General features: G+C 72.8%; 51 protein-coding genes and 2 tRNA genes (2 of these 53 only partly in view). 22 read left to right on the top strand and 31 right to left on the bottom strand.

What is annotated here, in order from left to right:
* A protein-coding gene (locus tag K7854_RS04600) for a protein kinase domain-containing protein (protein ID WP_226025043.1) crosses the window boundary here: on the bottom strand, positions 1 to 1,586 show its 5' portion. 49 nt of this gene lie to the left of the window's left edge; the window shows 1,586 of its 1,635 coding nt (coding positions 1–1,586); it begins with the start codon at positions 1,584 to 1,586; its stop codon lies beyond the left edge, outside the window.
* A gap of 346 nt (positions 1,587 to 1,932) precedes the next feature.
* On the opposite strand from K7854_RS04600, the gene K7854_RS04595 reads away from it, so the two are divergent.
* Positions 1,933 to 3,603, top strand: coding sequence for a Stk1 family PASTA domain-containing Ser/Thr kinase (locus K7854_RS04595; protein ID WP_226025042.1), 1,671 nt, complete (start codon positions 1,933 to 1,935; stop codon positions 3,601 to 3,603).
* A 111-nt stretch (positions 3,604 to 3,714) separates the two neighbouring features.
* Here K7854_RS04595 and K7854_RS04590 read toward each other — a convergent pair whose 3' ends face one another.
* Entirely contained in the window at positions 3,715 to 4,254 is a 540-nt protein-coding gene (locus K7854_RS04590) for a bacterial proteasome activator family protein (RefSeq protein ID WP_087808334.1), read from the bottom strand.
* Positions 4,255 to 4,413: 159 nt separating this feature from the next.
* Between K7854_RS04590 and K7854_RS04585 the strand changes: the two genes are divergently transcribed.
* On the top strand, positions 4,414 to 5,307 hold the full coding sequence (locus K7854_RS04585; protein ID WP_226025041.1) for a hypothetical protein: 894 nt from the start codon (positions 4,414 to 4,416) through the stop codon (positions 5,305 to 5,307).
* Positions 5,308 to 5,358: 51 nt separating this feature from the next.
* Here K7854_RS04585 and K7854_RS04580 read toward each other — a convergent pair whose 3' ends face one another.
* Positions 5,359 to 6,339, bottom strand: coding sequence for an NAD(P)H-quinone oxidoreductase (locus tag K7854_RS04580; RefSeq protein ID WP_226025040.1), 981 nt, complete (start codon positions 6,337 to 6,339; stop codon positions 5,359 to 5,361).
* 141 nt (positions 6,340 to 6,480) lie between these two features.
* Here K7854_RS04580 and K7854_RS04575 point away from each other — a divergent pair, with 141 nt between their 5' ends.
* Together K7854_RS04575 and K7854_RS04570 are read left to right on the top strand one after the other, a co-directional pair.
* The gene (locus K7854_RS04575) at positions 6,481 to 7,503 is read left to right on the top strand and encodes an ATP-binding cassette domain-containing protein (RefSeq protein ID WP_226025039.1); all 1,023 of its coding nucleotides are present in this window, start codon (positions 6,481 to 6,483) and stop codon (positions 7,501 to 7,503) included.
* Positions 7,500 to 8,348, top strand: coding sequence for an ABC transporter permease (locus tag K7854_RS04570; RefSeq protein ID WP_226025038.1), 849 nt, complete (start codon positions 7,500 to 7,502; stop codon positions 8,346 to 8,348). The genes K7854_RS04575 and K7854_RS04570 overlap by 4 nt, the downstream gene beginning before the upstream one ends.
* 48 nt (positions 8,349 to 8,396) lie before the next feature.
* Here the strand turns inward: K7854_RS04570 and K7854_RS04565 are convergent, their stop codons facing one another.
* From K7854_RS04565 to pdhA, 6 genes are all read right to left on the bottom strand, one after another.
* Positions 8,397 to 9,494 carry a potassium channel family protein gene (locus tag K7854_RS04565; protein ID WP_226025037.1) on the bottom strand — a complete coding sequence of 366 codons (1,098 nt, stop codon included), beginning with the start codon at positions 9,492 to 9,494 and terminating at the stop codon, positions 8,397 to 8,399.
* Positions 9,491 to 10,894, bottom strand: a complete 1,404-nt coding sequence (locus tag K7854_RS04560; protein WP_226025036.1) for a molybdopterin molybdotransferase MoeA — start codon at positions 10,892 to 10,894, stop codon at positions 9,491 to 9,493. The genes K7854_RS04565 and K7854_RS04560 overlap by 4 nt, the downstream gene beginning before the upstream one ends.
* Positions 10,894 to 11,910 (bottom strand): NTP transferase domain-containing protein, encoded by a 1,017-nt coding sequence (locus K7854_RS04555; protein WP_226025035.1) that lies wholly within the window; start codon positions 11,908 to 11,910, stop codon positions 10,894 to 10,896. The genes K7854_RS04560 and K7854_RS04555 overlap by 1 nt, the downstream gene beginning before the upstream one ends.
* 103 nt (positions 11,911 to 12,013) lie before the next feature.
* Complete coding sequence (locus K7854_RS04550; RefSeq protein ID WP_226025034.1) at positions 12,014 to 13,501, bottom strand: dihydrolipoamide acetyltransferase family protein; 1,488 nt, start codon at positions 13,499 to 13,501, stop codon at positions 12,014 to 12,016.
* Positions 13,501 to 14,505, bottom strand: a complete 1,005-nt coding sequence (locus tag K7854_RS04545; protein WP_226025033.1) for an alpha-ketoacid dehydrogenase subunit beta — start codon at positions 14,503 to 14,505, stop codon at positions 13,501 to 13,503. Before K7854_RS04545 ends, K7854_RS04550 begins: the two co-directional genes overlap by 1 nt.
* Positions 14,502 to 15,662, bottom strand: coding sequence for a pyruvate dehydrogenase (acetyl-transferring) E1 component subunit alpha (pdhA, locus tag K7854_RS04540; RefSeq protein WP_226025032.1), 1,161 nt, complete (start codon positions 15,660 to 15,662; stop codon positions 14,502 to 14,504). The genes K7854_RS04545 and pdhA overlap by 4 nt, the downstream gene beginning before the upstream one ends.
* Before the next feature lie 192 nt (positions 15,663 to 15,854).
* Between pdhA and K7854_RS04535 the strand changes: the two genes are divergently transcribed.
* On the top strand, positions 15,855 to 16,358 hold the full coding sequence (locus tag K7854_RS04535) for an Lrp/AsnC family transcriptional regulator (RefSeq protein WP_121701438.1): 504 nt from the start codon (positions 15,855 to 15,857) through the stop codon (positions 16,356 to 16,358).
* Between the two features lie 85 nt (positions 16,359 to 16,443).
* On the opposite strand, the gene K7854_RS04530 is transcribed toward K7854_RS04535, so the two are convergent.
* A complete protein-coding gene (locus tag K7854_RS04530) occupies positions 16,444 to 17,055 on the bottom strand; it encodes a TetR/AcrR family transcriptional regulator (RefSeq protein ID WP_226025031.1) in 612 nt (203 codons plus the stop codon).
* Complete coding sequence (locus tag K7854_RS04525) at positions 17,052 to 18,566, bottom strand: 3-hydroxyacyl-CoA dehydrogenase (RefSeq protein WP_226025030.1); 1,515 nt, start codon at positions 18,564 to 18,566, stop codon at positions 17,052 to 17,054. The genes K7854_RS04530 and K7854_RS04525 overlap by 4 nt, the downstream gene beginning before the upstream one ends.
* A 173-nt stretch (positions 18,567 to 18,739) precedes the next feature.
* Here K7854_RS04525 and paaN point away from each other — a divergent pair, with 173 nt between their 5' ends.
* The gene (gene paaN, locus K7854_RS04520) at positions 18,740 to 20,431 is read left to right on the top strand and encodes a phenylacetic acid degradation protein PaaN (protein WP_226025029.1); all 1,692 of its coding nucleotides are present in this window, start codon (positions 18,740 to 18,742) and stop codon (positions 20,429 to 20,431) included.
* 27 nt (positions 20,432 to 20,458) lie between these two features.
* On the opposite strand, the gene K7854_RS04515 is transcribed toward paaN, so the two are convergent.
* From K7854_RS04515 to K7854_RS04490, 6 genes are all read right to left on the bottom strand, one after another.
* A complete protein-coding gene (locus K7854_RS04515; RefSeq protein ID WP_226025028.1) occupies positions 20,459 to 21,238 on the bottom strand; it encodes a TrmH family RNA methyltransferase in 780 nt (259 codons plus the stop codon).
* Positions 21,235 to 22,521 (bottom strand): HTTM domain-containing protein, encoded by a 1,287-nt coding sequence (locus tag K7854_RS04510; RefSeq protein ID WP_226025027.1) that lies wholly within the window; start codon positions 22,519 to 22,521, stop codon positions 21,235 to 21,237. The genes K7854_RS04515 and K7854_RS04510 overlap by 4 nt, the downstream gene beginning before the upstream one ends.
* The gene (locus tag K7854_RS04505) at positions 22,518 to 23,570 is read right to left on the bottom strand and encodes a DUF5819 family protein (RefSeq protein ID WP_226025026.1); all 1,053 of its coding nucleotides are present in this window, start codon (positions 23,568 to 23,570) and stop codon (positions 22,518 to 22,520) included. The genes K7854_RS04510 and K7854_RS04505 overlap by 4 nt, the downstream gene beginning before the upstream one ends.
* Positions 23,571 to 23,747: 177 nt before the next feature.
* Complete coding sequence (locus tag K7854_RS04500; protein ID WP_226025085.1) at positions 23,748 to 24,077, bottom strand: rhodanese-like domain-containing protein; 330 nt, start codon at positions 24,075 to 24,077, stop codon at positions 23,748 to 23,750.
* Positions 24,078 to 24,129: 52 nt separating this feature from the next.
* Positions 24,130 to 24,945, bottom strand: coding sequence for a hypothetical protein (locus K7854_RS04495; RefSeq protein WP_226025025.1), 816 nt, complete (start codon positions 24,943 to 24,945; stop codon positions 24,130 to 24,132).
* Positions 24,946 to 25,006: 61 nt separating this feature from the next.
* Entirely contained in the window at positions 25,007 to 26,503 is a 1,497-nt protein-coding gene (locus tag K7854_RS04490) for a DUF2252 domain-containing protein (protein ID WP_226025024.1), read from the bottom strand.
* Between the two features lie 450 nt (positions 26,504 to 26,953).
* On the opposite strand from K7854_RS04490, the gene K7854_RS04485 reads away from it, so the two are divergent.
* Positions 26,954 to 27,850, top strand: coding sequence for a carbohydrate-binding protein (locus K7854_RS04485; RefSeq protein WP_226025023.1), 897 nt, complete (start codon positions 26,954 to 26,956; stop codon positions 27,848 to 27,850).
* An 86-nt stretch (positions 27,851 to 27,936) separates the two neighbouring features.
* Here K7854_RS04485 and K7854_RS04480 read toward each other — a convergent pair.
* Positions 27,937 to 28,023 (bottom strand) — tRNA-Leu (locus tag K7854_RS04480).
* 555 nt (positions 28,024 to 28,578) lie between these two features.
* Here K7854_RS04480 and fhaA point away from each other — a divergent pair.
* From fhaA to pknB, 6 genes are all read left to right on the top strand, one after another.
* On the top strand, positions 28,579 to 29,448 hold the full coding sequence (gene fhaA, locus K7854_RS04475; protein WP_226025022.1) for an antibiotic biosynthesis regulator FhaA: 870 nt from the start codon (positions 28,579 to 28,581) through the stop codon (positions 29,446 to 29,448).
* Between the two features lie 10 nt (positions 29,449 to 29,458).
* Positions 29,459 to 29,977, top strand: coding sequence for an antibiotic biosynthesis regulator FhaB (fhaB, locus tag K7854_RS04470; protein WP_003975090.1), 519 nt, complete (start codon positions 29,459 to 29,461; stop codon positions 29,975 to 29,977).
* Between the two features lie 141 nt (positions 29,978 to 30,118).
* Positions 30,119 to 31,666 carry a Stp1/IreP family PP2C-type Ser/Thr phosphatase gene (locus tag K7854_RS04465; RefSeq protein ID WP_226025021.1) on the top strand — a complete coding sequence of 516 codons (1,548 nt, stop codon included), beginning with the start codon at positions 30,119 to 30,121 and terminating at the stop codon, positions 31,664 to 31,666.
* Between the two features lie 27 nt (positions 31,667 to 31,693).
* Complete coding sequence (locus K7854_RS04460; protein ID WP_226025020.1) at positions 31,694 to 33,133, top strand: FtsW/RodA/SpoVE family cell cycle protein; 1,440 nt, start codon at positions 31,694 to 31,696, stop codon at positions 33,131 to 33,133.
* Complete coding sequence (locus K7854_RS04455) at positions 33,130 to 34,602, top strand: peptidoglycan D,D-transpeptidase FtsI family protein (RefSeq protein ID WP_226025019.1); 1,473 nt, start codon at positions 33,130 to 33,132, stop codon at positions 34,600 to 34,602. Before K7854_RS04460 ends, K7854_RS04455 begins: the two co-directional genes overlap by 4 nt.
* 190 nt (positions 34,603 to 34,792) lie before the next feature.
* Entirely contained in the window at positions 34,793 to 36,820 is a 2,028-nt protein-coding gene (gene pknB, locus K7854_RS04450) for a Stk1 family PASTA domain-containing Ser/Thr kinase (protein ID WP_226025018.1), read from the top strand.
* Positions 36,821 to 36,913: 93 nt separating this feature from the next.
* Here the strand turns inward: pknB and K7854_RS04445 are convergent, their stop codons facing one another.
* From K7854_RS04445 to K7854_RS04425, 5 genes are all read right to left on the bottom strand, one after another.
* On the bottom strand, positions 36,914 to 37,687 hold the full coding sequence (locus K7854_RS04445) for a class E sortase (RefSeq protein ID WP_226025017.1): 774 nt from the start codon (positions 37,685 to 37,687) through the stop codon (positions 36,914 to 36,916).
* A gap of 13 nt (positions 37,688 to 37,700) precedes the next feature.
* Positions 37,701 to 38,768, bottom strand: a complete 1,068-nt coding sequence (locus K7854_RS04440; RefSeq protein WP_226025016.1) for a class E sortase — start codon at positions 38,766 to 38,768, stop codon at positions 37,701 to 37,703.
* Positions 38,765 to 39,403 carry an aminodeoxychorismate/anthranilate synthase component II gene (locus K7854_RS04435; protein ID WP_226025015.1) on the bottom strand — a complete coding sequence of 213 codons (639 nt, stop codon included), beginning with the start codon at positions 39,401 to 39,403 and terminating at the stop codon, positions 38,765 to 38,767. The genes K7854_RS04440 and K7854_RS04435 overlap by 4 nt, the downstream gene beginning before the upstream one ends.
* Complete coding sequence (locus K7854_RS04430) at positions 39,400 to 39,561, bottom strand: hypothetical protein (RefSeq protein ID WP_016326682.1); 162 nt, start codon at positions 39,559 to 39,561, stop codon at positions 39,400 to 39,402. The genes K7854_RS04435 and K7854_RS04430 overlap by 4 nt, the downstream gene beginning before the upstream one ends.
* A gap of 82 nt (positions 39,562 to 39,643) precedes the next feature.
* On the bottom strand, positions 39,644 to 40,423 hold the full coding sequence (locus K7854_RS04425; RefSeq protein ID WP_226025014.1) for a DUF881 domain-containing protein: 780 nt from the start codon (positions 40,421 to 40,423) through the stop codon (positions 39,644 to 39,646).
* Between the two features lie 151 nt (positions 40,424 to 40,574).
* Here K7854_RS04425 and crgA point away from each other — a divergent pair, with 151 nt between their 5' ends.
* Entirely contained in the window at positions 40,575 to 40,829 is a 255-nt protein-coding gene (gene crgA, locus K7854_RS04420; RefSeq protein ID WP_226025013.1) for a cell division protein CrgA, read from the top strand.
* Between the two features lie 266 nt (positions 40,830 to 41,095).
* On the opposite strand, the gene K7854_RS04415 is transcribed toward crgA, so the two are convergent.
* Positions 41,096 to 42,004: a rhomboid family intramembrane serine protease gene (locus K7854_RS04415; protein ID WP_226025012.1), complete on the bottom strand. Its 909-nt coding sequence runs from the start codon at positions 42,002 to 42,004 to the stop codon at positions 41,096 to 41,098.
* Positions 42,005 to 42,108: 104 nt separating this feature from the next.
* The gene (locus tag K7854_RS04410) at positions 42,109 to 42,642 is read right to left on the bottom strand and encodes a peptidylprolyl isomerase (protein ID WP_226025011.1); all 534 of its coding nucleotides are present in this window, start codon (positions 42,640 to 42,642) and stop codon (positions 42,109 to 42,111) included.
* A gap of 320 nt (positions 42,643 to 42,962) precedes the next feature.
* On the opposite strand from K7854_RS04410, the gene K7854_RS04405 reads away from it, so the two are divergent.
* Positions 42,963 to 43,664 carry a DUF5324 family protein gene (locus K7854_RS04405; RefSeq protein ID WP_226025010.1) on the top strand — a complete coding sequence of 234 codons (702 nt, stop codon included), beginning with the start codon at positions 42,963 to 42,965 and terminating at the stop codon, positions 43,662 to 43,664.
* Positions 43,665 to 43,764: 100 nt separating this feature from the next.
* On the opposite strand, the gene K7854_RS04400 is transcribed toward K7854_RS04405, so the two are convergent.
* Both K7854_RS04400 and K7854_RS04395 read right to left on the bottom strand, forming a co-directional pair.
* Positions 43,765 to 44,541, bottom strand: coding sequence for an isoprenyl transferase (locus K7854_RS04400; protein WP_061443622.1), 777 nt, complete (start codon positions 44,539 to 44,541; stop codon positions 43,765 to 43,767).
* A gap of 397 nt (positions 44,542 to 44,938) precedes the next feature.
* Positions 44,939 to 45,011: transfer RNA gene (locus K7854_RS04395), tRNA-Ala, on the bottom strand.
* Between the two features lie 180 nt (positions 45,012 to 45,191).
* Here K7854_RS04395 and K7854_RS04390 point away from each other — a divergent pair.
* Together K7854_RS04390 and K7854_RS04385 are read left to right on the top strand one after the other, a co-directional pair.
* Positions 45,192 to 45,740, top strand: a complete 549-nt coding sequence (locus K7854_RS04390; protein WP_226025009.1) for a helix-turn-helix domain-containing protein — start codon at positions 45,192 to 45,194, stop codon at positions 45,738 to 45,740.
* 86 nt (positions 45,741 to 45,826) lie between these two features.
* Positions 45,827 to 47,581: a serine/threonine-protein kinase gene (locus K7854_RS04385; RefSeq protein WP_226025008.1), complete on the top strand. Its 1,755-nt coding sequence runs from the start codon at positions 45,827 to 45,829 to the stop codon at positions 47,579 to 47,581.
* A gap of 19 nt (positions 47,582 to 47,600) precedes the next feature.
* Here the strand turns inward: K7854_RS04385 and K7854_RS04380 are convergent, their stop codons facing one another.
* Both K7854_RS04380 and K7854_RS04375 read right to left on the bottom strand, forming a co-directional pair.
* On the bottom strand, positions 47,601 to 48,866 hold the full coding sequence (locus tag K7854_RS04380) for a hypothetical protein (RefSeq protein WP_372480995.1): 1,266 nt from the start codon (positions 48,864 to 48,866) through the stop codon (positions 47,601 to 47,603).
* A 277-nt stretch (positions 48,867 to 49,143) separates the two neighbouring features.
* Positions 49,144 to 49,272 carry a DLW-39 family protein gene (locus tag K7854_RS04375; protein ID WP_003999697.1) on the bottom strand — a complete coding sequence of 43 codons (129 nt, stop codon included), beginning with the start codon at positions 49,270 to 49,272 and terminating at the stop codon, positions 49,144 to 49,146.
* 338 nt (positions 49,273 to 49,610) lie between these two features.
* Between K7854_RS04375 and K7854_RS04370 the strand changes: the two genes are divergently transcribed.
* The 3 genes from K7854_RS04370 (at position 49,611) to K7854_RS04360 (ending at position 51,758) form a co-directional block, all read left to right on the top strand.
* Complete coding sequence (locus K7854_RS04370; protein ID WP_226025006.1) at positions 49,611 to 49,982, top strand: DUF6344 domain-containing protein; 372 nt, start codon at positions 49,611 to 49,613, stop codon at positions 49,980 to 49,982.
* A gap of 181 nt (positions 49,983 to 50,163) precedes the next feature.
* Entirely contained in the window at positions 50,164 to 50,952 is a 789-nt protein-coding gene (locus K7854_RS04365) for a GntR family transcriptional regulator (RefSeq protein ID WP_226025005.1), read from the top strand.
* 8 nt (positions 50,953 to 50,960) lie between these two features.
* The gene (locus tag K7854_RS04360; RefSeq protein ID WP_226025004.1) at positions 50,961 to 51,758 is read left to right on the top strand and encodes a glycosyltransferase family 2 protein; all 798 of its coding nucleotides are present in this window, start codon (positions 50,961 to 50,963) and stop codon (positions 51,756 to 51,758) included.
* Between the two features lie 348 nt (positions 51,759 to 52,106).
* On the opposite strand, the gene K7854_RS04355 is transcribed toward K7854_RS04360, so the two are convergent.
* Positions 52,107 to 52,982, bottom strand: a complete 876-nt coding sequence (locus K7854_RS04355) for an FkbM family methyltransferase (protein WP_226025003.1) — start codon at positions 52,980 to 52,982, stop codon at positions 52,107 to 52,109.
* A 68-nt stretch (positions 52,983 to 53,050) separates the two neighbouring features.
* Complete coding sequence (locus tag K7854_RS04350; protein WP_226025002.1) at positions 53,051 to 53,257, bottom strand: ferredoxin; 207 nt, start codon at positions 53,255 to 53,257, stop codon at positions 53,051 to 53,053.
* A 186-nt stretch (positions 53,258 to 53,443) separates the two neighbouring features.
* On the opposite strand from K7854_RS04350, the gene K7854_RS04345 reads away from it, so the two are divergent.
* Together K7854_RS04345 and K7854_RS04340 are read left to right on the top strand one after the other, a co-directional pair.
* On the top strand, positions 53,444 to 53,986 hold the full coding sequence (locus K7854_RS04345) for a hypothetical protein (protein WP_226025001.1): 543 nt from the start codon (positions 53,444 to 53,446) through the stop codon (positions 53,984 to 53,986).
* Between the two features lie 370 nt (positions 53,987 to 54,356).
* Positions 54,357 to 56,729, top strand: the 5' portion of a protein-coding gene (locus K7854_RS04340) for an nSTAND1 domain-containing NTPase (RefSeq protein WP_226025000.1). Its footprint extends 2,160 nt past the window's final position; 2,373 of the gene's 4,533 nt are visible here — the first part of the coding sequence; its start codon is at positions 54,357 to 54,359; its stop codon lies off the right edge, out of view.

Here is a 56,729-nt window from a genome sequence, read left to right as displayed (position 1 = left end):
TGCGTCTCACCACCGTCACCCGGCTGCGTCTCGCCGCCGCCCGGCTCGGTCTCGCCGCCGCCCGGCTGGGTCTCGCCGCCGCCCGGGGTCTCGCCCGACGGCGAGGACGGTGCGGTCTGCCCGCCGGTCGGCTCCCCCGTCGGATCGTTCGTCTCGGTCTGCGAAGGCGTCCACGACGGTGATTCCGGCTGCTGCCAGCCCCCGTCGCCGGTGCCGCCCCCGCCCGAGCCCTGCTCGGTGCCCGGGTCGGTGGTCTCCTCCGTGGCCTCGTCGCTGGGCGAGGAACTGGGCGACTCCTCACCGGTGCTCTGGGAGGTGGTCGCCGAGGGGCTCTTGTCCGTCTCGGTGCCGCCCTTGCCGCCGTCGCCGCTGTTCAGCGCGAGCGCGACGCCCGCCGCGATGGCGATCACCGCGAGGACGGCCAGTATCCACAGCTTGCCGCGGCCGCTGCCCTTGTTGCCGGTGCCCTCGAAGCCGCCGTCGTCGCCCCCGCCGTAGCCGTGCGGCAGGATCGGCTGGGGGATCTGCTGGGTGCCGGACGCACCGTGGTCGGCGGGGTGGGGCATCACCGTGGTGCCCGCGAGACCGGCCGAGGGGGTGTGCCGGCCGTCGTGCGCGGCGACCGGGCCGGTGTTCCAGGTGCCGGTGTGGCCGCCCTGCTCGTACAGCATCTGCAGGGCGTACTGGACCAGGCCGCGCATCTCCTCGGCGGTCTGGAAACGGTCGTCGGGCTCCTTGGCCAGCGAGCGCATCACCAGGCCGTCCAGCTCCGGCGGGGTGGCGTCGGAGACCTCGGACGGGGGCGTCGGGATGTCCTGCACGTGCTGGTAGACCACCGACAGCGGGGTCTCCCCGGTGAACGGCGGGCGCAGCGCGAGGAGTTCGTAGAGCAGGCAGCCCGTGGCGTACAGGTCGGAGCGGTGGTCGACGGCCTTGCCGAGGGCCTGCTCGGGGGAGAGGTACTGCGGGGTGCCCATGACCATGCCGGTCTGCGTCATCGTCGACTGGGCGCCGTGCAGGGCGCGGGCGATGCCGAAGTCCATCACCTTCACCGCGCCGGCGTTGGTGATGATGACGTTGGCCGGCTTGATGTCGCGGTGCACGATGCCGTGCTGGTGCGAGTAGGCCAGCGCCTCCAGGACCCCGGAGACGATGATCAGCGCCTGCTCGGGGCCGGGCGCCTCGGCGTTGAGGAGGAGGTCGCGGATGGTGCGCCCCTCGACGATCTCCATCACGATGTACGGCACGGACTGGCCGCCGACGACGTCCTCGCCCGAGTCGTACACGGCCACGATGGCGTGGTGGTTGAGCCCGGCCACCGACTGCGCCTCGCGCGTAAAGCGGGCCTTGGAGACCGGGTCCTCGGCGAGGTCCGCGCGCAGCAGCTTGACCGCCACGGTGCGCCCGAGGCGGACGTCCTCGGCGGCGAACACCTCGGCCATGCCGCCCCGCCCGAGCCTGCGGGTCAGCCGGTACCGGCCGTCGCCGACCAGGCCGCCGTTGCCCCAGTTCTCCGGCGCGTCAGACATACCGCCGCCAGATGCCTCGGGTTCGGACGGGCCCTGGGCGCGCTGCTGCTGTGCCATCAGTCCTCGCCGTCGTTTCTGCCCGCGGTACGCGCGGTGTTGTTACGGTCTCCGTCGGCCACGCTACAGCCTTCGCGGGGGCCTCCGGTCCGAGATGGGCGCCGGGACCGGACATGAGACGGACCGGTCATGAAACCCTGGTTCCGTACTCTCGTGCAAATTCCGTGTACCGGCGGTACGCCGGCTGTAACGCTTCCGCGACGCTTCTTTCGCGTACGGTCACGGAACGGGCACCGCGCTTGACGTGTCAGTGCCCTGGGGCAGACTTGGCCGGGAATAGCACTTTCGATCACGAGCGCGCGTGCCGCTGCCACCGGCGCCCGCCGTCTATGGGGGACGCAGAGACATGAGCCAGGACGCCGCCGGACAGGGACGGTACGCGGGGCGGGCGCTCGCCGGCGGCCGTTACCAGCTGCGCGACTTGCTCGGCGAGGGCGGCATGGCCTCCGTGCACCTGGCGTACGACTCGGTGCTCGACCGGCAGGTCGCGATCAAGACGCTGCACACCGAGCTGGGGCGCGAGCAGGCCTTCCGCGAGCGCTTCCGCCGCGAGGCCCAGGCCGTGGCCAAGCTCACGCACACCAACATCGTCTCGGTCTTCGACACCGGCGAGGACGATCTGGACGGCATGACGACGCCGTACATCGTCATGGAGTACGTCGAGGGCCGGCCGCTGGGCTCCGTGCTCGACGAGGACGTGCGGCAGCAGGGCGCGATGCCCGCCGACAAGGCGCTGAAGATCACCGCGGACGTGCTGGCGGCGCTGGAGATCAGCCACGAGATGGGCCTGGTCCACCGCGACATCAAGCCGGGCAACGTGATGATGACCAAGCGCGGCGTGGTCAAGGTGATGGACTTCGGCATCGCCCGCGCCATGCAGTCCGGCGTGACCTCGATGACGCAGACCGGCATGGTCGTCGGCACCCCGCAGTACCTCTCGCCGGAGCAGGCCCTCGGCCGCGGCGTCGATGCCCGTTCCGACCTGTACTCGGTCGGCATCATGCTGTTCCAACTGGTGACCGGGCGCCTGCCGTTCGACGCCGACTCGCCGCTCGCGATCGCGTACGCGCACGTGCAGGAGGAGCCGGTCGCCCCGTCCTCCGTGAACCGCGCGCTGCCCCCGGCGGTGGACGCGCTGGTCGCCCGCGCGCTGAAGAAGAACCCCAACGAACGCTTCCCCAGCGCCGAGGCCATGCGTGACGAGTGCCTGCGGGTGGCGGCCTCCTTCCAGGCGGCACCGCCCAGCATCGTGCCCGGCGCCCAGACGTCGAACGGCGCGGGCGTCGGCTCCGCGGTCTTCCCGCCGGTCGACCAGAGCGCCCCGGCGCCCACGGGCCCGGTCCAGACGCCGTACCAGCCGACGCCGCCCCCCGGCCCGAACCCGTACGGCACCCCGGCCCCGGCGGCGCACTCGCCGGCGTACGGCTACCCGCAGCAGGGCGGCGGCTACCAGACGCCGGCTCCGTCGCCGTACGGGCAGCAGCAGGGCGGCGCGGCGACGCCGCCGCCCTACAACCTGACGCCCCCGGCCCAGGGCTCCGGCTCCTCGGGCGGCGGCCGGAACAACAAGCCGGTGATCATCGGCTCGGTCGTGGTCGCCGTCGTGGCCGTCGGCGCCCTGGTCGCCGCGCTGCTGATGAACGGCGGCGGGGACGAGGACCCGGAGGCCGGCGGGGGCGGCACGGCGAGCGTGTCCGCGTCGCCGTCGAAGGCGGCGGGCTACCGCGGGCCGGACAAGACGAAGACGATCGAGAAGGACGAGTGCACCGAGCCGGAGGAGTCGTACAACGACCCCGACAAGATCAAGGTGCCGGACTTCACGTTCAAGTACATCGGCTCGGTCAAGGAGTGCTTCAACGCCGCGGGCTGGCGGATGAAGGTCGTCGAGGTCGACGAGAACACCTACGGCGAGGGCTCGGTCCGGGACCAGTTCCCCACCGCCGGCACGGACGTCGACCCGGAGAACATGCCGGAGATCCAGCTCAAGGTCTCCACGGGCAACCCGCCGACCGAGTGAGCCGTGACGGCGTGACCGGCGGCTGACACCGCCGACTGTCGCCGAAGGGCCCGGCAGCGTGTGCTGCCGGGCCCTTCGTCATGTCGGTGGACGCCGTGCGTGCCTACGGGGCTACAGGTAGGGGCCGCCGGAACGGCCGCCCGGGTGCGGGGGCTCCTCGCCCTCCGGGACGGTGCCCGGCGGAAGCGCGCGGCGCATCTGCTCCAGCTGGGCCCGCGCGGCCATCTGCTGGGCGAACAGCGTGGTCTGGATGCCGTGGAAGAGGCCCTCCAGCCAGCCGACCAGCTGCGCCTGCGCGATCCGCAGTTCGGCGTCGGTCGGGGTGCCGTCGTCCGTGAAGGGCAGCGAGAGCCGCTCCAGCTCCTCCACCAGCTCCGGGGCCAGACCGTCCTCCAGCTCCTTGACCGAGCTGGCGTGGATCTCCTTGAGCCGGACCCGGCTCGCCTCGTCCAGCGGCGCGACCCGCACCTCTTCGAGCAGCTGCTTGATCATGCTGCCGATCCGCATGACCTTGGCGGGCTGCTCCACCTGCTCGGTCACCGGAATCTCGCGGGAGTCGTCGTCCCCGCCGCCGCTGAGCGCCATTCCGTCCTGGCCGACGACCAGGATCTGGGGGTTCTCCGGCGACCTGTCGTTCCTCGGCATCTCCATGCCGCCATTGTCGCGCACCCGGGGACCCCGGCCGGGTGGTGCCCCGGGCAAACCGCCGCGACGCGTTCGGCGGCGCCCGGAATGCCGGGGTCGACGACCGGTGTGAGGCTTGTTCCGTCGATTTCCACGACCGCTCACCACCGGGAGGGGGTCACGAACGTGACTCCATGGCTGCGCACCCTGCGGGCGACGGGGCTGGCGGGTGCCCTGGCGGCCGGCGCGGTGATCACACCGTACGGGGCGGCCCCGGCCCACGGCGCCGTGTCACCGACGGCACGGTTCACGGCGGCGAGCACGCCCGTCACGACGCCTGCGGCGGCTCTCGCAGGGAAGACGGCGTCCTTCACGATCCAGCCGGCACCCGGCGCGGCACCCGCGGCACCGCACGCGGGGAAGGGCGCGCCCGGCGCCGTCTCGGCGGTGTCGCCGCCGGGGCCCTCCGGGCCGGGGGCGGACGCCGTGCCGGACGGCTCCGGCACGCCCGACGGGCGGGGCGGGCACGAACGTCCCCGGCGCCCCGAAGGCCGGGACCGCACGGAGCGACCGGACACCGGACCCGCCTCCCGGCCGTCCGAAGACGCCGAGGACGCCGAGAACTCCGGCCCCTCCGACGGCGCGGGGCGCCGGTCGCCCGGGGCCTCCGCCTCGCCCTCCCCCGCTTCGCCGTCGGTGTCCGGCACCACGGCCGACCCCGGGTCCTCCCGGGACGGGACCGTCCCGGGCGAGGGCAGGCAGCGGCCCGGCCGCGCCGAGGAACGTGACGCGGAGCGGGACGGCAGGGACGGGAACGGGAACGGCGGCCGGTACCGGGACGACGGCGACGGGGACGGCGTCTTCTCCGAGGACCCGGGCACCGTCCTGCCGCCCGGGGCCACCGAGGCCGCCGGGGTGCCCTCGGCCCCCGCCCCGTCCCGGTCCCCGGCGCAGAGCGGCACGCCCACCCGGGCGGCCGCCGAGCCCGTACTGCGGGTCCTCCCGCTGGGCAGCGGGCTGGTGCTCATCGGCCTCGGCCTGGCCCTGGGCCTCGTGGGGCTGCGCCTGCGCCGGGGGTAACACCCAACCGCCCCCGCGCCCGCGCCCGGGCCCGCGCCGACCGTGCGCCGGCTACGGGGCGACCAGCAGCACCTTGCCGATGTGCCCGCTCTCCTCCACCACCCGGTGGCCCTCGGCGGCCTCGCTCATCGGCATCTCGCGGTCGACGACCGGACGGACGTGTCCCCCGGTGAACAGCGGCCAGACGTGCTCCCGCACGGCCGCCACGATGGCCGCCTTCTCCTCCAGGGGCCGGGCCCGCAGCGAGGTGGCGCTGACGGCGGCGCGCTTGGCGAGGAGCGTGCCGATGTTCAGCTCGCCCTTGCGGCCGCCCTGCATGCCGATGATCGCGAGCCGGCCGTTCACGGCGAGGGCCTGGACGTTGCGGTCCAGGTACTTCGCGCCCATGTTGTCGAGGATGACGTCCGCGCCCGCTCCGCCCGTGGCGTCCTTCACCTCGGCGACGAAGTCCTGCTCCCGGTAGTTGATCAGGACGTCCGCGCCCAGCTCGGCGCAGCGCTCCAGCTTCTCCTTGCTGCCCGCCGTCACCGCGACCTTCGCGCCGACTGCCTTGGCGAGCTGGATCGCCATGGTGCCGATGCCGCTGGAGCCGCCGTGCACCAGCAGCGTCTCGCCGGGGCGCAGATGGGCGACCATGAAGACGTTCGACCAGACGGTGCACACCACCTCGGGCAGTGCCGCCGCCGACGTCAGGCCGACACCCTGCGGCACCGGCAGCAGCTGTCCGGCCGGGACGACGACCTTCTCGGCGTAGCCGCCGCCCGCGAGCAGCGCGCACACCTCGTCGCCGACGGCCCAGCCGGAGACGCCGGAGCCGAGGGCGGCCACACGTCCGGAGCACTCCAGGCCCGGGTAGGGGGAGGCCCCGGGCGGGGGGTCGTAGAAGCCCTGGCGCTGCATGATGTCGGCGCGGTTGACGGCGCTGGCCGCCACCTCGACCAGGACCTCGCCCTCGCCGGGCTGCGGGTCGGGGACCTCGGTCCAGACCAGCGCCTCGGGGCCTCCGGGTTCGGGAATCGTGATCGCATGCATGGGGGCGACGCTACTCCTGTGGCCCCCGGTCCTCGCCCGCTGGAAAATCCCCGTGCGTCGGCGATGAGTTTGCGCGACGGTAAAGGTCTTCCCATGCGTAGCCCAAGAACGCGTAGGCCAAGACGCGGAAGGACCCCCAGCATGAGCACGCACACCTCCGGACTCGCCATCGAGACCTCGGGGCTGGTGAAGACGTTCGGTGAGACCCGGGCCGTGGACGGGGTGGACCTCGCGGTGCCCGCCGGCACGGTCTACGGCGTTCTCGGCCCGAACGGCGCCGGCAAGACCACCACGGTGAAGATGCTCGCAACCCTCCTGCGGCCGGACGACGGCCACGCCCGTGTCTTCGGTCACGACGTGGTGCACGAGGCGGACGAGGTGCGCGGCCGGGTGAGCCTGACCGGGCAGTACGCGTCCGTGGACGAGGACCTCACCGGCACCGAGAACCTGGTGCTGCTGGGCCGGCTCCTCGGGCACGGCAAGGCGGCCGCGCGGGAGCGCGGCGACCAGCTGCTGGCGGCCTTCGGGCTGACGGACGCCGCGGGCAAGCAGGTCAAGCACTACTCGGGCGGCATGCGGCGGCGCATCGACATCGCCGCCTCCATCCTCAACACCCCCGACCTGCTCTTCCTCGACGAGCCCACCACCGGCCTCGACCCGCGCAGCCGCAACCAGGTGTGGGACATCGTGCGCGCGGTCGTCGCCCAGGGCACGACGGTGCTGCTGACCACGCAGTACCTGGACGAGGCCGACCAGCTCGCGTCCCGGATCGCCGTCATCGACAAGGGGCGGGTAATCGCCGAGGGCACCAAGGGCGAGCTGAAGGCCTCCGTCGGCGCCGGCTCGGTCCATCTGCGGCTGCGGGACGCCGAGGAGCGGCCCGAGGCCGAGCGGGTCCTGCGGAACCTGCTGGTGGCCGAGGTGCAGCGGGAGCCCGACCCGGTGGCGCTGACCGCGCGCCTCGGGGCGGCGGCCAGTGACACCGCGGCCGACCAGGCCGCCAAGGCGCTCGGTGAGCTGGCCCGGGCCGGCATCACCGTCGACAGCTTCTCCCTGGGACAGCCCAGCCTCGACGAGGTCTTCCTGGCGCTGACCGGGCACGACACCGGCCAGAGCACCGACGGCGACTCCGGCACCGACACGAAGGGCGAGGTGGCGGCATGAGCACGGCCACGAGCACGGAGAACAAGGATCTCTCCCCGGTCAGCACCGAGTCACTGGCGGCCCTGCTGGTCACCCGGGAGCGGCCGCCGCGGCCCAGCGCCTGGTCCACGTCCCTGACCTTCGGCTGGCGCGCGATCCTCAAGATCAAGCACGTGCCGGAGCAGCTCTTCGACGTCACCGCCTTCCCGATCATGAACCTGCTGATGTTCACGTACCTCTTCGGCGGTGCGCTGGCGGGTTCGCCCGGTGACTACATCCAGTTCGTGCTGCCGGGCATCCTCGTGATGTCGGTCGTGATGATCACGATGTACACCGGGGTCTCGGTGAACATCGACATCGAGAAGGGCGTCTTCGACCGCATCCGCTCGCTGCCGATCTGGCGGCCCTCGGCGATGGTCGGCTATCTCCTGGGCGACGCGCTGCGCTACACGATCGCGTCGGTCGTCATGCTCGCCGTCGGCCTGCTGCTCGGCTACCGGCCCGACGGCGGGTTCGTCGGTGTGGTCGCCGGGATCGCGCTGCTGCTGCTCTTCTCGTTCGCCTTCTCGTGGATCTGGACGATGTTCGGGCTGATGCTGCGTACCGAGAAGTCGGTGATGAGCGTCAGCATGATGGTGATCTTCCCGCTCACCTTCCTGTCCAACGTCTTCGTCGACCCGAAGACCATGCCGGGCTGGCTGCAGGCCTTCGTCAACAACAGCCCGATCACCCACGTGGCGTCCGCGGTGCGCGGACTGATGGCGGGCGACTGGCCGGGCGTCGAGATCGCCTGGACGCTGGGCTGGGCGGGCCTGTTCCTGCTGGTGTTCGGCCCGGTCACGATGCGGCTCTACAACCGCAAGTAGCAGGGCGGGAAAAGCGGCTCAGTCGCGGGGGACTCGGCCGTGGCGGGCTCAGTCGCGGGGGAGCGGGCGGGCGTCGGGGGTCACATGGGTGGCCGGCGTCGCCCGTACGATCGTGATCAGGCGGTCGGTCAGCTCCAGCCCGCCGACGGCCGGGTCGTCGTAGCCCAGGACCCGGTGCCCGCGCAGCACGCTCACCACCAGGTCGTCCATCTCTCGTGGGTTCTTGCCCACCTCGGACTTTATGACGGGCCGTTCGATGAGGTCGAGTCCGCTGCCCTGACTGATCAGGTCCTCCATGACCATGCCGGCGGCGGGGCTGAGCACGGAGAGCCCGAGCAACCGGCCGGCGGCGCTGGCGCTGGTGATCACGGCGTCGGCGCCGGACTGCTTCAGCAGCGGCGCGTTCTCCTCCTCGCGGACCGCGACCACGATCTTCGCCCCGCGGTTGAGCTGCCGGGCGGTCAGGGTGACCAGCACGGCCGTGTCGTCGCGCTGGGTGGCGATGATGATCTGCTTCGCCCGGTAGGCCTCGGCCCGGTTGAGCACGTCGCTGCGGGTGGCGTCGCCGACCACGCCCGCGTAACCGTGGGCCGTCGCGGCCTCGATGGCCTTTCCGCTGGGGTCGACCACCACCACCTGGTCCTTGCGCAGCCCGGTCGCGCAGACGGTCTGGATCGCCGACCGCCCCTTGGTTCCGAAGCCGACGACGACGGTGTGATCGCGCAAGGCGGACCTCCAGCGGTTCAGGCGCCACTCCTCCCGAGTGCGCTCGGTGAGGGCTTCCAGCGTGGTGCCGACCAGGATGATCAGGAAGAGCACGCGCAGCGGCGTGATGACGAAGATGTTGGTCAGCCGGGCGGCGTCGCTGACGGGCGTGATGTCGCCGTATCCGGTGGTGGAGAGGGTGACGGTGGCGTAGTAGAAGGAGTCGAGGAGGTCGACGGAGCCGTCGGAGTTGTCGGTGTAGCCGTCGTGGTCCGCGTACACGATGACGGCCGTCACCACGAGGACCACCAGGGCGATGGACAACCGCTTGGCGACCTGGCGGAACGGGTGCTCCACCAGTTTCCTGGGGAGTTTCACCTTGTGGGTCACGAAGTGCTCGTCCGCCTGCCGCGCGATCGCGTCCTGGCCCGGAAGTTTCACGTGAAACACACCCCGATTCCGCCGGTCGCCCAGGGCAGGTCCAGCAGCTCTGCCTCCTGTCCCGGCCGCGCACCGCCCGGAGGCACGACGGCCAGCGCATCGGCGGCGGCGATGCCGCGCAGCATCGCCGGGCCGTTGTAGTGCAGCGGCACGGCCCCCTCCTCGCGCAGCACGACCGGCACGAGCCGGGTGTCGTACGGGTGCCCGTGCACCGCGTCCCGCAGCGGCAGCGTGTACGGCTCGGGCGCCGGGCGGGCGGCGAGGGTGCGCAGCAGCGGCTCGGCGAGGGTGAGCAGGCCGGAGACGGCGGCGAGGGGGTTGCCGGGCAGCCCGACGAGGTGCTGGTCGTCCTTGAGGCGGGCCAGCAGCATGGGGTGGCCGGGGCGTGCCTTGACGCCGTCCACGAGGAGTTCGGCGCCGATGCGGCGCAGGGTCGGGTGGACGTGGTCGACGGGGCCCGCGGCGGTGCCGCCGGTCGTGACGATCAGGTCGGCGTCGGAGGTCGTGACGGCGCGGTGCAGCGCCTTGGCGTCGTCGCCGATCCGGCGTACGGCGCGGACCTCGGCGCCCAGCGCGCGCAGCCAGGGCGGCAGCATCGGGCCGAGCGCGTCCCGGATGAGGCCGTCGTGCGGGAGGCCCTCGGTGAGCAGTTCGTCGCCGAGGACGAGGACGTCGACGCGGGGGCGGGGGACCGCGGTGAGCGTGTCGTACCCGGCGGCGGCGGCGAGGCCGAGGACCGCCGGGGTCGCGAGGGTGCCGACGGGCAGCAACTGGTCGCCGCTGCGGCACTCCTGACCGCGCGGGCGGATGTCCTGGCCGTGGACGACCTCGCGGGTGGGATGCAGGCGCCCGCGTTCGTCGGTGCGGCCGTGCTCGGTGCGCAGCACGGCGGTGGCCTCCGGGGGGATCCGCGCGCCGGTGGCGATGCGGACGGCCTCGCCGTCGCCGAGGGGCGCGGGTTCCGCGTGTCCGGCCAGGACGCCCTCGTCGCGCACCGTCCAGGGGCCCGGACCGGCGAGGGCCCAGCCGTCCATCGCGGAACTGTCGAAGGAGGGCAGGTCGGTGAGGGCGGCCAGGGGCGCGGCCAGGGTGAGTCCCAGGGCCGCGTCGAGGGGCACCGCGACCGGGGTGCGGCGGGCGGCACGGGCCGCGGCGCGGGCGGCGCGCTCGGCGGTCGTCCGGGCCTCGGGCCAGGGGGTCGCGCGGTGGTGGGAGTCCGCCGGGTGGTGCGGCGCGGGCGAGCCGTCTCCGCCGCGGGCGCGGGAGGAGGCGGAGTGGGCGGAACCGGGATGGCCGGAACCGGAACGGGCGGGGCCGGGGTTCTCCTTCACGAGGGCGAGCGCCTCCTCGACGTCGAGGTCCTCGGCCTCCGCGTCGGCCCGCGTGCCGGGGGTGGTCATCACGCGTCCGGGCGGGTGTCGGGGGTGGCGTCGGGAGCCACGTCGGGCTTGCCCCTCCCGGGGGCGGCCCCGGCGTCGGCGGCCCCGGCGTCGGCGGCCTCCTCGGCCCAGCGCAGGGCGAGGTCCGCGGCCTTGCGGGCGGCCTCGGCGACGGCCTCGGGGCCTCCCTGGGCCCGTCCGGCCGCGTAGCCGACGAGGAAGGTGGTCAGCGGGGCGGCCGGCCTGGCCACCCCGTGGGCGGCGTCACGCGCGAGATCGAGCAGGACCTTGGTGTCGACGTCCAGGTCGATGCCCAACTCGTCCTTCGCTGCGGAAATCCATTCATCCAACACGTGACCATGCTCCCTGATGCGTGCCCTTGCGGTGGCGAGGTCGTCCCAGGTGTCGCAGTCGAAGGAGGCGACGGCGTCCGGGACGCGAGTGAGGCGCAGAGCGCCGGTCAGGCGGCGCAGCGGCAGCCCGGCGAGGTCCGGCCGCCCGTCCGGCGCTGCCCGGTCGCGGGCGAGCGCGGCCAGCTCGCGGCGCAGCGCGGGCGCCCGGTAGGCGGCGACGAGGGGCTGGTCGCGGCCGTCGGCGTCGGTGAGCAGCGCCCCGTCGGCGTCGCTCGCGGCGAGGGCCGACAGCAGCCGCCCGACGGTCGGCCCGGCGAGGAACGGCAGGTCGGCGGAGACCACCACGACGTGCTCCGCTGCGGTGTGCCGCAGTCCGGCGGCGAGGGCGGCGAGCGGTCCACCGCCGGGCGGGTCCTCGCGCGCCCAGGTCACCGGGCGGGCCGTGGGCCGGGGCTCGGCGACGACGACGGTGGTCGCGGCTCCGGCGCAGGCGGCGAGCACCCGGTCGAGGAGCGCGCGTCCGCCCACCCGCAGACCGGGCTTGTCCACGCCCCCGAGCCGCCGGGCGGCCCCGCCCGCGAGCACGACGGCGTCGTACCCGGCGCCGCCGGGTCCCGTCGGCCCGGGGCCCGGCGCGGGTTCGGTGCCGGCGCCTGGGTCGCCGGGGGGCTCGTACGCGGTCACCCCCCGAGTATGGGGCCCTGGGCGATCACAGGGAACGCGCGGGAGCCCGCGCGATCGAAGGGTGTGCGGACACACCGTCACCTTGCGGGCGTCAGCGCCCCGGTCACAGGGTCCGCAGCAGCACCGCCGGCTGTTCCACGCAGTCCGCCACGTACCGCAGGAAGCCGCCCGCCGTGCCGCCGTCGCACACCCGGTGGTCGAAGGTGAGCGAGAGCTGCACCACCTGGCGCACCGCCAGCTCGCCCTCGTGCACCCAGGGCTTGGGGACGATGCGGCCGACGCCGAGCATGGCCGCCTCCGGGTGGTTGATGATCGGCGTGGAGCCGTCGACGCCGAACACGCCGTAGTTGTTCAGCGTGAAGGTGCCGCCGGTCAGGTCGCCCGGTGTCAGCTGCCCCGCGCGGGCCGCCTCGGTCAGCCGGGCGAACTCCGCGGTGAGCCCCTCGGCGTCCCGCGCGTGCGCGTCCCGGACGACCGGCACGACCAGCCCCCGGTCCGTCTGCGCGGCGAAGCCGAGGTGGACCTGTTCGAGCCGGACGATCTCCCGGGCCTCCGTGTCCACCGTCGAGTTCAGCTCCGGGAAACGGGCCAGGGCGGCCGTGCAGATCCGGGCCAGCAGGGCGACCAGGGAGATCCTGGGCCCGCCGGAGGCGTTCATCGCGGTGCGCGCCCGCATCAGCTCGGTCGCGTCGGCGTCCACCCAGCAGGTCGCGTCCGGGATCTCGCGCCGACTGCGGGAGAGCTTGTCGGCGACGGCGCCGCGCACGCCCTTGAGGGGCACGCGGACGCCGTCGGAGCGCGAAACGGCGGAGGAAGCGGAGGAGGACGTCGCGGAAGAGGGCGTCGCGGAAGAGGCCGGGGCGGAGGCGGCGGGTGCGGTGTCAGGCACCCGGCTCGTCACGGCCCCCTGGTCCGCCGCACGGCCGCCGTGCGCGGCGGCGGCACGCAGCGCGTACTCCACGTCCGCCCGCAGGATCAGCCCGTCCGGCCCCGAGCCGGTCAGCTCGCGCAGGTCCAGGTCGTTCTGCCGGGCCAGCCTGCGCACCAGCGGGGAGATGACGGGAACCGGTCCGTCCACCGGCTCCGCGGCCCGGACCGGGCTGTGCACCGGCGGCTCCGCGGCCCGGACCGGACCGTCGGCCGGCGCGGCGCCGGGGACCCGGCCGTTCGCCCGCCCGGAGACGCCGGTGGCCACCGGACGGTCGGGCCGCACCCGGCGCCGCCGCGCGGGCGGCTCGGAGGTGCCGTAGCCGACCAGGACGTTGCCGGAGCCCTCCGTCTTCCGCTCCCCGGCGGGTGCCTCGGCGACCGGTGCCGCGTCGCCCGCGCCCTCGCCCACCGCCACGGTCACCAGCGGCGCCCCGACGGGCAGCTCCGTGCCCTCCTCGCCGAAGCGGGCGGTGACCACACCGGCGTAGGGACAGGGCACCTCGACCATCGCCTTGGCCGTCTCGACCTCGACGACCGGCTGGTCCACGGCGACCACGTCGCCGACCTCGACCAGCCAGCGCACGATCTCGGCCTCGGTGAGCCCCTCACCGAGGTCGGGCAGCCTGAACTCCAGGGCGCCCCCGTCAGAAGCGTGTGCCATCAGCTCTCGGCCTCCCACTGCAGGCGCCCCACGACGTCCAGGATCCGGTCCACACCAGGCAGGTGGTGACGCTCCAGCATCGGCGGAGGATACGGGATGTCGAACCCGGCCACACGCAGCACCGGCGCCTCCAGGTGGTGGAAGCAGCGCTCCGTGACCCGGGCCGCGATCTCCCCGCCCGGGCCCCCGAAGGAACCCGACTCGTGGACGACGACCGCGCGTCCCGTCCGCCGCACCGAAGCGCACACCGTCTCGTCGTCGAACGGCACCAGGGAGCGCAGATCGACGACTTCGAGGTCCCAGCCCTCGGCCCGGGCCGCCTCGGCCGCCTCCATGCAGACGGCCAGCGACGGTCCGTACGTGATGAGTGTGGCGCTCCGGCCGGAACGCCGCACCACCGCGCGGCCCACCGGTTCAACGGACGCCGGTTCCTCCGGGTTCCACGTGTCCTTCGACCAGTACAGCCGTTTCGGTTCGAGGAAGACCACCGGGTCGTCGGAGGCGATGGACGCGCGCAGCAGCCCGTAGGCGTCGGCGACCGTCGCGGGCGTGACGACATGGAGCCCCGGAGTCGCCATGTAGTACGCCTCGGACGAGTCGCTGTGGTGCTCGACGCCGCCGATGCCGCCGCCGTAGGGGATCCGGATGGTCAGCGGGAGGGGCATCTTTCCGCGGGTGCGGTTGCGCATCTTGGTGACGTGGCTGACGACCTGCTCGAACGCCGGGTAGGCGAAGGCGTCGAACTGCATCTCGACGACCGGGCGCAGCCCGTACATCGCCATGCCGACGGCGGTGCCGAGGATGCCGGCCTCGGCGAGCGGGGTGTCCGTGCAGCGATCCTCGCCGAACTCCGCGGCAAGCCCGTCGGTGACCCGGAAGACACCGCCGAGGGTGCCCACGTCCTCGCCGAGGACGTGCACGCCCGGGTCGGCGGCCATGGCGTCGCGCAGCGCGCGCGTGAGGGCCTGCGCCATGGTGGCCGGCTTGGCGGCGACGGTGGTCATCGGTGTCCCCCCTGTGGTGCGGACGCGGCATCCGCCTCGGCCTCGGCCGCCAGCTCCGCGCGGAGCTGGTCCCGCTGCTCGCGCAGTTGCGGTGTGGGCTCCGCGTAGACGTGGGCGAACAGGTCCAGCGGGTCCAGCGCCGGGTCCTGGTTCATGCGGGCGCGCAGGTCGGCGGCCATGGCCTCGGCGTCCTCGCGGGCGGCACGGATGCCGTCCTCGTCGAGCAGGCCGCGCTCGGTCAGCTCCCGCTCCAGCAGCTCGACCGGGTCGTGCCGGCGCCAGGTCTCCACCTCGGCGTCGCCCCGGTAGCGCGTGGCGTCGTCGGCGTTGGTGTGCGCCTCGACGCGGTACGTCACCGCCTCCACCAGCGTGGGGCCGCCGCCCGCGCGCGCGTGCCGCACTGCCTCGGACAGCACCTCGTGCACCGCGGCGGCGTCGTTGCCGTCGACCAGGCGGCCGGGCATCCCGTAGCCGACGGCCTTGTGGGCCAGCGACGGGGCGGCGGTCTGCTTGTCGAGCGGGACGGAGATCGCGAAGCCGTTGTTCTGCACGAGGAAGACGACCGGGGCGCGCCAGACGGCGGCGAAGTTCAGCGCCTCGTGGAAGTCGCCCTCGCTGGTGCCGCCGTCGCCGACCATGGCCAGCGCGACAACGTCGTCGCCCTTGAGGCGGGCGGCGTGGGCGAGGCCCACGGCGTGCGGCAGCTGGGTGGCCAGCGGCGTCGACAGCGGGGCGACCCGGTGCTCGTAGGGGTCGTAGCCGGTGTGCCAGTCGCCGCGCAGCAGGGTGAGGGCCTCGACGGGGTCGACGCCGCGCGAGACGACCGCGAGGGTGTCGCGGTAGCTGGGGAAGAGCCAGTCGCGCTCCTCCAGGACCAGCGCGGCGGCGATCTCGCACGCCTCCTGGCCGGTGCTGGAGGGGTAGACGGCCAGCCGGCCCTGCTTGGTCAGCGCCGTGGCCTGCGCGTTGTACCGCCGGCCGCGCACCAGCCGGGCGTACAGCGTGCGCAGCAGCTCGGTGTCGGCGCGGTCCGCGGCCTTGGTGCCGAGGACCCGGTGGGGCTCGGTGTCGGGCAGCAGCGGCGCGGGGTCGGTTCGGGGCTGCCAGGCGGGCGGCGGTGTGGGCCGGTACGCGCCCCGCTGCTCCATGACCGTCATGACGGCACCTCCTCCTCGTGGGAGCGGCTTCGGGCTCGCCACGGGTGTGACGGGCCTCACCTACCGATTGTTCGGTCGTCGGCACATTTTGGCTACATGCGGCCCCAGGCTGTGGACAAACGGTTCTCCACAGCCTGAGATGGACGCAGTACGTCCATCAGGGGAAGGCGGGGGCACGTGGCAGCTGAACAAATGGCCGATCGCCCCGGGGAGGGCGGCGGCACGGACGAGGCCGGCGCCCCGCCGCCCCCGCGCCCGCTGGACGCCATCGACCAGGACATCCTGCGCATGCTCCAGGCGGACGGCCGGGCCTCGATACGGTCGGTCGCGGAGCGGGTGCACGTCTCGCGCGCGAACGCCTACGCGCGCATCAACCGGCTCGTCGAGGACGGTGTCATCCGCGGTTTCGGCGCCCGCGTCGACCACGAGCGGGCCGGGCACGGCACCTCGGCCTACATCACCCTGAAGATCGTCCAGAACTCCTGGCGGACGGTCCGCGCCCAGCTGCGCCAGCTGCCCGGGGCCTCGCACATCGCCCTGGTGGGCGGCGACTTCGACGTCCTGCTGCTGGTGCACACCCCGGACAACCGGGCGCTGCGCGAGCTGGTGCTCAGCCGCCTCCAGGCCATCCCGGAAGTGCTCAGCACCCGCACCCTGCTGGTCTTCGAGACCGAGGACCTGGAACCGCAGAGCTGACCTGCGGGGCCGGGCCCGGTACCGCCCGGACCGGCCGCCTGCGCCCCGGGCCGGCCCCCTGCCGCCCGGACCGGCCCCCTGCCGCTCAGGACGCCTTGCGCAGCCCCCCGAACACCAGCCGGACCACCGCGTCGACCACCTCGCGCTCGCCGGTGCCGCCCGCGCCGCCCCGGCCGTCGGGCCCCTCGGGCCGGTACCACTCGACGATCGAGTTGATCATGCCGAAGACGAGGCGGGTGGCGAGCCGCACCTCCACGTCGGCGCGCACGTCCCCCTCGGCCGCCGCGTCCTTCAGCAGGGCGGCGACCCGGTGGTCGAACTCGCGCCGCCGCTCCAGCGCCCACCGCTCGGTGCCGGTGTTGCCGCGCACCCGCAGCAGCAGCGTCACGTAGGGCAGCTCGGCCATGAGCACCTCGACCATGCGCCGCACGACGTACTCCAGCCGCTCGGCGGCGGTGCCCACGCGCGCGTGCTCCTCGTCGAGGATCCCGAACAGCTCGTCCAGGGCCCGGCTCACGGCCCGGCGCAGCAGCTCCTCCTTGCCCGTGACGTGGTGGTATATCGACGATTTGGAGATCCCCGCCGCCTTGGACAGGTGCTCCATGGAGGTGCCGTCGTAGCCGCGCTCGATGAAGACCTGCACGGCGACGGACAGCAGCGTCTCGGGCGTGTACGTGTCGCGCTTGGCGGTGGTCATGAGTCGGTGTCCTCCCGGGCCTCGGCGGCGGCGGCGTGGCGGTGGAGCGCGAGGGACGGCGCGCAGCGCCCGGACGGTTCCCACGCGTGGACGTGGGACAGCAGGTCGCGGGCCCAGGTGTCACCGAGCCGACGGCTCCACTCGAAGGGGCCGAGGGGGTAGTTCACACCGAGCCGCATCGCCGTGTCGACGTCCTCCGGGGTGGCCACGCCCTTGGCCACGGCATCGAACGCCAGGTCGATGATCCGGGCGACGGTCCGGGCCACGATCACGCCGGGGACGTCGCCGACGACGCTGACCTTCTTGCCGAGCGCCTGGAACAGCCCGGTGGCCTGGGACAGGAGGCCCGGCCGGACGCCTCGGGACGCGGACAGGGCGATCCGGCCGGCCGCGCGGTAGTCGAGGGCGAGGTCGAAGTGGACGAGGTCCCTCGACACGGGCAGCTCACCGTCGGTGAGGCAGAGCGTGCCGCCGTCGGGCAGGACGAGCCGTCCCGCGCCGTACCCGTCCTGCGAACGCACCTCGACGCCCGCCTCCCGGATCAGCCCGGCCAGTTCGGCCGCCGGTCCCAGGTGCCCCTCGACGACGACGTACGCGGGCGGGTCGGCCGGTTCGGCGGTGTGCGGCTCGGGACGCTCGGCGCCGTCGCGGTAGTCGTACCAGCCCTGTCCGCTCTTGCGGCCTAGCCGGCCGGACTCGACCAGGCGGCGCTGGGCCAGGGACGGGGTGAAGCGCACGTCCTGGAAGAACGACTGCCACACGGACCGCGTGACGGACTCGTTGACGTCCTGGCCGATCAGGTCGGTCAGCTCGAAGGCGCCCATCCGGAAACCGCCCGACTCGCGCAGCACGGCGTCGACGGTGGCCGGGTCCGCGCCCCGGGCCTCGTGGACGGCGAGAGCCTCGGCGTAGAAGGGCCGGGCGACGCGGTTGACGACGAAACCGGGGGTGTCGGCGCAGGCCACCGGGGTCTTGCCCCAGGCACGGGCGGTCTCGTGCGCGCGCGTGGCCGACGCGGGGTCGGTGGCGAACCCGGAGACCACCTCCACCAGCGGGAGCAGCGGCGCCGGATTGAAGAAGTGCAGGCCGACGAAGCGGCCGGGCACACGCAGCGCGCCCCCGACGGCGGTGACGGACAGGGAGGAGGTGTTGGTGGCGAGCAGGCAGTCGTCGCCGACGACGTCCTCCAGCGCGCGGAACAGCTCCTGCTTGACGTCGAGACGCTCCACGACGGCCTCCACGACGAGCATGCAGCCGGCGAGCCCGTCGAGGGTCTCGGCGGGCGTGAGCCGGGCCCGGGCGGCGTCCCGTTCGGCGCCGGTGAGGCGGCCCTTCTCGACGAGCCGGTCGAGCCGGGCCCCGATCGCGCCGGCCACTTCCCCGGCCCGGCCCGGGACGGCGTCGTACAGCCGCACGGGATGGCCCGCGACCAGCGCCACCTGGGCGATGCCCTGGCCCATGGTGCCGGTGCCGACGACGGCCACGGGGCTGCTGAGGTCGAGTGCTGTCATGTGCGCGATCCTCCCGCACGGGGTTTTCCACAGATGCGGCGGTCCCCCTTGTCCCGACCGATCGTTCGGTTACTCTAGCCGTGTCCGCCTGTTCCTGCCCAGGTTTCCCCCAGGTCCACGGACTCGACGGAGAGTCGACGGCGAGTCCGTGAGAGACGAGGAGTTGGTCCCGCATGGCCGCCGAACTCACCGCACACCAGCTGATCGCCCAGCACCGGCCGACCCTGGACCTGGCGCTGGAGACGATCCGCACGCGCGCGTACTGGTCCCCCCACCCCGAGCACCCCAAGGCCTACGGGGAGAACGGCAGCCTGGACGCGGCCGCGGGCAAGGCCGCCTTCGACGCCCTGTCCGGCACCCGCCTCGACCTCGGCCAGCCCGGCACCGACGGCTGGGTGGGCGGCGAGGTCTCCCCGTACGGGATCGAGCTGGGCGTGGAGTACCCGCACGCGGACCTCGACGTGCTGCTGCCCGCCATGAAGGCCGGCCAGAAGGCCTGGCGGGACGCGGGCGCGGAGCTGCGCGCGATGGTCTGCCTGGAGATCCTGAAGCGGATCGCCGACCGGACCATGGAGTTCGCCCAGGCGGTCATGCACACCTCGGGGCAGGCCTTCATGATGGCCTTCCAGGCGGGCGGCCCGCACGCCCAGGACCGCGGCATGGAGGCCGTGGCCTACGCGTACGTGGAGCAGTCCCGCACCCCGGAGACGGCGGAGTGGACCAAGCCGCAGGGCAAGCGCGACCCGCTCGCGCTCACCAAGGGGTTCACCCCGGTCCCGCGCGGCATCGGCCTGGTCATCGGCTGCAACACCTTCCCGACGTGGAACGGCTACCCGGGCCTGTTCGCCTCCCTCGCCACCGGCAACGCGGTCCTGGTCAAGCCCCACCCGCGCGCGGTGCTGCCGCTCGCGCTCACCGTCCAGGTCGCCCGCGAGGTCCTCACCGCGGCGGGCTTCGACCCGAACCTGGTCGCGCTGGCCGCCGAGCGCCCCGGCGAGGGCATCGCCAAGACCCTGGCCACCCGGCCGGAGATCCGGATCATCGACTACACCGGCTCCACCGCCTTCGGCGACTGGCTGGAGGCCAACGCCCGGCAGGCCCAGGTGTACACGGAGAAGGCCGGCGTCAACACGGTGATCGTGGAGTCGACCGACGACTATCGGGGCATGCTCGCCAACCTGGCGTTCTCGCTCTCGCTCTACAGCGGCCAGATGTGCACCACCCCGCAGAACCTGCTGATCCCCCGCGACGGCATCCGCACCGACCAGGGCGCCAAGTCCTACGACGAGGTCACCGCCGACCTGGCCCGCGCCGTCGACGGCCTCCTCGGCGACGACGCCCGCGCCAACGCCCTGCTCGGCGCCATCGTCAACCCGGACGTCAAGGCCCGCCTGGAGGCCGCCGCCGGTCTCGGCGAGGTCGCGCTCGCCTCCCGCGAGGTGACCAACCCGGACTTCCCGGACGCGGTGGTGCGCACCCCGGTGATCGTCAAGCTGGACGGCGCCAAGCCCGAGGACGAGGCCGCCTACACCAGCGAGTGCTTCGGCCCGGTCTCCTTCGCCGTCGCCGTCGACTCCGCCGGCCACGCCGTGGAGCTGCTGCGGCGCAGCGTCCGCGAGAAGGGCGCGATGACGGTGGGCGCCTACACGACCGACCCGGAGGTCGAGGAGGCCGTCCAGGAGGTCTGCCTGGAGGAGGCGGCCCAGCTCTCCCTGAACCTCACCGGCGGGGTGTACGTCAACCAGACGGCCGCCTTCTCCGACTTCCACGGCTCCGGCGGCAACCCGGCGGCCAACGCAGCCCTGTGCGACGGCGCGTTCGTCGCGAACCGCTTCCGCGTGGTGGAGGTCCGCCGCCCGGCCTGAGCCGGACCGCACCCCCACCGGAGCCCGTCAGAACCCCTGCGGTGCGCCCCCGCCGGCGCTCCAGTGGTACAGCGTCATGGCCACACTGGTCGCGAGGTTGTAGCTGGAGACCTGGGGGCGCATCGGCAGCGCCACCAGATGGTCGGCCCGCGCGCGCAGTTCGGGAGAGAGCCCGCTGCGCTCGGAGCCGAACGCGAGCAGCGCCTCGTCCGGCAGCTTCAGCCCCCGGATGTCCTCGCCCTCCGGGTCCAGCGCGAACACCGGCCCCGGCGGCAGAGCGGCGACCTCCAGCCGCTCCACGACGGTCGCGAAGTGCAGCCCCGCCCCGCCGCGCACCACGGTGGGGTGCCAGGGGTCGAGCGTGCCGGTGGTGACCACGCCGGTCGCCCCGAAACCGGCGGCCAGCCGGATCACCGCCCCCGCGTTGCCGAGGTTGCGCGGCTGGTCGAGGACCACGACGGGGGCGCTGCGGGGCGTGTGCGCCAGCGCCTCAAGCCCCGCCGCCCGGGAGGGCCGTACGGCCAGGGCGGCCACCGCGGTGGGGTGCGGCCGCGCGACCAGCGACGCGTACGTCGCGTGCGGCACCTCGGTCAGCAGCCCGGCCAGCGCCTCGCGCACGTCCGGCGCCAGCTCGTCGGCGAGGGCCAGGGCGCCCGCGCGGTCGCTGGTGACCGCCACCGGCACCTCGGCGCCGAAGCGGAGGGCGTGTTTGAGGGCGTGGAAGCCGTCCAGCAGCACGCACCGGCCGGCGTGCCGGTGCCAGGCGGCCGGCGGGCCGGGGACGGAGCCTGGGCCGGAGGAGGTCATGCCCGGAAGCCTACGCGGGTGTGCTCGGGGTCCTTCCCGTCCGCCGTGCCCGCTGCGGCCGTTCCGGCCGTTCCCCCGGCCGTACCCGCACGGGTCCTGGGACCCGGCACCGTCGCGCGCCCGTCCGCGGGGTTCCCGGCGGGTCCGCGGCCGGACAGCCGGCCTCGCGCGCGGGCCGCCCAGCCGCCCAGCCGGCGCAGGAACGAGGTGGGCAGGAAGACCGCGTCGGCGGCGATCATCGCCAGCGAGAAGAACGGCAGTCCGAGCGTCACGGCGATCACCGCGTGCTCGATCATCATCGCGGCGAGCAGCACGTTCTTGACCCGCCGGTTGAACAGCGTGAACGGGAAGGCGACCTGCACGGCGACCGTGCCGTACGTGATGAGCATGACCATCGTGCCGTTGGCGGCCAGCGCGTCGGAGAGCGCGGGCCACGGCGAGAAGTAGTCCAGGTGCAGCGGGTAGTAGACGGCCGTGCCGTCCTGCCAGCGCGAGCCCTGGATCTTGTACCAGCCGGCCGTCGCGTAGATCAGACACGCCTCGGCCATGATCACGACCAGTGCGCCGTTGTGCACGACGTTGGTGACCACGTCCAGCAGGATCCGCGGCTGGCTGCCCTCCGCGCTCCTCCCCACGGCCCACCACACACCCAGCGCGAGCCACACCGCCCACAGCAGCGCCGGGACGAACCAGTCGCCGTCGAGACCGCCCGCCAGCGTCACCGTGAGCAGCAGGAACCCGGAGGCGCACCACAGCACGGGCCCGACCCGGTCCGCGACGCGCTCGCCCCGCGCGCGTGCCGCCGCCGCGCGCCGGGCCCGGCGCGCGTCCAGCGACCACACCTGGCCGCACCGGGTCAGGACCAGGTAGATGCTCATCAGGTGGATGACGTTGTCGCCGCCGTCCCCCATGAAGACGCTGCGGTTCTGCAGCGAGAGCACCCCGACCATGAACAGCACGGACATGGTCCGGGTGCGCCAGCCGAGCAGGAGCAGCACGCTGCTCAGGACGGCCAGCGCGTAGACGATCTCGAACCAGGCCCGCCCGTCCGACCACATCAGCGCCGTGAAGGAGCCGTTGTCCGCGATCAGTTGCTCGGCGAGGTCGTGGCTCCAGGGGCTGTCCGGCCCGTACAGCTCGCCCCGGTGCGGCAGTTCGCGCAGCAGGAAGAGCAGCCAGGTGGCGCTGAAGCCGATGCGGATCACGGCCGTCTGGTACGGGCCGAGCGCGGCGCCCGTGACGCGGGCGATGCCGCGGGAGACGCAGAGGACGGCGGCGTTCACGCGGCGCCCCCTTCCCGCTCGGCCTGTCCGGCGCTCGCGCCCCGGTTCTCCGCGGACACCGACCACCAGGGCAGCTCGCGGACGATCGGGCGGTCGGAGACCTTCTCACCGCTCCAGGGGGGCGGCTCCACGTTCGTGGTCCGGGAACGGTACTGCACGCGCTCGACGACACCGCCGGGTCCGGCGGCGCCGTCGCGGTCAAGCCGCAGGAGCGCGATGCGCCGCAGATACGTCTCGGAGAGGGTGCCCCGCAGGCCCACCGGGCGGTCGTCGGAGTCGTGGCTGGCGACGAAGAAGTCCCAGGCCCGGCGCAGTTCGTTCTGCTGGGTGTGGCTCGGCAGCGGATTGCCGTCGATGGCCCGGCCGTCCTCGGCGGACAGGTCGTACCAGCCGGTCGTCCGTATCTCGCCCCCGGCCGTGCTGACCTCCGCGCGGACCTGGACGGAGACGTTCTGCTGGAGCGGGTTGGGCGCGAAGAGCTTCCAGTTCTGCTCGAACTCCGGGAAGACCCACTCGTCCACCACGTCACCGTGCTGCTTGGTGAGGGTGTTGGACGGGGCCACGTGCAGGAACACCAGACCTATGTGGGCGCACACGGCGACCGCGACCACCGCGAGCGCGACCACGGCACCGACCTGATAACGCGGGGAGAGCGCGGCGACCCCGGTACGGGGGGCGGGGGGCTGCCCGGGGCCAGGCACAGCCCGCGCGGCCCCGGCCCCCTCCGGGACACCGGCCTCCTCCGAAGCACCGGCTGCCCCCGGAACACCGGCCTCCGCCGAAGCACCAGCTGCCCCCGGGACACCGGCCTCCTGCGGGGCATCGGCTTCCTCCGGAGCACCGGCTTCCTCCAGAACACCAGCTACCTCCGGGACACCGGCCTCCGCCGAAGCGGCGGCTTCCTCCGGAGCACGGGCTGCCGACGGGGCACCGGCTGCCGGCGGAACGGCGGCGGTCTCCGCCGAATCGGCTTCGTCGTCCGGTCGGGCCGGCTCGCCCGGGTCATCATGCCCATGCCGGGCGCCCGAGCCCTTGTCGTACGCGTCCATTCCGCCCCGTTCGGTCCCGATCCGTCCATCCGCCCGCCCCGCCCCGGGGCACCCACGCGCCACCCGTGCGGCCGCTCGGCGACGTTCGAACGGGAACGGTACTCAGGACCCGCCGCCCGCACAGCCCCCGGCGGACCGGCCGCACCGTGGCCGTCGCCACATCAAGGCGGGGACAGCCTAGAGAACGTGCCCCGGCTCGCCGTTGTCGTCCACCACCGGACGCCCGGCCGCGGCCCATTCCTGCATGCCCCCGTCGACGTTCACCGCGTCCACGCCCTGCTGGACCAGGTACATGGTGACCTGCGCCGAGCGGCCCCCGACGCGGCAGAGCACGTGCACCCGGCCGTCCTGCGGCGCGGCCTCGGCCAGCTCACCGTACCGGGCCACGAACTCGCTCAGCGGAATGTGCAGCGCCCCGGCGGCATGGCCCGCCCGCCACTCGTCGTCCTCGCGGACGTCCAGCAGGAAGTCGCCGTCCGCGAGGTCCTCGATCCCGACCGTGGGCACACCAGCTCCGAAACTCATGCCCCAGACGCTACCCGAGCCGCCACCCGGCGGCTCAGTCCTGGCCGAGCACCCCCGCCAGCTCCGCCTCGCGCTCGCGGACCTGGGTCGCCAGCTGCTCGGCGATCTCCTCGAGCAGCCGGTCGGGGTCGTCCGGGGCGAGCCGGAGCATGGCGCCGATCGCGCTCTCCTCCAGCTCCTTGGCGAGCAGGGTGAGCAGTTCCTTGCGCCGGTCGAGCCATTCGAGGCGGGCGTACAGCTCCTCGCCGCGGCTCGGGCGCCGCTCGGGCACCGGCCCGGCGGCCCACTCCTCGGCCAGCTCGCGCAGCTCCGCCGCGTCGCCGCGGGCGTAGGCGGCGTTGACGCGGGTGATGAACTCCTCGCGCCGGACCCGCTCGGCCTCCTCCTGCGCCAGGTCGGGGTGGGCCTTGCGGGCCAGCTCGCGGTAGAGCCTGCGGGCCTCCTCGCTGGGCCGGACCCGCTGCGGGGGCCGTACCGCCTGGTCCGTGAGCATCGCCGTGGCCTCCGGGAACAGCCCGTCCCCGTCCATCCAGCCGTTCAGCAGCTCCTCGACCCCGGGGATCGGCATCAGGCGGGCCCGCGCCTCGTCGGCCCGGCGCAGGTCGTCGGCGTCGCCGGTGCGGGCCGCCTTGGCCTCCAGGATCTGCGCCTCCAGCTCCTCCAGCCGGGCGTACACCGGGCCGAGCCGCTGCTCGTGCAGCCGCGAGAAGTTCTCGACCTCCACGCGGAAGGTCTCCAGGGCGATCTCGTACTCGATGAGTGCCTGCTCGGCGGCCCGTACGGCCTGTTCCAGCCGTTCCTCGGGACGCGGCGCACCCCCCTGCTCGGGCTCAGCTTGCGGCGTCGTCACCCGACCAGCCTAGGGCCTGCGGACCCGGGGAGCCGCCCGCGCGGTCCCCGTCCCCCGCCCCTCACACCCCCAGCTCCGCCGCGACCCGCCCCGTGCGCACCGCGGCCACCAGTTCCGCGTGGTCCGCCTCGGTGCGGTCGGCGTAGGCGACGGCGAAGGCGGCCACCGCCTCGTCCAGCTCGTCGTTCTTGCCGCAGTAGCCCGCGATCGTCCGCGGGTCGGCGCTGTGCGCGTGGGCCCGGGCCAGCAGCGCGCCGGTCATCCGGCCGTAGTCGTCCAGCTGGTCGGCGGCCAGCGCCGCGGGGTCGACGCTGCCCTTGCGGTTGCGGAACTGCCGCACCTGGAAGGGCCGCCCGTCGACCGAGGTCCAGCCGAGCAGGATGTCGCTGACCACCTGCATCCGCTTCTGCCCCATGACGACCCGGCGGCCCTCGTGCTCCGGCTCGGGGGCGTCGAAACCGGCGGTGGCCAGATGGGGCAGCAGCGCGGAGGGCCGGGCCTCCTTGACCTGGAGCACGAGCGGTTCGCCCCGGTGGTCCAGGAGCAGCACGACGTAGGACCGCGTGCCCACGCTGCCGGTGCCGACGACCCGGAAGGCCACGTCGTGCACCGCGTACCGGGCCAGCAGCGGCAGCCGGTCCTCGGAGAGGGTGGCCAGGTACGCCTCCAGGGCGCCCGCGACCGCCGCCGCCTCGGCGTCCGTCACCCGGCGCAGCACCGGCGCCGCGTCCACGAAGCGCCGCCCGCCGTCCTCGGTGGACTCGGTCGACTTCGCGGCGAAGCGCCCGCTGGTGTTGGCCCGCGCCTTCTCGGAGACCCGCTCAAGGGTGCCGAGCAGGTCGTGGGCGTCGGTGTGGGAGACCAGTTCCTCGTCGGCGATGGCGTTCCAGGCGTCCAGCGCGGGGAGCCTCGCCAGCAGCCGCATGGTGCGCCGGTAGGCGCCGGTCGCGTCGTGGGCGGCCGCGCGGCAGGTGTCCTCGTCGGCGCCGGCCTCCCGGCCCGCGAGCACCAGCGAGGCGGCGAGCCGCTTGAGGTCCCACTCCCAGGGGCCGTGGACCGTCTCGTCGAAGTCGTTGAGGTCGATGACCAGGCCGCCGCGGGCGTCGCCGTAGAGACCGAAGTTGGCGGCGTGCGCGTCCCCGCAGATCTGGGCGCCGATGCCGGTCACCGGCGTGCGCGCCAGGTCGTACGCCATCAGGCCCGCCGACCCGCGCAGGAAGGCGAACGGCGTGGCCGCCATCCGCCCGGCCCGGATCGGGGTGAGCCCCGGTATCCGGCCGCGGTTGGACTCCTCGACCGCGCTCACCGCGTCCGGCCGGGCGGCGTCCGCATCGAGCGCGGCGTGCGCGGACCGCGGCACGCGCGTGCGCAGCGCCTTGCCCTCCGCCTTCGGCGAACCGGCCGCGGGCCACCGCGCGAACCCGGGCACGACCGGCAACCGTCCGCCCGGCGCCTGCCCGCCCGTCCCGCGCCCCGTCGTCCCGCGCGCCGCGGGCACCGCCCCGGCCGCCCCTCCGGTCACCGCCTGTGCGCCCGCCCCCGCCGTCGCCCCGGTCATCCCGGCCACCCTCCCCGTGCTCGTCGGACTCGTCGTACGCGTCGGACTCGTCCGTGCCTGTGCCTCGTACCACTGCCTCGTACCGCCTCGTCGTACCGCACTCGCGCACGACGGTCGCACCCGGCCCGTTCGTACGGCGCCGGCGTACCGCGTGCCGTCGGTCCGTCCCGGCGCCGGGGCGCCACGACCGTACCCCCGGCCGCGCCTGCCGTACACGGGCCCCCGCCCGCCGCCCTCATAACGCCGGGCAGGGGGCGAAACAGGAGGTGCCCCCGCCCCCCGGTGCGCGCCTACGGTTGCCAGTGATCACCACGGAGCGCGCCCGTCGAAGCACCTCCAGCAGCCTGCCCCGCGCCGGCGGGCGCGCTCCCTGTCCCCGACGTCCCGGATGTCGCACGTCCCGTTCAGCTTCCCCAAGGGACCACCCACCGAGGAGACCGAGGAACCGCCATGACCTCCGACACCCCCACGACCCCCGACGTGCCCAAGCCCGGGCCCAGGCCCGGATCCGCCCCGGGCTCCGGCGCCGAGCGCGGCATCAGCCGCAAGACGCTGCTCAGGGCCGCCGTCGCCGCCGGGGCCGCCGTCCCGCTGCTCGCCACCGGCGGCGTCGCGCTGGCCCGGGACGCCGCCCGCTCCTCCGACGGCCGGCAGCTGACGCCGACCCCGTACTGCGACGACGGCGACGACCTGACCCCCGACCAGATGGAGGGGCCGTACTTCAAGCCGAACTCCCCGCTGCGCACCAACCTGGTCACCCCCGGCACCCCGGGCACCCCGCTGACCGTCAGCGGCTACGTCTTCGGCCGGAACTGCGTCCCGCTGTCCGGCGTGCTCCTCGACTTCTGGCAGGCCGACGACAACGGCGACTACGACATGGCCGGCTACACCTTCCGCGGCCACCAGTTCAGCGACGCCACCGGCGCCTTCGCCCTGCAGACGATCGTGCCCGGCCTCTACCCCGGCCGCACCCGGCACATCCACGTCAAGGTGCAGGCCCCCGGCGAACCCGTGCTGACCACCCAGCTCTACTTCCCCGGCGAGCCCCGCAACAGCACGGACATGATCTTCGACCCGGCGCTGCTGATGAACGTCCGCGGCGCCGGCGGCGGCAAGGAGGGCACCTTCGACTTCGTCCTGAACGTGGACGGCGACACCGGCCCCACGGACCCGCCCACCGACCCGCCCACCGACCCGCCGGGCGGCACCTGGGCGAGCGGCCGCGCCTACACCGCCGGTGACCGGGTGACGTACGGCGGCCGCTCCTACCGGTGCCTCCAGGCGCACACCTCGATGACGGGCTGGGAGCCGCCGAACGTGCCGGCGCTGTGGCGGTCGGAGTCCTGAGACCTTCCTCACAACGCACGCATCGCGGGCCACCGCGCCCGGACATGCGGAAGCCCCCCAGGTCCGAGACCTGGGGGGCTTCCGGCTGGTGCGCGAGGGGGGAGTTGAACCCCCACGCCCTTGCGGGCACTGGAACCTGAATCCAGCGCGTCTGCCTATTCCGCCACCCGCGCATTGGGTGTGTCTTCCGGGCCTTTCCTTGCGGTCCGGCGCCTTCCGACACGAGAACATTAGCACGCTGGAAGGGGTCGATTCACATCCCTTTCCCCCGGCGGACCGGGGCGCCCGCCCTCCTTCGGGCACTCGTCCCGTTCCTGGGCCGTTCACGTATCAACCTCGTACCGGTCCGGCCCGTCTCCCCAGGAGCCGGTGGGGGACCGCGGTCAGGTGCGGGACACTGGTCTGCGGCCGCCTCTACGATCCTGGGCATGAGTACCTGCGGGAGCACATCCCGAAGGTCCGCGGGAGTTCGAAGGGGAACTCCGGCGGGAACTCCGAGAGGCGTCGACACCCGTCGACCGGGCCGACAGGGGGAACCAGCCGATCGACCGGCGCGTGGATACGATCAGTAAGCAGTACCAGGTGGGCAGTGCGGGACCGCACGGCACTGCACGAGGCGGCACGACACGGCTCAGCACGGCGCAAGGCAGCGGTAGGCAAGGCAGCAGTACGCAGAGCAGCAGTACGCAAGGCAGCGGACAGGACGGCAGCGACGGAGGAGGTGCCCCATGGGAGTCCTGAAGAAGTTCGAGCAGCGTCTCGAAGGTCTGGTCAACGGCACCTTCGCGAAGGTGTTCAAGTCCGAGGTGCAGCCCGTGGAGATCGCGGGAGCGCTCCAGCGCGAATGCGACAACAACGCGACCATCTGGAACCGCGACCGCACCGTCGTGCCCAACGACTTCATCGTGGAGCTGAGCACGCCCGACTTCGAGCGCCTCAGCCCCTACTCCGGGCAGCTCGGCGACGAGCTGGCCGGCATGGTCCGCGACTACGCCAAGCAGCAGCGCTACACCTTCATGGGACCGATCAAGGTCCACCTGGAGAAGGCGGACGACCTCGACACCGGCCTGTACCGGGTGCGCAGCCGCACGCTCGCCTCCTCGACCAGCCACCAGGGGGGCCCGGGCGCCGCCGCACCCCCGGCACCGCCCGCGCGGCCCGCCGCACCGGGCGGTGGGTACGGCTACCCGCCGGCCGCCGCCCCCGCGGGCGCCCCGCCCATGCCGTCCGCGCCGCCGCCCGGCGGACGCCCCGGCGGCTACGGCTACCCGCAGCCCGGCGGTCAGCAGCCCCCGGCCGCACCCGCACCCGGCGGACGCACCCGCCACTGGATCGAGATCAACGGCACCCGCCACCAGATCTCCCGCGCGACGCTGGTGCTGGGCCGCAGCACCGAGGCCGACGTGCGGATCGACGACCCCGGCGTCTCCCGCCGGCACTGCGAGATCCGGACCGGAACGCCCTCGACGATCCAGGATCTCGGGTCCACCAACGGCATCGTGGTGGACGGGCAGCACACCACCCGCGCTACGCTCCGCGACGGCTCGCGGATCGTCGTGGGCAGCACCACCGTTATCTACAGGCAAGCCGAAGGGTGATCCGGGGGCAATGTCAGAGCTGACCCTCACGGTCATGCGGCTGGGTTTTCTCGCCGTACTGTGGCTGTTCGTGATCGTGGCCGTGCAGGTCATCCGCAGCGACCTCTTCGGTACGCGGGTCACCCAGCGCGGCGCGCGACGCGACGCCGCCCGACCGCAGCAGACCGCCACGCGCCAGGGCCAGGCGCCGCCACCGCAGCGCCAGCAGTCCGGCGGCGGCCGCGGCCGCCGGGGCGCGCCCACCAAGCTGGTCGTGACGGAGGGCACCCTCACCGGCACCACCGTTGCCCTCCAGGGCCAGACCATCACGCTCGGCCGGGCACACGACTCGACGATCGTGCTGGACGACGACTACGCCTCCAGCCGCCATGCCAGGATCTACCCGGACCAGAACGGCCAGTGGATCGTCGAGGACCTGGGCTCCACCAACGGCACCTACCTGGACCGGGCCCGGCTGACGACCCCCACACCGATTGGCCCCGGGGCGCCGATCCGCATCGGCAAGACCGTCATCGAGCTGCGGAAGTAGTGCTACACCAATGAATGAGCGCGAGCGGAGCGAGCACGCAGCGGCGGCCGGCACCCCGGGCCCCGGCGCGCTCCCGACCGGAGGGTGGGCAGTGTGGCTCGACACGACCGGCTGCAGTCGGAGCCGACGGGCGAGGTGCGCATGAGTCTGTCACTGCGCTTCGCCGCCGGTTCCCACAAGGGCATGATCCGGGAGGGCAACGAGGACTCCGGCTACGCCGGTCCGCGCCTGCTCGCCATCGCCGACGGCATGGGCGGCCAGGCCGCCGGCGAGGTCGCCTCCTCCGAGGTGATCTCCACCATCGTCGCCCTCGACGACGACGTGCCCGGCTCCGACGTCCTCACCTCCCTCGGTGCCGCCGTCCAGCGCGCCAACGACCAGCTGCGGCAGATGGTCGAGGAGGACCCCGCCCTGGAGGGCATGGGCACCACCCTCACCGCCCTGTTGTGGACCGGGCAGCGCCTGGGCATGGTCCACGTCGGCGACTCCCGCGCCTACCTGCTGCGCGACGGCGTCCTCACCCAGATCACCCAGGACCACACCTGGGTGCAGCGCCTCGTCGACGAGGGACGGATCACCGAGGAGGAGGCGGGCACCCACCCGCAGCGCTCCCTGCTGATGCGCGCCCTCGGCAGCGGCGACCACGTCGAGCCCGACCTGTCCATCCGCGAGGTACGGGCCGGCGACCGTTACCTGATCTGCTCCGACGGGCTCTCCGGCGTCGTCTCCCACCAGACGATGGAGGACACCCTCGCCAGCTACCAGGGCCCGCAGGAGACCGTGCAGGAGCTGATCCAGCTCGCGCTGCGCGGCGGCGGCCCCGACAACATCACCGTCATCGTCGCCGACGTCCTCGACCTCGACACCGGCGACACCCTCGCCGGACAGCTCTCCGACACCCCCGTGGTCGTCGGCGCGGTCGCCGAGAACCAGGCCCAGATGGGCGACAACGGCATCATGCAGACCCCGGCCGGGCGCGCCGCGGGCCTCGGCCGGGGCGGCGGTCAGCGCGGCGGGGGCGGCGAGTTCGGCCCGCCCGGCAGCGGTGACGTCACCGGCTTCATCCCCACCGGCGGCTTCGACGACTACGGCCCCGACGACTTCGTCAAGCCCCGCAAGAACCGCAAGTGGCTCAAGCGGTCCCTGTACACCGCCCTCGCCCTCGCCGTCATCGGCGGCGGCTGCTACGGCGGCTGGCGCTGGACCCAGACCCAGTACTACGTCGGCACCAAGGACGACCACCTCGCGCTGTACCGGGGCATCAGCCAGGACCTCGCCTGGGTCTCGCTCTCCAAGGTCCAGAAGGACCACCCCGAGATCGAACTCAAGTACCTGCCGCCCTACCAGCAGAAACTGGTCGAGGCCACCATCCCCGAGGGCGACCTCAACGACGCCCGGGCCAAGATCGAGGAACTGGCGGTACAGGCCTCCGCCTGCAAGAAGCAGGCCGACCGGCGCACCGCGGAGACCGAGAAGAACGCGAAGTCGGGCGAGGGCGAGGCCGGAGGCACCACGGGAACCAGCCCCGCCTCCTTCACGTCCAAGGCCTCGCCCAGCCCGAACCCGTCGGGCTCGCCCGAGGCACCCGAATCGTCCGAGTCCCCGTCCACGACCGCACCCACTCCAGGCTCAGGACCGACCCTCTCGGAGGAAGAGCAGAAGGTCGTCTCGCTGTGCGGTAAGCAGTAGGCAAGCCGTGAGAGGCCCCGTCACACGATGAGCAGTACTACCAACCCGTCGACGCACCACACGTCCACGATCGGCGCCATCGGCGCCCCGAGCCGGCGCAACACCGAGCTGGCTCTGCTCGTGTTCGCCGTCCTCATCCCGGTCTTCGCCTACGCCAACGTGGGACTGGCCATCAACGACGAGGTGCCCGCGGGCCTGTTGAGCTACGGCTTCGGCCTCGGCCTGCTGGCCGGCGTCGGCCACCTCGTCGTGCGCAAGTTCGCCCCGTACGCGGACCCGCTGCTGCTGCCGCTGGCCACGCTGCTCAACGGCCTCGGGCTCGTCGCCATCTGGCGCCTGGACCAGTCCGAGCGTCTGCAGTCGAGCAAGCTGTTCGTCGAGGCGGCGCCACGCCAGCTCATGTACTCCGCACTCGGCGTCGCCCTGTTCGTCGCCGTGCTTGTCTTCCTCAGGGACCACCGCGTCCTGCAGCGCTACACCTACATCTCCATGGCCGGCGCGCTGGTCCTGTTGCTGCTGCCGCTGGTTCCGGGCCTCGGGCACAACACCTTCGGTGCCAAGATCTGGATCAAGATCCCCGGTCTCGGCACCCTCCAGCCCGGCGAGTTCGCCAAGATCATCCTCGCGGTGTTCTTCGCGGGGTACCTCATGGTCAAACGCGACGCCCTGGCCCTCGCCAGCCGCCGCTTCATGGGCCTCTATCTGCCCCGCGGACGTGACCTCGGTCCGATCATCGTCGTCTGGATCATCTCGATCCTGATCCTGGTCTTCGAGACCGACCTGGGCACCTCGCTGCTCTTCTTCGGCATGTTCGTGATCATGCTGTACGTCGCCACCGAGCGGACCAGCTGGATCGTCTTCGGCCTGCTGATGTCCGCGGCCGGCGCCGTCGGCGTGGCCTCCTTCGAATCCCACGTACAGCAGCGCGTCCAGGCCTGGCTCGACCCGATGCACGAGTTCGAGCTCAGCCGGCAGGGCGTCGTCGGCCACACCGAGCAGTCCATGCAGGCCCTGTGGGCCTTCGGTTCCGGAGGCACCCTCGGCAGCGGCTGGGGCCAGGGCAACTCCGACCTCATCGGCTTCGCCGCCAACTCCGACTTCATCCTCGCCACCTTCGGCGAGGAACTGGGCCTGGCCGGCCTGATGGCCCTGCTGCTGCTGTACGCCCTGATCGTGGAACGCGGCGTGCGCACCGCCCTCGCCGCCCGCGACCCCTTCGGCAAGCTCCTCGCCATCGGCCTCTCCGGCGCCTTCGCCCTCCAGGTCTTCGTCGTCGCCGGCGGTGTCATGGGCCTCATCCCGCTCACCGGTATGACGATGCCCTTCCTGGCCTACGGCGGCTCCTCCGTCATCGCCAACTGGGCGTTGATCGGCATTCTGCTGCGCATCAGCGACACCGCGCGCAGACCGGCACCCGCCGCGCCCGCCAACCCCGACGCCGAGATGACCCAGGTGGTCCGACCGTGAACAAGCCACTGCGCCGAATCGCGATCTTCTGCGGCCTCCTCGTCCTCACCCTGCTCATCCGGGACAACTGGATCCAGTACGTCCAGGCCGACGAGCTGAAGGACGACGAGCACAACCGCCGGGTCGCCATCGAGCGGTACGCCACCCCGCGCGGCGACATCATCGTCGACGGCAAGGCCATCACCGGACACGCCACCACCGAGGGCGACTTCAAGTACAAGCGCACCTACAAGGACGGCGCCATGTGGGCGCCCGTCACCGGGTACGTCTCCCAGGCCTTCGGCGCCACCCAGCTCGAGTCCATCGACGACGGCATCCTCACCGGCAACGACGACCGGCTCTTCTTCCGCAACACCCTCGACATGATCACGGGCAAGAAGCGCGAGGGCGGCAACGTCGTCACCACCCTCAACAGCGCCGCCCAGAAGGCCGCCTACGACGGTCTGAAGAAGCAGGGCGCCAAGGGCGCCGTCGTCGCGATCGAGCCGTCCACCGGCAAGATCCTCTCGATGGCCTCCTACCCCTCGTACGACCCCACCTCCATCGCGGGCAGCAACGAGGCGGCCGGCGAGGCCTGGAACAAGCTCCAGAAGAAGAACAACCCCGACGACCCGATGCTCAACCGCGCGCTGCGCGAGGTCTATCCGCCCGGCTCCACCTTCAAGGTGGTCACCGCGGCCGCGGCCCTGGAACACGGGAAGTACGACTCGGCCGACGAGAAGACCGACTCCCCGCTGCCCTGGACGATGCCCGGCACCACCACCGAGCTGGACAACGAGGGCGACATCCCCTGCAAGGACGCCACCCTCCGCGAGGCCCTGCGCGTCTCCTGCAACACCGTCTTCGGCAAGCTCGGCTACGACCTGGGCAACGACAAGATGCTGGAGACGGCCAAGAAGTTCGGCTTCACCGAGGAGCAGTTCGTCCCGGTCCGCTCCAGCGCCTCGGTCTTCTCCGACGGCATGAACGACTCGCAGGTCGCGCTCTCCTCCATCGGCCAGTACAACACCGCCGCCACCCCGCTGCAGATGGCCATGGTCACCTCGGCCATCGCCAACAACGGCACTCTGATGAAGCCGTACATGGTCGACGCGCTCCAGGCCCCCAACCTCGACACCATCGAGAAGACGGACCCCGAGGAGATGAGCAAGCCGCTGTCCGCGGACAACGCCCAGATCCTCCAGTCGATGATGGAGACCGTCGTCGAGGACGGCACGGGAACCAACGCCAAGATCGACGGCGTCAAGGTGGGCGGCAAGACCGGTACCGCACAGCACGGCGAGAACAACAGCAAGAACCCCTACGCGTGGTTCATCTCGTACGCCAAGGCCGAGGACGGCAGCTCGCCCGTCGCCGTGGCCGTGGTGATCGAGGACGAGAACGCCGTCCGTGACGACATCTCCGGCGGCGGCCTCGCGGCACCGATCGCGAAGAACGTCATGGAGGCCGTCATCGACAGCAAGAAGTGACCGCGCCATGAACGGGGCGTGACTCCGGTCACGTCCCCTTCACATCGGCGCACGTTGCGATACCGGTCCTGTATCGGCTGCCCGGCTCGGCCAAGGGGCCAGGAGCGAGCCGGGTACGGTAGGCCGGACGGCAGCCTCCGACCGTACAAGCATGCCGGTCGGGACCGACGGAGAGGGCTGGTAGGTAACCATGGAAGAGCCGCGTCGCCTCGGCGGCCGGTACGAGCTGGGCCAGGTGCTCGGCCGTGGTGGCATGGCGGAGGTCTACCTCGCGCACGACACCCGGCTCGGCCGCACCGTGGCGGTGAAGACGCTCCGCGCGGACCTCGCGCGCGACCCGTCCTTCCAGGCCCGCTTCCGCCGGGAGGCCCAGTCGGCCGCCTCGCTCAACCATCCCGCGATCGTGGCGGTCTACGACACGGGCGAGGACTACATCGACAACGTGTCGATCCCGTACATCGTCATGGAGTACGTCGACGGCTCCACGCTCCGTGAGCTGCTCCACTCCGGCCGCAAGCTGCTGCCGGAGCGGACGCTGGAGATGACCATCGGCATCCTCCAGGCCCTGGAGTACTCGCACCGGGCCGGCATCGTCCACCGCGACATCAAGCCGGCCAACGTCATGCTCACCCGCAACGGCCAGGTCAAGGTCATGGACTTCGGCATCGCCCGCGCCATGGGCGACTCCGGCATGACGATGACCCAGACCGCCGCCGTGATCGGCACCGCCCAGTACCTCTCCCCGGAGCAGGCCAAGGGCGAGCAGGTCGACGCCCGGTCCGACCTGTACTCCACGGGCTGCCTCCTCTACGAGCTGCTGACCGTGCGCCCGCCCTTCGTCGGGGACTCCCCGGTCGCCGTGGCCTACCAGCACGTGCGCGAAGAACCGCAGGCGCCGAGCGTCTTCGACCCCGAGATCACGCCCGAGATGGACGCGATCGTGCTGAAGGCCCTGGTCAAGGACCCGGACTACCGCTACCAGTCGGCCGACGAGATGCGCGCCGACATCGAGGCCTGCCTCGACGGCCAGCCCGTCGCCGCCACCGCCGCGATGGGCGCCATGGCCGCCGGCGGCTACGGCGGCTACCCGGACGACCAGCCGACCACCGCCCTGCGCTCGGACGGGGGCGCCGGCGCCACGACCATGCTGCCGCCCATGAACCCGGACGACGGCGGCTACGGCTACGACGAGCGCCCCGACCGGCGCCGCCAGCAGCCCCGCAAGAAGAACACCTCCACGATCTTCCTGGTGCTGGCCGGCATCCTCGTCCTCGTCGGCGCCATCCTGATCGGCAAGTACGCCTTCAGCGGAGGCGGGGGGCCGGGCGACGGCAAGGTCGACGTCCCCGCCCTGGTCGGTCAGACGCAGGACGACGCCGAGAAACAGCTCACCAACTCCGACCTCAAGCTGGGCACGGTCGAGCAGAAGCCCTGCGAGGACCAGAAGAAGGGCAGCATCTGCTCCCAGGACCCCAAGCAGGGCACCTCGGTCGACAAGGACTCCACGGTCAACCTGGTGGTCTCGACGGGCGCGCCCAAGGTCGCCGTCGACAACGTGATCGGCAAGAACGTCGACGAGGCCACCAAGCAGCTCGAGGACAAGGGCTTCGACGTCCAGACCAAGCAGACCGAGTCCTCCCAGGACGAGGGCACGGTCCTCAGCCAGGACCCCGACCCGGGCAAGGAGCTGGAGAAGGGCTCCACGGTGACCCTGGAGGTCGCCAAGGCCGAGGAGAAGGCCACGGTGCCGGACGTCGTGGGCCAGTCCTGCGACGAGGCCAAGTCCCGGATGGAGGGCGAAGGTCTCGAGGCCACCTGCACGGAGCAGCCCACCAACGACCCCAACCAGGTCGACAAGGTGATCTCCACCACGCCGCAGGGAGGACAGCAGGTCGACCCGGGCTCGCAGATCACGATCGTCGTCGGCAAGGCCGTGGAGAAGACGAAGGTTCCCGAGATCAAGCTCGGCACGCCCCTGGGCCAGGCCCAGCAGACCCTGCAGCAGGCCGGCTTCACCAACATCCAGGTCAACGGTCCGAACGACGGCAACGCCGTGGTCATAGGGCAGAACCCGCCGGCCAACAGCGAGGTCGACGACCCCGCCGCCACCCAGATCACCCTCACCACGGTGGGCGGCAACGGCGGAAACGGCGGCAACAACAACGGCGGTAACGACAACGGCGGCACCATCGCCGGCCTCCCCGGCTTCGGCGACTGACCCGCCCGCCCGGACGACCGGACGACCCGAGCCCCGGCCCCCCTGCTCAGCGGGGGGCCGGGGCTCCGTCGTAAGGCGCCGGCGTGGTGGACCTCAGCGCAGTTCCTCCGGCGGCGTACGCTCCCCGTCCACCTTCTCCGTGCGGACCAGTTCGCCCCAGACCACGTACCGGTAGCGGCTCGTGTAGACCGGGGTGCAGGTCGTCAGGGTGATGTAGTGGCCGGCCTTCTTCTTGCCGGACTCCTCGGGGATGCCGTCGAGCACGTCGACGTTGAACTTCGAGGTCTCGGGCAGGACGGCGTACGCCTTGTAGACGTACCAGGTGTCCTTCGTCTCGAAGACGATCGGATCGCCCTTGTCGATCTTGTCGATGTTGTGGAACTTCGCGCCGTGCCCGTCCCGGTGGGCGGCGAGCGAGAAGTTGCCCTCCTTGTCCGAGGTGGGCAGCGTCGCCTTGACCGGGTCGGTGTAGTAGCCGGCCACGCCGTCGTTGAGGACCTTCATCGACGTGCCCTTCTCCACCAGGATGTCGCCCTCGCTCATCGCCGGGACGTGCAGGAAGCCGATGCCCGCCTTGGTGTCCAGCGCGCCCGGGCCGCCGCCGCCCACCCGGTCCTGGGCCCAGTTGTCACGGACCTTCTCGGCCTGCTTGTCCGCGGCCCGGTCGGCGACCACGTTCGTCCACCACAGCGAGTAGACGACGAACAGGCCCATCACCAGGCCCGCGGTGATGAGCAGTTCGCCGAAGACGCTCACCGTCTGCGCGACGATCCGCCGGGGCCCGCGCCCGCGGCGGCCCGCCCCGGGATCCGGTGGGCCGTCCTCGCCGGCGTGCTCCTGGTGCTCCGTGTCGGTGGTCGCTGCCACTGGTCATCCGCCCTTAACTGACGAGCGCATCCGGCTTGCCCTTGCTGCGCGGCCGTTCCTCGACCATCTTGCCCCACACGATCATGCGGTACTTGCTGGTGAACTCGGGCGTGCAGGTGGTGAGGGTGATGTAGCGGCCGGGTCCCTTGAAGCCCGACTGCTTCGGGACCGGGTCCAGCACGCTCACGTTGCTGGGCGACGTCACCGGCAGGATCGAGGCCATCTTGTAGACGAAGTACTTGTCCTGCGTCTCCACCACGATCGGGTCGCCCGGCTCCAGCTTGTTGATGTACCGGAACGGCTCGCCGTGCGTGTTGCGGTGGCCCGCGAGCCCGAAGTTGCCGGTCTTCGCGTCCGGCATCGCGGTCTTCAGCCCCTCCTCCGCGTAGTGCCCGACCATGCCCCGGTCCAGCACCTTCTTGCTGCTGATGCCCTCCGCGATCGGCACCACCACGTCCAGCTTGGGAATGTGCAGCAGCGCGAAGCCCTGACCGGGTTCGAACGTCCCCGGACTGCGCTTGCCGCTCGCCCAGTCGTCCTGGAGGCTGCTGGCGGCCTGGTTCGCCTGGGCGTGCGCCCGCACGTTCGTCCACCACAGCTGGTAGGTGACGAACAGCAGCATCAGCACACCGGTCGTGATGAAGATCTCACCGATCGCCCGGCTGGCGATCACCGCAGCGCCGGGCTTGCGCGCCCGTGCCTGCCGACGGGCCTCCACGCGCGACAGAGGCGCCTTCGCGGTCTCCGCGGCCTCTTCCCCCGGCGACTGGTCCCGGGGCGCCCCACGGCGCCCGTGACGCCGTTTCGCGGCCTTCCGGCGGGCCGCGCGCCCCCCGCCCACGGGGCCGGTCCCGGCGGCTCCGGTTTCGGCTCCGGTCTCGGCTCCCGTCTCGGCGACCGTCGGGCGCGCCGGGGGCTCCGGGATCCGCAGCGCCACCGTCTCGTCGTCGAGGAGCGGCTGCGGGTACTGCTCCTCGTACCAACCGCCCCCGAACGCACCGGAATCCCCGTACGGCTGCCCGTACGAGGATCCCTGGTCACCGGCCGTGCCGGAGTCGCGCTCGGGGCGCAGCGCGGTCACGCCGTGGCCCTGCCCACCACCGGGGCGAGCCCCGCCGACCTCGCCACCGCGTCCTGGTCGCCGCACTCCACCAGCCAGTTGGCCAGCATCCGGTGCCCGTGCTCGGTGAGCACCGACTCCGGGTGGAACTGCACGCCCTCCACCGGCAGTTCCCGGTGGCGCAGGCCCATCACGATCCCGTCCGGGGTGCGGGCCGTCACCTCCAGCTCCGCCGGGACCGTGGCCGGCTCCGCCGCCAGCGAGTGGTACCGCGTGGCCGTGAAGGGCGAGGGCAGGCCCGCGAAGACGCCCTTGTCCGAGTGCTCGACCGGCGAGGTCTTGCCGTGCAGCAGCTCGGGCGCCCGGTCCACCACGCCGCCGTACGCCACCTGCATCGACTGCATGCCCAGGCAGACGCCGAAGACCGGCACCCCGGTCGCCGCGCAGTGCCGGACCATGTCGACGCAGACGCCCGCCTGCTCGGGCGTGCCCGGGCCGGGCGAGAGCAGGACGCCGTCGAAGCCGTCCTGGGCGTGCGCCGTCGACACCTCGTCGTTGCGCAGCACCTCGCACTCGGCACCGAGCTGGTAGAGGTACTGGACCAGGTTGAAGACGAAGCTGTCGTAGTTGTCGACGACGAGGATGCGCGCGCTCACTGGTTGTCCACCGTCACATCGTTGAAGGGGAGCAGCGGTTCGGCCCACGGGAAGACGTACTGGAAGAGGACGTAGACCACGATCATCGCCAGCATGAGCGAGAGCAGCGCCTTCACCCACGCGTTCCCCGGCAGATGCCGCCAGATCCAGCCGTACATGCCGTCCCTTCCGTCGCGCCCACGGCGCCAGACTCACGCCGTACCGCACCAGACTAGCGGCGCGGGGCGCCTCGGAACGGTGCTAATCCACAGGCTGGGCATAGTGCAGGTCCGCGGCGCCCGAGTAGCCCGGCAGCGTCACCCGCCCGTCCTCCTCGACCTTCCAGCCGAGCCCGTACACGTTGACGTAGACCATGTAGTTCTGGATCGCGGGCGACTTCGCCAGCGCGTTCTTCAGGTCCTCCGGATCCCCGACCGCCTGGATCTTGTACGGCGGTGAGTAGACGCGGCCCTGGAGGATCAGGGTGTTGCCCACGCAGCGCACCGCGCTGGTGGAGATCAGCCGCTGGTCCATGACCTTGATGCCCTTCGCGCCGCCCTGCCACAGGGCGTTCACCACGGCCTGGAGGTCCTGCTGGTGGATCACCAGGTAGTCGGGCTGCGGTTCCGGGTAGCCCGGGAGCTTCGCGGTGGCGTCCGGCGGGGCGTCGTCGAGCGTGACGGTGATCGCCTCGCCCGTCAGCTTCTGCGTGCCCGCCTTCTCCTCCAGCGCCGCGAGTTTGTCGTCCTCCGACTTCGTGCGGCCGTCGTCACGCTCGGCGAGCGATTCGACGTCCTCGCGCAGGGCTCCGTTGGACTCCTCCAGATCGCCGTTCTCGCGGCTGCGCTCGTGGATGAGATCGGACAACTTGAGCAAAGAGGCGTCCGTACGGATATTGGTGCCCTTCGCGGTATTGAAGCTGGTGAAGAAAATCAGTCCCGCGAGCGCGAAGACGGCCGCCGTGAGCACCCGCACGGGCCGGAAACGGCGTCGGCGGACAGGGCTGGATCCCGTCCCGGGGGAGTCGGCAGAATTGCTCAACGTACCCTTATCTCCTTCGGCGCCACGGAAGGACTACGCTAACGGACGCCCGGGGGAGCGCTCAGAGTCCCCTTGTCCCATGTACGCCGCCCACCGAGACCGAGCCCCGTTCCCTGCGCGGCCACGCAGCGCATCGACAGGAGAGACCCTCGTGCCGAAGTCACGTATCCGCAAGAAGGCCGATTACACGCCGCCGCCCTCGAAGCAGGCGGCCAGCATCAAGCTGACCAACCGCGGCTGGGTGGCGCCGGTCATGCTGGCCATGTTCGTCATCGGCCTGGCCTGGATCGTCGTCTTCTACGTCACCGACGGTTCGCTGCCGATCGACTCCCTGGGCAACTGGAACATCGTGGTGGGCTTCGGATTCATCGCCGCGGGGTTCGGCGTCTCCACGCAGTGGAAGTAGCCCCGGCGGTGGCGGAGCAGTAGCTCTGCCCAAGGCTGTTCCACGGAGTTATCCACAGGCGTTATCCACATGGGGAAAAGAAAGACGATCTGTGGATAACCCCTCGGGCATTGACGCCGGTGTGACGGAAGTACCGGCTGGGCCCAGCTTCCGAAAACACGTTCGCCCCCTGGCTGACCTGCACAAACACTGGTCAGCTACAGGGGGCACACGTGTTCCCGCACGCTGTGCACAAGATCCGCCACCTTCTGTGGACAACCGGGCGCTCAGGTGAGCTGGACCGTCCTCAACAGGGTCAGTCCGACGACGACCAGGAGGACCAGCGCACAGGTGCCGTACTGGACGAGCGAGCGGCGCTCACGGGGGGCCTGGAGCATGGCGTAGCCGATGACGGCGCCCGCGACGAGGCCGCCGAGGTGGGCCTGCCAGGAGATGTTCTCGCGGGTGAAGGTGAAGATCAGGCTGATCGCCAGCAGGATGACGACCGGCCGCATGTCCGCGTTGCGCCGGCGCATGAGCGCGGCGGTGGCGCCGAAGAGGCCGAAGATCGCGCCGGAGGCGCCGAGGGTGGCCGTGGTGGGTGATTCGAGCAGGTAGGCGAGGACGCTGCCGGCCAGGCCGGACAGCAGGTAGAGCGCGAGGTAGCGGGCTCGGCCGAGCGCTTCTTCCAGGGGGGCGCCGAGGAACCAGAGGGTGATCATGTTGAAGCCGACGTGCCAGATCTCCTGGTGGGTGAACATCGTGGTCACCAGGCGGTACCACTCACCCTCCGCGACGCCCTCGGTCGGCAGGTAGGGGGCCGGGGGCCAGCGCCCGATCAGCACCAGGTCGGCGAGGAAGGAGTCGGGCAGCGCCTGGACGGCGATGAACACCGCCACGTTGATCCCGATGAGGATCTTGGTGAGGAGGTGGGGGTCGGCGGCGACCGTGCCGCCCGCGAGGGTGCGGGGGCGGGAGGCGGCCGGGGCCGGTCCGCCGCCGCCCGGTGTGCGGCCCGCGGCGCAGTCCGGGCAGTGGAAGCCGACGGAGGCGTTGACCATGCAGTCGGTGCAGATCGGGCGCTCGCAGCGGGTGCAGCGGATGCCGGTCTCGCGGTCGGGGTGGCGATAGCAGCCGGGCAGGCTCTGGGCTCCCGGCGAGCCGGCGTCCGGTGGGCCGGCGGCCGCGTGGTCCATGGCATCCCCTCGGTCGTCCCTGCGGGCGGTGTGTGCAGATGCACCGCCCCGCCCTTCTCTACGGATGGGCGGGGCGTTTGGTTCCTGCCCGGTGCGCGGGGGTCTCAGGCGTTCCGCGTCTCGACGAGGACCGTTTCGATGACGATGTCGGTGACGGGACGCTCGGTGCGCGGGTTGGTCCGGGCTGCTGCGATGGTGTCGACGACCTTCTGGCTGGCCTCGTCGGTCACCTCGCCGAAGATCGTGTGCTTGCGGTTCAGCCAGGTCGTCGGGGAGACGGTGATGAAGAACTGCGAGCCGTTGGTGCCGGGACCGGCGTTGGCCATGGCCATCAGGTAGGGCTTGTCGAAGGCGAGGTCGGGGTGGAACTCGTCCGGGAACTGGTAGCCGGGGTCGCCGGTGCCGTTGCCCAGCGGATCGCCGCCCTGGATCATGAAGCCGTTCAGGACCCGGTGGAAGACGGTGCCGTCGTAGAGCCTGGCCGTGGACTTCTCGCCAGTGCCGGGATGGGTCCACTCCCGTTCGCCGCGGGCCAGCTCGACGAAGTTCTTGACGGTCCGGGGTGCGTGGTTCGGCAGCAGCCGGACCTCGATGTCACCTTGGCTGGTCTTCAGGGTGGCGTAGAGCTGCTCGGCCACGATGTGCCTTCCCTCGTCCTGTTGTGCGCACCGATCCTCGCACGGCCGGGGGTGCGTTCGTCGTGCATACCGCTGGGTCGCGAGCGTGCGGGGCCGATCCGTGGCATCGTCGGGGACAGGCGTGTGTTGCCCGGTATTCATCCGTTATTGATGTCGATCAGCTCTTGTTCGCAACTTCATCACCACTTGTCCCCCAGGCCACGGCGGCATCGTCCGTGACCCGGATGCCCGCCCTCGCATGCCTGGCGGTGCGTCCCCAGGCATGATCCGTAAAAGGGTGGAAAGTCGAATTACCGTACGCCACCGAGGAGGAGGAACCCGTGACCCGCATCGACAGCGTGCGCGCCGCGACCGGTTCGGCGAAGGACAGCGTGCTGCACGCCGCGGAAGTGGTGGCGCCCTACGCCGACACGGCCAAGGACAGGGCCGCTCACTATGCACAGGAGGCGCGCGTACGGCTGGCGCCCAAGGTGTCGCAGGCCACGTGCCAGGCACGTCAGCAGTACGGCACGTATGTCGCGCCGCGGCTGGAACAGGCCCGTACGCATGTGCCGCCGAAGGTGGACGCGGCCGCGCAGGAGGCCGCGATCCGTACGCGCCTGGCCGCCCGTCAGGCGGCCGACTATTCACGACCGAAGATCGAGCAGGCGGTGGCCGCGGCCGGTCCGGTGCGTGACGAGGCCACGGCGCGTGGTGCCGCGGCACTGGCCGCGCTGCGTGGTCAGGTCACGGCGAAGGAGATCCAGCGGCTGACGCGCAGGCACCAGCGACGGGCCACAGCCGGTCGGGTGGCCAAGGTGCTCGCGGTGGTGGGCATCGTCGCGGGTGGCGCCTTCGCCGCATGGAAGTGGTGGGACAAGCAGGCCAACCCGGACTGGCTGGTGGAGCCGCCGGAGGCGACGGAGGTCCCCGAGTCCGGCCGGCTGACCTCGGTGGACGGCACCGGCGAGTCGGTCCTCGATCCCGAGGTGCAGGCCAAGCAGGCGCAGGAGGAGGCGGCGGACGGCGACGAGCCCCGCTGATCCCCGCTCGCCGTATACGTCCCGGCTGCTGTTCCTGACGCCGCGGGGCGGGAGACCCTGAGTCTCCCGCCCCGCGGCGATGTTTCACGTGAAACCGCGCTCAGCGGCCGTAGCGGCGTTCCCGGAGGGAGTAGGAGCGCAGGGCGCGCAGGAAGTCGATCTCACGGAAGTCCGGCCAGTAGGTCTCGCAGAAGTGGACCTCGGCGTAGGCGGACTGCCAGAGCAGGAATCCGGAGAGCCGCTGCTCACCGGAGGTGCGGATGATGAGGTCGGACTCGGACCGTGTCTTGGAGTACAGGTGCTTGGAGATGTGCTCCATGGTGAAGGTCTCGATGAACTCGTCGATGTCGCCGCCCTGGGAGCTGTGCTCGGTCAGGGCGGAGCGCACGGCGTCGACGATCTCCCGCCTGCCTCCGTAGCCCACGGCGACATCGACCTTGGTGCCGCCCTTGCGGCCCTGGGTGGCGGCGGTGGCGGTCTTGAGGCGGCTCGCGGACTCGGCGGGCAGCAGGTCCAGAGCGCCGACGGCTTCGACGGGCCAGGGGTTGCCCGGTGCGGCCAGCTGCTCGACGACCTCGGCGATGATGTCGATGAGGGGGTTCAGCTGCTCCTCGGGCCGGTGGAGGTTGTCGTCGGAGAGCATGAACAGGGTGACGTGCTCGATCTTGGCCGAGTCGCACCAGCGCAGGAAGTCCAGCACCTTGGCGCCGCCGGCCCGGTAGCCCTCGCGGGGGTCGTCGATGCCGGACATCTTCGCCCACCGGCGGTTGCCGTCGAGCATGATGCCGATGTGCTGGGGGCGTGGGCGTCCTTCCAACTCTCTGACCAGCCGCTTCATGTAGAGCGCGTCGAGAGCGGCTCGTACCTTCGCCCGCATGGTCTACCCCTTCCACCTCGTCGGTAGTGACCGGACGGCTCCGACGGCGATGAGCCACGTGGCACCGCCCCGCGGGGGTGTGGCGCTGATGCCCTGTGGAGTGACGATATCAAGAGCGGACAGCGCCACCCGGGCGCCGAGTGGGCCCCGTCCGTGCGCCCGTTCGGGTCGCGGAGCGGGCGCGGGAGCGTTGTTCCACGTGGTCAACTGGCCCTTTCCCTCCGGTTGTTGGTGATCACCCGGTCGGTGCGGGCGGTGTGGGGCGCGGTCTGCGGGCGGCGACGGTGAGGAAGGTCTCCGTCCGCCGCTGCCCGGGCGCCGGGGCCACTGTCGCCCGCCCGCAGAGAACAGAGCGCCTCCGACCTGTGTTACCGCAGGTCGGAGGCGTTCTTGACGGTGGAGCCTAGGGGAGTCGAACCCCTGACATCTGCCATGCAAAGACAGCGCTCTACCAACTGAGCTAAGGCCCCTCGGGAGGCGCCGCCGGTCCTGGTGTCGCGGACCGCCGGGTGCCGGGGACCAGAGTACCGGGTCGCCCCCCGTATCTCACAAATGATTGGGGGTCCCGGGGAACGACCACGCTCCGTAAGATGCTCGGCGTGGTTCGCTGGAGCGAACTGCGGTTTTTGGGGAAGCGATGGGGAGACGCAATGGACGCCGCACAGCAGGAAGCCACCGCAAGAGCGCGGGAACTGCAGCGGAACTGGTACGGGGAGCCGCTGGGGGCGCTCTTCCGCAGGCTTATCGACGATCTCGGTCTCAACCAGGCTCGTCTCGCGGGGGTGCTGGGGCTGTCCGCACCGATGCTGTCGCAGCTGATGAGCGGCCAGCGGGCGAAGATCGGCAATCCCGCCGTGGTCCAGCGGGTGCAGCTGCTGCAGGACCTGTCGGGGCAGGTCGCCGACGGCAGTGTGAGCGCGGCCGAGGCGACGGAGCGCATGGACGAGATCAAGAAGTCGCAGGGGGGCTCGGTGCTCAGCAACACCACGACGACCACGAGCAGTTCGGGGGCGCCCACGGTCAAGCGGGTGGTCCGGGAGATCCAGTCGCTGCTGCGCTCGGTGGCGGCCGCCGGGGACATCATCGAAGCGGCGGACTCCCTCTCCTCCTCGCACCCTGAGCTGGCGGAGTTCCTGCGGGTGTACGGCGCCGGCCGCACCTCGGACGCGGTCGCGCACTACCAGTCCCACCAGAACTGATCCGGCGGGTCCGGGCGCCGAGGGGGTCGGCGGCCGGGCCCGCCGGAGTGGCGCGACAGGTCCCAGGGGAGGAGCGGCGCACAGCCATGGGTGAGGTCTTCGCGGGCCGGTACGAGCTGGTCGACCCGATCGGCCGGGGCGGGGTGGGTGCCGTCTGGCGTGCCTGGGACCACCGGCGCCGGCGTTATGTGGCCGCGAAGGTGCTCCAGCAGCGGGACGCGCACTCGCTGCTGCGGTTCGTCCGTGAGCAGGCGCTGCGGATCGATCACCCCCATGTGCTGGCGCCCGCGAGCTGGGCGGCCGACGACGACCAGGTCCTGTTCACGATGGACCTGGTCACGGGTGGTTCGCTGGTCCACCTGGTCGGGGACTACGGGCCGCTGCCGCCCGACTTCGTGTGCACGCTGCTCGATCAGCTCCTGTCGGGGCTGGCCGCGGTGCACGGGGAGGGTGTGGTGCACCGTGACATCAAGCCCGCCAACCTGCTCCTGGAGACGACGGGGACGGGCCGTCCGCGGCTGCGGCTGTCCGACTTCGGCATCGCGATGCGGCTGGGTGAGCCCCGGCTGACGGAGACCAACCTCGTGGTGGGGACGCCGGGTTATCTGGCGCCGGAGCAGATGATGGGCGCCGAGCCGGACTTCCCGGCGGACCTGTTCGCGGTCGGCCTGGTCGCCCTGTACCTGCTGGAGGGGGCCAAGCCGGACGCCAAGGCGCTCGTGCAGCACTTCGCCGAGCACGGTACGCCGCCCGCGCCGCGGGGGATTCCCGAGCCGTTGTGGCAGGTCGTGGCGACGCTGCTGGAGCCGGATCCGTCGGCGCGGTTCCGTACCGCGACGGGGGCGCGCAAGGCGCTGGCCGTGGCGGTGGAGCTGCTGCCGGAGCCCGGGCCAGACGACGAGCTGATCGAGATCTTCGACCAAGTGGGCCCGCTGCCACCGGGGTTCGCCGCCGAGGGCCCGCTGAAGAGGGCCTCCGGCGTGGAGACGGCGCCCACCGACCCGCGACACCTCCCGGGCGGCGCTGCCCCGTCCTCGCACACCACCCCACCCGCCCCCTCCTGGCCGACCACGCCCCCGCCCGGCCCGGCCCCGGACTGGACACCGCCGCCCCCGGACCGGACGCCACCGCCTCTCGACCGGCCCTCTGCGCCCTCGGACCGGCTGCCTCCGCCCTCGGACCGGCTGCCTCCGCCCGCGGACCGGACGCCTCCGCCCGCGGACCGGCCCTCGGTGCCCACGGGCCAGGCGCCCCCGTTCCCGGACGGGACACCTCCCACCCCGGAGGGCACCCCCCTCGCCCCGCCCACACCGCCGTCCGGTCCGCCGCCCGACCAGGACTGGCCGGCGCCCGCAGTCCCGGGCCGGGGCCCGGGCCCGGGCCCGGATGGAACGCCCGCGACGGCGGAGGAGGTCCCGGGGGCCGGGCAGGACAGTGCCATGTCGGGGACCGGCAGCTTCCACCTGCCGCCCCCGCAGCCGACCGCCCTCTCGGCGTCGGGTTCACCGCCCGGTACGGCGCAACCGCCCACGCCCCAGGGGGCGTTCACCGGCGCGCCGCAGCCCTCGCCGCCGCCGCACGGCACGCCCGGCGGTGCGCAGTACCGGGCAGCGCACGGGCCGCCGCTCCCCGCCCAGGCCCTCGCGCCGGCCCCGCCGCAGCGTGCCGACGTCCCCACCGCTCCGTACACCGCCCGCAACCCGCGGTCCGCCCCTCCCGCCCAGCACCGTGGGTCACGGCGGCGCCGCCGTCCCGGCCCCCCGGCCCGGGTGGTCCTGCCGCTGCTGCTGCTCGCGCTGGCCTGCTACGCCGTGGGGTTCTGGGCGCTGACCCGTATCTGAGTGCGGTGCGCGGGCGGGCCTAGGCCCTGCGCCGGGCCGTCACCGTCCACACGGCCAGGCCGAGGAGCAGCAGGCTGCCGGTGCCGATGCCGCCGACGGCGACCGCCTTCATGGCGAGGTCGCCGCCCGCGGATCCCGCGCCGCCGCTCCCGGGCGCGGCCACCCGGTCCTGCGCCGAGACCTCGAAGAGGCCCTTGGGCCGGGACTCCCCCGCGTAACCGGGACCGGCGGCCGCCGTCCCGCCGAGTCGCAGGCGCAGCGTCAGTGCGAACGGGCCCTGTCCGAAGTCGTCGGCCACCTGGGCCGCGAGGTGGACCACGACGTAGTAGTCACCGGCGAACCGCAGGGCGCCGACCTGTCCGGCGGTGGCGTAGCGGTTGGGGTACGCCACGGGCGGCAGGGGGGCGAGGCCGACGGTGGTCCGGCGCCCGGTGTAGCCCTTGGCGGCGTCGTCGACCTCGCCGCGCACGGGGTTGTGCAGGGCCAGTCGCAGGGCCCCGGCGGCATAGCCGGAGGCGTCCGCGGACCCGGCGAGTTCGGCGGTGGCGTACACCTGACGGCCCCAGTCGACCGGCACTTTGTAGTAGAGGGTCTCCCCGGGGCGGATGCCGTCCCGCCAGACGCCCTGACCGACGAGGGTGGCGTGCGCGAAGCCGTTGCCGCCCGCCCGGCGTTCCGGCTCCCCGGCGAGCGGTTCGGGCGAGGCGGAGTCCCAGCTCTCCGGCGCCCTGGTGGCACCGCCCTGGCGCGGGCGGGGTTCGGCGGCGGCGGTGATCTCCAGGTCCCAGTCGTCCGGCGGGGAGTCCTGGGGCCGGGTCCGCTCGACGCCCACGTAGTAGGTGCCGGGGTCCTGGCACCGGTTGGCGCCGGGGTCGATCTCCCGCGTGCCCCAGGCGGTGACCGGGCGGGGGCTGCGGGCGGCGCCGAAGGTCGCGCTCTGCACGGAGCAGGAGCCGCCGTCGGCGTCCTGCACGGAGACCCGGATGCCGTCGACGGCGGTGACCTCGCCGTCGGCGCCGGGTACGGCGGTGACGGAGACGTAGGCGTCGGAGGCGTCGTCGAGGTCGAGGCGGTAATAGAGGACGCCGTTCCTCGGCAGGGTGCTGCGGTGCGTGGTACCGGCCTCCAGCGGTTCGGCGTCCGCGGTCGCGCCCGCGCCCGTGACCCGCACGGCGTCGTCGGCGAAGTCGTACCCGGCGGCGGCACCGGCCGAGCCGACCGCCCCGGCGGCAAGGGCCGTGGCCCCGGGCAGGGCGGCGGTCGTGACCAGTACGGCCCCCAGCACTCCTACTCGCCCCCATACGGACAGCCGCGCCGACACCGGCAGCCGCGCCGATCCCGACACCGTCGGCCGCGCGGACACCGACGGCCGCGCCCGCCCCGTTCCGGCGCGCCGCCGAGCCGTACACCACCGTCGCATGACCCGCCACCCCTCGCGCTCACCGGCGCCGTCGCCACCGGCCTCGGCCGCCCGCCCCCAGCGGACGTTGCCCCGTCGGGGCAACACAAAACCCCGACCGCTTGACGGCCGGGGTCTGCTCAGGACCGGATGTCGGTCGTTCTCACGAACCCGTGGGCACGGAGTCAGTCGCCTCCGTCCACAGATCCTGCTCGGCGCGATCCGCCTGGATCTGGCGGTACACGAGGAGCCCGCCGATGGCGGCCAGTGCGACCAGGAGAAGCTTCTTCACCGCGCGACCTCGTCTTTCCTTGACGTTGGGGACTTCTGGCGCCCGACTATACACACCGGCCGATACCGATCGGTGACCTGAGTCGGCGGTCAACTTCCCGTCGTCGGAGCCCTTTAGAAGCGGACCGGCGCATTCTGATCGGAGGGTGATCACACTCTCACGTGCCGTGACTTTTGCCCGCCTCCCTCCCGTCTGGGCACCTTTTACAGCTCCTTGCGGCTATTCGGGTGGTGTTCATCTGAACATCGACGCGCCACGGGCGTAGGTCCACCACTTCGCGGCCCTCATACACATCATGAGGAAAGTACGCAAATCGCCCAACCCGAAAGTGAGGGGCCATGGCCCGGAACAAGGTCCTGACGCTCTGGACCACCATCGTCACCGCCTTCCTCGCGCTGTGCACGGCGCTCGGACTCGTCACGACGACGGCCGCCGCGGCCGTACCGCAGAACAAGACGCAGAGCAACACCGAGAACGCCTCCCCCGAGGCGGCCCCCGCGGCCGCGGCTCCCGTGCCCCGGTCCCGGACCGGCTCCCTGCCCCCCACGATGAAGCAGCGCATCCGCGCCGAGGCCCACGGCACGGCACCCAGTTGCCGCCACCTCCCGTTCGCCGACGCCACCGCGGCCACCGCCACCACCACTGGCCTCCCCTGCGACGACACCGCCGCCGAGCCCCGGGCCCAGCACTCCATCCCGCTCCAGCGCTGAGCGGCCCGCGCCACCCCCGACCCTGACGTAACGGCGATCTGCGTACAGCACCACACGCGAGAACGGCCCGGCAGCTCGACGGAGCAGCCGGGCCGCCGCCGTGTGCGGCGGCACCCGGTCGAGTCCGGCCGTTCCCTCCCCTCACTCTTCAAGACCTCTTGAGGAGTTGTAGCCTGCGGCCATGCCCAAGGCCTACGAAGTGATCGCGGACGATCTGCGCCGCTCCATCCGCGCGGGCGAGCGGCGCCCCGGTGACCGGCTGCCCTCGGAGGCCGACCTGGCCCGCCACTACCGGCGCAGCGTGCCGACCGTGCAGAACGCGCTCCGGCTGCTGAGCGACGAGGGCCTGATCGACAAGCGGCACGGCCTCGGCACCTTCGTCCGCCGGCCCCGCACCCCGGCGGTGCGGGACAACCGGCGGCACCAGTGGGAGAAGGACCGGGCCCGGCGCCCGCTGGCCACGCGGGCCGAGACGGGCGCCACGGAGCGCGACACCGGCCTGCGGCCCGACGACCTCGTCTTCCACGCGGAGTACCGCGAACAGGCGGCGTCCGCGGAACTGGCCGGGGCCTTCGGCGTCCCGGAGGGCACCGTGCTCCTCCAACGCGTCTACCGGACGCGGTACTCGGCCGAGCCCGCCCCCTTCAACCTCGTGACCTCCTACCTCGTCCGCGACATGATCGCGGCCAACCCGGACCTCCTGGACGAGGCCAACGAGCCCTGGCCGGGCGGCACCCAGCACCAGCTCCGCACCGTGGGCATCGAACTGGACCGCGTGGAGGAGCGGCTGACCGCCCGCCCGCCGACCCCGGAGGAGGCCGCGGCCCTGGACCTGCCGCCGGGCACGTCGGTGATCCTGCTGCGCAAGACCTCGTACGACACCGACGGCCGGGTGGTCGACGTCTCCGACGTCACGCTGCCCGGCGACCGCACCGAACTGCTCTTCACGACCCGTCTGGAAAGGTGGTGAGTGCCGCCGTGAACCGGCGCGTCATCATCGTCACGGCCGTCCACGGCCCCTCCGCCCCCTTCCTCCCCGAGGCCCACGCCTCGCTGTGCGCCCAGGAACTGCCCGACGGCTGGGAGTGGCGCTGGGTGATCCAGGAGGACGGCCGTACGCAGGACGTCCGGCCGTACGTGCCCGACGACCCGCGGGTGGTGTTCCACCAGGGCCGCCACGGCCGGCAGGGCGGGCCCGGCGTGGCGCGCACGATGGCCCTGGCCCACGCGGACGGCCCGTACGTGAAGGTCCTGGACGCCGACGACCGGCTCACCCCGGGCGCCCTGGCGCGCGACCTGGCCGCCCTGGAGGCCGACCCGTCGCTCGGGTGGGCGACCTCGCGGGTCCTGGACCTGCTGCCCGACGGCTCGACGGCCGGTTTCCCCGGCGACCCGGCACACGGGCCGGTCGAGCGCGGGGCGGTGCTCGACTTCTGGAAGGCGAACGGCTTCCGCGCCCAGGTCCACCCGGCGACCCTGCTCGTCCGGCGCGAGCTGCTGCTCGCCCTCGGCGGTTGGATGGCCCTGCCCGCCTCCGAGGACACCGGCCTGCTGCTGGCGCTGAGCGGCGTGAGCCGGGGCTGGTTCTCGTCGGAGGTCGGCCTGCTCTACCGCAAGTGGGAGGGCCAGGAGACCGGCCAGGCGCCCCATGCGGACCCCGTGGAACGCGCCGCCCGGATGGCGGTGATCGAGGCCAGGGCGCGCGCGCTGGCGACCTTCGAGTGGCGTCTGCCAGAGGGCCCCGAGGGCCTCGGCGACCCACACCTGCGTCCCTGAGTCCCGCACGGCGCGTCCCTGAGACCCACACGGCGCGCCCCTGAGGGGAGGCCGGGAGCGATGGGCGCGGGGGCGCGCGGCCCGGGCGCGAAGGGTCCGGGCGCGGCCCGGGAGCGAGGGGTCCGGGCGCGGGGGCACAGGGACAAGGGATTCGGGTGCGGGGGCGCGGGAGCGGGGGCCAGGAGCAGGGCCCGGGAGCGAAAGGTCCGGGAGCGGGACCCAGCGCGGCGCGGGAGCGAAGGGCACAGGAGCCGGAGGCCCAGGAGCGGGGCCCGGAAACGGGGGCACGGGGAGCCGGAGACCCGGGTACGGGGCCCGGGCGCGAAGGGTCCGGGCGCGCCGGACGGGTCAGGGCAGCCGTTCCGCGTCGACCCGCGAGAAGATCAGGTCGCTCTCCTCGGTCACCGGCCCCCGCAGGCGGACCGGCGGCCGGGGCGCGCCGCGGAGCGCCGGGGGGTAGCTCCCGGGTGCGTAGTCGTTGGCCAGCCGGTAGACGTGGAACCCGGCGTCCCGCAGCACCGCGAGCAGGTCGTCGACGCGGTCCCCGAGCCGGGTCATGCGCTCGGGCGACACCTCGACCGTGATCTCCGCGTCGGGCCGCAGAGCGCCCAGCGCCGGCGCGAGACCGCGCACCACGCTCCCCTCCGCGCCCTCGACGTCGATCTTGATCACCCGGGCGGTCGCGATCTCCGCCGCGTCGAGCAGCTCCGGCAGCGGCCGGGCCCGCGCGCGGAAGCTGGACTCCACCGGCCCGTCGTACGGGACGATGCTGTTCGCCCCCGTGTTCCGTGAGCTGGCGAGCGCGAAGGTCAGCGTCCTGGCGCGGTCCGAGACGGCGGCGTTGAGCGCGCGGACGTTGCCGAGGTCGTTGAGCCGGACGTTCCGGACCAGGCGGCGGTGGAGGTCGGGCGACGCCTCGATCGCGACGACCCGGCCCTGGGCACCGACGAGCCGGGCGGCCAGGACGCTGAAGACGCCGATGTTGGCCCCCACGTCGACGAAGCCGTCCCCCGGCCGCAGCCGGCGCCGCAGCCAGCCCGTCAGGTGCGGCTCCCAGGCGCCGAACAGGTACAGGTACCGCTGGATGAGGTCCTGGGTGTCCACGGCGAACAGCTCGCCGGTCCGCGCTTCGACGACGGCCCGGCGGGGCTGCTCGCGCAGCCGCGGGTTCAGCCAGCGGGTGGCGAGGGCCGCCTTGCCGAGGGTGCCGGGTCCGTTTCGCACGTACCGGACCGCGAGGCCGGCCAGGGCCTCGGCGACGGCGGCACTCGGCCCGCCCCGGGTGCTCGGCGTCAGAGCGCTTCCGTTTCCGTGCGCGTGATGGTGATCGCGGCGGACGGGCACCCCTCGGCGGCCTCCCGCACCCGGGGGGCGTCGACGTCGTGCTCCCGCCCGGGTATGACGGCGCCGAGCCCGTCCACCTGGGTGAAGACGGCAGGGGCCCGGTGGACGCAGTCGCCGGAGCCGTAACACTGCTCGGGGTCGACGGAGATCCTCATGCGCACTCCAGCGGCGGTCGGTTTCGGAGCCTGCCTTCACGACCTGCCTGCCCACGGATCGGCATCCTGAACCCGCCCTCCCCGCCCGCCTGTTGGTCCCTGTGCGCCGATGCTCGTAAGATCGTCCGACAATCCTGCGGGGCGGAGTTGTGACTGGGGGACGGTGTGGGGACCGGCGAGCAACTCGTGACCATCGCGGCCGTACTGCTCGGCGCGCTGACCACACACGTCACGAACTACCTGATGGAGCGGAGCAGGAACCGCCATCGGCTGCTCACGCGGTGGGACGACAAGAAGGTCGACGCCTACGGGGAGTACGTGGACGCCGCCAAGCTGAGGATCGCCGCCTCCGTGCCGCTGTACGAGGCGCGGGCGGGGCTGCGCGAGAGTCACCGCAGCGAGGAGGAGCTGCGCGACGACCTGGCGGAGGCGAGCCGGCGCTGGGGGTCGGCCTTCGAGCGGGTCATGCTGCTCGGCGGGGACGAGGCCATCGAGTCCGGGCACGAGCTGAACGTGGTGCTGGCCGAGATCGACTGGCAGGCGACCGGCCGGATCGACGGCAGCCTGGCGGAGTGGCGGGAGCGGCACCGGGCGGCGTTCCGCGCCATCAACGCCTTCCACGAGGACGCCAGGGCCGATCTCGGCATCCGGGGCGGCGTCACCGGCGAGAAGCACCCCGAGCGCGATCTGCTGGTCCCGCCCGCACGCCGGCCGGCCGCCGGGGACTGACGACGGCGGTCGCGACGGCCGCGCTGTCCGCACGTGCGCGTCGGCATGGCTTGGCTCCGGTCCCTCCCCTCGTGGGGACCGGTGCCAAACCATGCCGGCGCCGTTCTTCGCGGGGCGGTACCGGACCGGGTCGGGGAGGGACGGGCCACCGAAAGCTGACCGAGAACATGCGGCCTCATGGTGTGGCTGTCCAAGTGCTGAGCCGCTGACCTGTCCGGGTGCCGCGGGGCTGCCTCGCCACTGCGACGCGATCCTGCCACCCGTGGTCGCCGCAGAGGAGGTTCCGGAGCCACGGCCCCCCTGTAGCCGCAGGTCAGCCGTATAGAGTGAGTTTTCCGGTCCGGACGTCCAGGTGCGGGGGAAGTAAGGAGTGGAGACCTTGAGTTTCGACTCAGGGGCACGCACGGCCTTCGCAGAACGCCTCGCACTGCTGTACAGGGAGGCCGGCAACCCTCCTCTCAAACGTGTGTCCGAGGCCGTCGTCCGGCTCCAGCGGGTCGACGAACGAGGGCGGCCCGTACGGGTCTCCGCCCAGCGGATCAGCGACTGGCGGCGGGCCAAGAACGTGCCCGCCCAGTTTCCCGCCCTCGCGGCCGTCCTGCACGTCCTCATACCCCAGGCGCGACGCGCACGGCCCGTACCGGTCTCCGCAGGCCTCTACGACCTGGCCCAGTGGCAGCGCCTGTGGGAGCGGGCGCTGGCCGACCCGACCGGTGAACGCCCGGCGCCGCCCGCGGCCGCGGAACAGGCCCCGGCCGAGGCTCCGCCGGCCACCGGCGGGATCTGCCCCTACCGTGGCCTGGCCGCCTACCGGCGGCAGGACGCCGACTGGTTCTTCGGCCGGGAGCGGAGCACCCGGGCGCTGGTCGCCCAGCTCCACGCGACGCGGGAGACCGGCGGCCTGGTCATGCTCGTGGGCGCCTCCGGGGCGGGGAAGTCCTCCCTGCTGAACGCCGGCCTGGTACCCGCGCTGCGCACCGGTACGCCGGGCGCCTGGGACTCGCCGCCCGGACGGGTGCTCCACCTCGTGCCGGGGGCCGACCCGCTCGGCGAGCTGACCCGCCTGGTACCGCAGCTCGCGCCCGTCGTCGCCGCCATAAGGGAGGCGGCGGCCCGGGAGACGCCGGCCCCGGAGCCGGGCTCCCCCGAGGACCGGACCACGGGCGACCCACGCACGGAGGACGCGGCCAGGGCCGCCTTCGCGGAGTGGGCGGCCGGGGCGGCTGGGACAGCTGGGGCGGCTTCCCCGGAACGCCCGTCCCGACCGGGCGGAACAGGCGGAACGGTCGGAACGGGCAAACAAGATGGACCGGGTGGACCAGACAGGACGGACGGACCGGGCGATCCGAGAGGATCAGCCGGACCAGCAGTACCAGGCGGACCAGGCGAATCCCCCGGACCATCCGGCCCGGAGGGTCCGGAGGATCCGAAGAAGCCGGGCAGCGGAGATCAGGGCGACCGGACCGGCCCGGCGACGCGGACGGGCCAGAAAGGCCGGGACGACCGGGCTGGGCTGTACTCCGAGGACGCCGATCGCGCCCAGGCGGGCCGACTCGGCCGACCCGGACGGCCCGAACGGGCAGGCCTGAGCGACCAGGGGGACCGGAACCGCCACCCGAACGACCGCGACAACACCGGCAACAGCAGCAACACCAACAGCAGCGACAACAGCGACAGCAACGACGACCAGGCAACCTCCGATGCCCCCGCAGCCGCCCCTCCGGTCGTCATCGTGGACCAGTTCGAGGAGCTCTTCACCCTCTGCGCCGACGAGGCCGACCGGCGCGTGTTCATCCGGCTGCTCCAGGCCGCCTGCACCCCCGGCACCGGCGGGGACCCGCCCCCGGTGCTGGTGACCCTGGGCGTACGCGCCGACTTCTACGACCGGTGCCTGCGCTACCCCGAGCTGGCCGACGCGCTGCAGCACCGGCACATGGTGCTCGGGCCGCTGACCACCACGGAACTGCGCGAGGCGGTGACCGCTCCGGCCAGGGCCGTCGGCATGGAGCTCGAACCGGGGCTCGCCGAGCTGATCGTCCGCGAGGTGAGCACCGACGGACCGCAGGGCGCACACGACGCGGGCGTGCTGCCGCTCCTCTCCCACGCCCTGCTCGCGACCTGGCAGCGGCGCAAGGCGGGCCGGCTGACCCTGGCCGGGTACCGCGCGGCGGGCGGCATCCAGGGCGCGGTGGCCGCGACCGCCGAGCGGGCCTGGTCCGGTCTGGACCCGGCGGCCCGCACGGCCGCGCGGCTGCTGCTGCTCAGGCTGGTCCGGCTGAGCGAGGACACCCAGGCCACCCGCAGGCGCAGTACCCGGCGCCGGCTGGCCGAGGAGTCGGGGGACCCCGGCAAGACCGAGGAGTCCCTGGAAGCACTGGTGCGGGCCCGGCTGGTGACGCTCGACGCGGACACCGTGGAGATCACCCACGAGGCGCTGCTGCACGCCTGGCCCCGGCTGCGCGACTGGATCGACGAGGACCGCGCCGGGAACCTGCTGCGCCAGCGGCTGGAGGAGGACGGGCTGGCCTGGGAGGAGTCGGACCGCGACTCCGCACTGCTCTACCGGGGCTCCCGGCTGGAGCAGGCCAGCGGCTGGGCGAAGTCGGCCGGCGACACCCTGCTGACCCGCAGCGCGGTGGAGTTCCTGGCCGCCGCGGTCCGGCTGCGTCGGCGCACCGTCATGATCAGCCGGGCCGCGGTGTCGGCGCTGGTCGTCCTCGCCCTGGTGGCCGTCGGCTCGGCG

Source organism: Streptomyces hyderabadensis (genome assembly GCF_020404845.1).
Lineage (GTDB): Bacteria > Actinomycetota > Actinomycetes > Streptomycetales > Streptomycetaceae > Streptomyces > Streptomyces hyderabadensis.
The sequence above is the reverse complement of the archived record's forward strand: the minus strand, read 5'-3'. Positions and strand labels throughout refer to the sequence as shown.

Bases quoted from the DNA above. Each gene is read 5' to 3' on its own strand.
- K7854_RS04595 (WP_226025042.1), top strand. From the start codon at position 1,933: ATGAGCCAGGACGCCGCCGGACAGGGACGGTACGCGGGGCGGGCGCTC.
- K7854_RS04590 (WP_087808334.1), bottom strand. From the start codon at position 4,254: ATGGAGATGCCGAGGAACGACAGGTCGCCGGAGAACCCCCAGATCCTG.
- K7854_RS04580 (WP_226025040.1), bottom strand. From the start codon at position 6,339: ATGCATGCGATCACGATTCCCGAACCCGGAGGCCCCGAGGCGCTGGTC.
- K7854_RS04575 (WP_226025039.1), top strand. From the start codon at position 6,481: ATGAGCACGCACACCTCCGGACTCGCCATCGAGACCTCGGGGCTGGTG.
- K7854_RS04570 (WP_226025038.1), top strand. From the start codon at position 7,500: ATGAGCACGGCCACGAGCACGGAGAACAAGGATCTCTCCCCGGTCAGC.
- K7854_RS04560 (WP_226025036.1), bottom strand. From the start codon at position 10,894: ATGACCACCCCCGGCACGCGGGCCGACGCGGAGGCCGAGGACCTCGAC.
- K7854_RS04550 (WP_226025034.1), bottom strand. From the start codon at position 13,501: ATGGCACACGCTTCTGACGGGGGCGCCCTGGAGTTCAGGCTGCCCGAC.
- K7854_RS04545 (WP_226025033.1), bottom strand. From the start codon at position 14,505: ATGACCACCGTCGCCGCCAAGCCGGCCACCATGGCGCAGGCCCTCACG.
- pdhA (WP_226025032.1), bottom strand. From the start codon at position 15,662: ATGACGGTCATGGAGCAGCGGGGCGCGTACCGGCCCACACCGCCGCCC.
- K7854_RS04535 (WP_121701438.1), top strand. From the start codon at position 15,855: ATGGCCGATCGCCCCGGGGAGGGCGGCGGCACGGACGAGGCCGGCGCC.
- K7854_RS04530 (WP_226025031.1), bottom strand. From the start codon at position 17,055: ATGACCACCGCCAAGCGCGACACGTACACGCCCGAGACGCTGCTGTCC.
- K7854_RS04525 (WP_226025030.1), bottom strand. From the start codon at position 18,566: ATGACAGCACTCGACCTCAGCAGCCCCGTGGCCGTCGTCGGCACCGGC.
- paaN (WP_226025029.1), top strand. From the start codon at position 18,740: ATGGCCGCCGAACTCACCGCACACCAGCTGATCGCCCAGCACCGGCCG.
- K7854_RS04515 (WP_226025028.1), bottom strand. From the start codon at position 21,238: ATGACCTCCTCCGGCCCAGGCTCCGTCCCCGGCCCGCCGGCCGCCTGG.
- K7854_RS04505 (WP_226025026.1), bottom strand. From the start codon at position 23,570: ATGGACGCGTACGACAAGGGCTCGGGCGCCCGGCATGGGCATGATGAC.
- K7854_RS04490 (WP_226025024.1), bottom strand. From the start codon at position 26,503: ATGACCGGGGCGACGGCGGGGGCGGGCGCACAGGCGGTGACCGGAGGG.
- K7854_RS04485 (WP_226025023.1), top strand. From the start codon at position 26,954: ATGACCTCCGACACCCCCACGACCCCCGACGTGCCCAAGCCCGGGCCC.
- fhaA (WP_226025022.1), top strand. From the start codon at position 28,579: ATGGGAGTCCTGAAGAAGTTCGAGCAGCGTCTCGAAGGTCTGGTCAAC.
- fhaB (WP_003975090.1), top strand. From the start codon at position 29,459: ATGTCAGAGCTGACCCTCACGGTCATGCGGCTGGGTTTTCTCGCCGTA.
- K7854_RS04465 (WP_226025021.1), top strand. From the start codon at position 30,119: ATGAGTCTGTCACTGCGCTTCGCCGCCGGTTCCCACAAGGGCATGATC.
- K7854_RS04460 (WP_226025020.1), top strand. From the start codon at position 31,694: ATGAGCAGTACTACCAACCCGTCGACGCACCACACGTCCACGATCGGC.
- pknB (WP_226025018.1), top strand. From the start codon at position 34,793: ATGGAAGAGCCGCGTCGCCTCGGCGGCCGGTACGAGCTGGGCCAGGTG.
- K7854_RS04430 (WP_016326682.1), bottom strand. From the start codon at position 39,561: ATGTACGGCTGGATCTGGCGGCATCTGCCGGGGAACGCGTGGGTGAAG.
- K7854_RS04415 (WP_226025012.1), bottom strand. From the start codon at position 42,004: ATGGACCACGCGGCCGCCGGCCCACCGGACGCCGGCTCGCCGGGAGCC.
- K7854_RS04400 (WP_061443622.1), bottom strand. From the start codon at position 44,541: ATGCGGGCGAAGGTACGAGCCGCTCTCGACGCGCTCTACATGAAGCGG.
- K7854_RS04390 (WP_226025009.1), top strand. From the start codon at position 45,192: ATGGACGCCGCACAGCAGGAAGCCACCGCAAGAGCGCGGGAACTGCAG.
- K7854_RS04385 (WP_226025008.1), top strand. From the start codon at position 45,827: ATGGGTGAGGTCTTCGCGGGCCGGTACGAGCTGGTCGACCCGATCGGC.
- K7854_RS04370 (WP_226025006.1), top strand. From the start codon at position 49,611: ATGGCCCGGAACAAGGTCCTGACGCTCTGGACCACCATCGTCACCGCC.
- K7854_RS04365 (WP_226025005.1), top strand. From the start codon at position 50,164: ATGCCCAAGGCCTACGAAGTGATCGCGGACGATCTGCGCCGCTCCATC.
- K7854_RS04350 (WP_226025002.1), bottom strand. From the start codon at position 53,257: ATGAGGATCTCCGTCGACCCCGAGCAGTGTTACGGCTCCGGCGACTGC.